This window comes from Variovorax sp. CAN15 (assembly GCF_030462475.1).
Lineage (GTDB): Bacteria > Pseudomonadota > Gammaproteobacteria > Burkholderiales > Burkholderiaceae_C > Variovorax.
Genome location: NZ_JASMRZ010000010.1, coordinates 53,414 through 109,354 on the forward strand (window position 1 = coordinate 53,414; position 55,941 = coordinate 109,354).

Consider the following 55,941-nt stretch of genomic DNA (forward strand, 5'->3'; position numbering starts at 1 on the left):
GCCGAAAGGCCGACCTCCTCCCATGCCTCGCGCAATGCGGCAGCGGCGATGTTGGCATCTTCGGGGTCGACGCGGCCGCCGGGAAACGCTACCTGCCCCGAGTGGGTCGACAGGTTCGACGTGCGCTCGGTCAACAGCACGGTCGCCCCCCGGGAGCGCTGCACGATCGGCACCAGCACCGCTGCCTGCGCGGGAACGCGGTCGGTCATGCGCGCGTCGCGGCGCAGTTCGGGCGTCCAGGCGGGAGGGGAGGCGAAACGCGCCCGCAGCGCCTGCGCCGTCAGATGCTCAGCTCCCACTGCCGGCAATCCTGCGACCTCTCCGGCCACGAAAGGCACCTTGCGCGGGTCGAACTGCATCAGCGCGGGCGGCGCCACGGCGTTGACGATTTCGGCGGAGGCGGCTTGCGGGGAAGTGGATGAGTGGGTCAAGGGATGAAAGTACCGGAGCCGGGTGGGCGAAGTAGAGCCGAAAAAGGGCAACTTGTCGTCGAGCAGGGACAACAACGCAAAAAGCCGCCAGAGCGGCGGCTTTTCTTGCACGACAGGAGGCTGCTGTTACGCGGCCGTCGCAGCCGTCGACTTGCTCGGCAGCTTTTCCTTGATGCGTGCCGAACGGCCGCTGCGTTCACGCAGGTAGTACAGCTTGGCGCGGCGCACATCGCCACGACGCTTGACTTCGATGCCGGCGATCAGCGGGCTGTAGGTCTGGAAGGTACGTTCCACGCCTTCGCCGCTGGAGATCTTGCGCACGGTGAAGCCGCTGTTGAGGCCACGGTTGCGCTTGGCGATCACAACGCCTTCGTAGGCCTGCACGCGCTTGCGGGTTCCTTCGACGACGTTCACGCTGACGATGACCGTGTCACCGGGCATGAATTCAGGGATGGTCTTGCCGAGACGGGCGATTTCTTCCTGCTCGAGGGTCTGGATGAGGTTCATGATTTCCTGATATTCGATCTTGCCGGGCTACACAAAAGGCGCCTTTGGCTTTCACGGGAAGACCGCAAAAAGACCGGGCGCGGCCGGACAGAGGATCGGGGAACCGGGGATTATAGCTTTTTTTTCAGCGCGGCCTCATCGGCCTTGCCAAGACGCCCCGCCGCGCGGGCCGCATCGATCAGCTCGGGGCGCCGTTCGGCCGTGATGGCAAGGCGCTGGTCGCGCCGCCAGCGCTCGATCTGTGCATGGTGGCCCGAGAGCAGCGGTGCCGGAACGCCCTGCCCGTTCCACTGCTCGGGACGCGTGTAGTGCGGGCAGTCGAGCAGGCCGTCGAGCGCCGGATTGAAGCTGTCCTGCACATGGCTGGCCTCGTCGCCAAGCACGCCCGGCTGCAGCCGGGCCACGGCATCGAGCAGCGCCATGGCCGCGATCTCGCCGCCAGAGAGCACGAAGTCGCCAAGGCTGATCTGGTGGGTGACGCGCGCATCGATGAAGCGCTGGTCGATGCCTTCGTAGCGGCCGCAGACCAGCACCGCGCCTTCGCTACCGGACCAGCGCTCGACCACCTCGTGCCGCAGCACCTCGCCGATGGGAGAAAAAAGAATGACGGGCGCCTCGGCTCCACGCGCGGCAAGCACTGCATCGAGGCAGTCGGACAGAGGCTCGGCCATCATGACCATGCCGGGGCCGCCGCCGAACGGCCGGTCGTCCACGCGCTTGTAGTTGCCCTGCGCGAAGTCGCGCGGATTCCACAGCACCACTTCGACCTGCTTCGAGTCGTAGGCGCGGCGCGTCACGCCGCTGGCCACGAAGGGCGCGAACAGTTCGGGAAAGAGCGTGAGAACGTCGAAGCGCATGCCTCGCGGGGCGCCGGTCAGTAGTCCGGCTGCCAGTCGACCGTGATGAGCCGCCCGGGCAGGTCGACCTTGTCGACGAAGGCCGAGACGAAGGGCACCATGCGCTCGATGGCCTTGCCATCTTCTTCGGCAGCAAGCACCAGCGTGGTCTGCGGGCCGGTCGCGAGCAGTTCGCGCACGGCGCCAAGAGAGACGCCTTCGCGGTTGACCACCGACAGGCCGATCAGGTCGACCCAGTAGTACTCGTCGTCGCCGGCCGTGGGAAAGCTCGAGCGCGGCACGAACACGCGCGCGCCGCGCAGCGCCTCGGCGGCGTTGCGGTCAGGCACGTCTTCGGACGTGGCGACGATGCAGTCGGAATGTTCCTTGGCTTCGCGGATCGCGAGCCGGAAGGCTGTGCTCGCCGAGGCTCCGGGAGCCTGCAGGAACCAGCGCTTCGATGAGAAGAGCGCCTCGGGCTGGGCGCTGTGGGGCAGGACCTTGAACCAGCCCTTGATGCCCCAGGCATCGGCGATGCGCCCTACTTCGATCGCATCCGCCGGCAATTCGGCGGCTTCGAGTGCGGGCAGCATCGCCGTGCGGGCGGCTTAGGCCGCCGCCTTGGGAGCTGCCGCGGCAGCTTGCTTGATCAGGCGCAGAACGGTGGGCGAAGCTTGTGCGCCGACGCTCTTCCAGTACGCCAGGCGGTCCTGTGCGATGCGGATGCTTTCTTCGTTTTCCTTGGCGGTCGGGTTGTAGAAACCCAGGCGCTCGATGAAACGGCCATCGCGGCGAACGCGCTTGTCCGACACGACGATGTTGAAGAACGGACGGCCTTTGGAGCCGCCGCGGGAGAGTCGAATGACGACCATGATTTATCCTTGGGTGGTCAGCAGGCCTCGTGGATTGAAAAAGGCCCGCTCACAATGTTCTTCCAGCGTCGAGACACGCGACTGGCCACCCGGCCAGCGACACGCTGAAAAGCCCACGATTATAGCCCGACCCGCGTTTTTGTCCGAATTTCGGCCTCGCGCCACCCGTTTCACCCGCATGCCCCTCGCCATCCGCCCCTGCCGCGAAGAAGACGTCGCAGCCATCACGGCCATCTACGCCCACCACGTGTTGCACGGCACCGGCACCTTCGAGACCGAACCTCCCTCCCCCGCCGAAATGGCCACCCGCCGCGCCGACGTGCTCGCCAGGAACCTGCCTTACCTGGTCGCCGAGGAGGACGGCGAAGTGTTGGGTTTTGCCTACTGCAACTGGTTCAAGCCGCGCCCGGCCTACCGGTTTTCGGCCGAAGACTCGATCTACGTGTCGGAGTCAGCACGCGGCAAGGGTCTGGGCGCCAAGCTGCTGGCGGCGCTGTCGCAGGCGGCCGAGACAGCTGGCGTGCGCAAGCTGATCGCAGTCATCGGCGACTCCGCCAACGCAGGCTCCATCGGCGTGCATCGCAGCCAGGGCTTCACGCACGTCGGCGTGCTGAAGAACTGCGGCTGGAAGTTCGGCGAATGGCGCGACGTCGTATTGATGGAAAAGGTGCTCAGCGAAGGCGGCACCACCAAACCCGAATGAAAAACAAGACCATTGCCGCCTGGCTTTCCTTCCTCGGCGGCCCCTTGGGGCTGCACCGCTTCTACCTGCGCGGCATGGGCGACTGGCTCGGCTGGCTGCTGCCCATTCCCACCGCGCTGGGCGTCTATGGCATCGAGCGCGTGCGCATGTACGGTGTTGACGACGGATTGAGTTGGGCGCTGATCCCGCTGCTGGGCTTCACCATCGCCGGTTGCGCGCTGATGGCCATCGTCTACGGCCTCATGACGCCCGAAAAATGGAACGCCCGCTTCAATGCCAGCGCCCCGACCGACGCCGAACCCGGCCGCACGAACTGGTTCACCATCGGCGCCGTCGTGCTCGCCCTCCTGTTCGGCAGCACGATCCTGATGGCCAGCATCGTGTTCAGCTTCCAGCGCTACTTCGAGCACCAGATCGAAGAGGGGCGGAAGATTTCGCAGTAGCCGTCAGAACAGCTGCATGCTGATCCAGTAGGCAATAGCCGCCACGAACGCCGAGGCCGGGATCGTGAAGATCCACGCCCACACGATGTTCCCCGCCACGCCCCAGCGCACCGCGCTTGCGCGCTGTGCCGAGCCCACGCCGACGATGGCGCCCGTGATGGTGTGGGTGGTCGACACCGGAATGCCCAGCGCGGTGGCCAGGAACAGCGTCAGCGCCCCGCCCGTCTCGGCGCAGAAGCCGCCCACGGGCTTGAGCTTGGTGATCTTCTGGCCCATCGTCTTCACGATGCGCCAGCCGCCGAACATGGTGCCCAGCGCAATCGCGGTGTAGCAGCTCACGATGACCCAGTTCGGAGGCGTCGAATCGCTGGCGGAGGCATAGCCCGTGGCGATCAGCAGCATCCAGATGATGCCGATGGTCTTCTGAGCATCGTTGCCGCCGTGGCCCAGGCTGTAGGCGCCGGCCGAGACCAGTTGCAGCCGACGGAACCAGCGGTCGATGCGCGACGGGGTGGCGCGGCGGAAGCCCCAGGCCACCACGACCATCATCAGCGAGCCGAGCACGAAGCCCAGCAGCGGCGAAACGAAGATGAACGCCACCGTCTTCCAGATGCCCGAGGCGACGAGGCCGCTGGTGCCGGTCTTGGCGATCACGGCGCCCACGATGCCGCCGATCAGCGCGTGCGACGAGCTGCTCGGAATGCCGTAGTACCAGGTCACGAGGTTCCAGCTGATGGCACCGATGAGTGCGCCGAACACCACGTGCACGTCGACCACCCCGGGATGGGCGATGCCCTTGCCCACCGTGGCGGCCACGCTCAGATGAAAAATAAAGATCGCGATCAGGTTGAAGAAGGCCGCGAACACCACGGCCTGACCCGGCTTGAGCACCCCGGTGGAGACCACCGTCGCGATCGAATTGGCGGCGTCGTGGAATCCGTTCATGAAGTCGAACAGGATCGCCAGCACGACCAGCACCACAACCACCCAAAGGGCGACCTGAACTGTTGCCATCGGTCGCTGCCCGCTTACGAGTTCTCGAGGACGATGCCCTCGATCACGTTGGCCACGTCCTCGCACTTGTCGGTGATCGTCTCCAGCAGCTCGTAGATCGCCTTGAGCTTGATCACCTCGCGCACGTCGGGCTCCTCGCGGAACAGCTTGCTCATGGCGCTGCGCATCACGCGGTCGGCGTCCGATTCGAGGCGGTCGATCTCTTCGCAGGTCTTCAGCGTGGCCTCGGCCACGGCCGGGTCGGCGATCTTGCCGAGGAACTTGACGGCGTCCTTCAGGCGGTCGCAGCACTTCACGCTCAGGGCCGTGAGACGCACGATCTCGTCGGTCATGTGACGCACGTCGTACAGCGCCATGGTCTCGGCCGAGTCCTGGATCAGGTCGGCCACGTCGTCCATCGTGTTGATGAGCTTGTGGATCTGCTCGCGGTCGATGGGCGTGATGAAGGTCTTGTGGATCAGCCGGTTGACGTCGTGCGTGACGCGGTCGGCGGCGCGCTCGGCGTTGTCGACGTCGCGGTTGTACTGCTCGCGCAGGTGCACGTCGTTGTAGTTGGCCACCAGTTGCTCGAACGCCCGCGCCGCCTCGACGATGCGCTCGGCGTGCTGGTTGAACATCTCAAAAAAATTCCCCTCGCGGGGCAGCAGCTTGCCGAACATGGGTGGCGCTCTCCTGGATCTCGGAACTTGCCTGCCACAAACGTGTGACAGTGTGATGAAAAACCGCGCAAGTGTACCGGGAGGGAGGCACCGGGCCGGGCGGGCGGGTCACCGCCCCGCCGCCGGTCAGCCGCGGATGCGTTCGATGACCTGGCTCGAAACCCGCGCCAGCGCCGCGCGCGGCACCTTGTCGGGTGCGATCTCGGCCAGCGGCTTGAGCACGAAGGCGCGGTCACGCATGCGGGGATGCGGCAGGCTCAGCCTGGGCGTGTCCTTGACCGAATTGCCGTGCATCAGCAGGTCGAGGTCGAGCGTGCGCGGCGCGTTGGGAAAGGGCCGCTCGCGCCCGGCCTGCTCTTCGAGCAGCTGAAGTTCGGAGAGAAATGCCTCGGCCGTCAGCCCGGTGCGCACCGCCACGACGGCATTGATGTAGTCGGGCCCCGAGGATTCGATGGGCGCGCTGCGGTACAGCGACGAACGCGCCGTGACCACGGTGCGCTCGATGGCGCCGATGGCATCCATGGCCGCCGTCACCGCCGCCTGGGCGTCGCCCAGGTTGGCGCCGATGGCGACGAAGGCCTGCACGGTCGGGTAGTCCTCCTTCGAGCGGCGCACTGCGGGGCCGCCGCCGGAAGGCCGGGCCTGGGCACGTCTCGCTGGCGGTGCCGCGCGCTTGCCTGCGGGAGCACGCGGCGCGGCGCCCCTCTTGCCGTCGCCCTTGGGCCGATCAGGTTTGTTCATCACTCGCCTGCGGCGCTCCCGCCGCCCTCGCCACCACCGCCACCTCCGGTGCGCGGCTTGCGCCGGCGACGACGCTTGCGCGGCGCCAGGGCTTCGCCATCGGGTGGCACGGCCACGGTCTCGACCTCGTCGCCTTCGTCATTCCGGCCCGCATCCGCCGCGCGGCGGCTCGCCGGCTCGCCACGCTGCTTCGGGGGCTGCTGCGGCGTCTCGCGCACCCGCACGCGCTGGCGCACCTTCTGTTCCTCGCGCACCTGCTCCAGCAGGTCTGTGCGGCGCACGTCGTCGGCGGTGCTGAATTCCTGCCACCACTCGGCAATGGCTTCACTCACCTCGCCCACGTCGGCGCGCAGACGCATGAAATCGAAAGCGGCGCGGAAGCGGGCCTGCTCGACCAGGCTGTAGGGGGTGGAGCCGGTGCGCTTGTCGAAGCGCGGCTGCATCATCCAGATCTCGCGCATGTCGGCGGCCAGCTTGCCCCGGCCCGACACGTCGCCGATGCGGGCGTTGAACACGTCGTCGATGGCGTCCTGCAGCGCCGGGAACGGCGGCTGCGCGCGCTGGCCGTTGCGCCCCTCCTGGCGCTGGGCCCAGCCATCGCGAACGTCGGCCCAGAGCACGCAGGCCAGCAGGAAGCTGGGCGCCACGGGCTTGCCCTCGCCCACGCGGCGATCGGTGTCCTGCAGGGCGGCCTTCACGAAGGGCTGGTCGGCGCGCTCCACCACCACGTCGAGCAGCGGATAGATGCCGCGGGCCAGCCCGAGCTTGTTGAGCTGCTCGACCGTGGCGATGGCGTGCCCGGTCTGCAGCAGCTTGAGCATCTCGTCGAACAGGCGGCTCTGCGGCACGTCGGCCAGCAGCTTGCTCGACTCGACCAGCGGGGCGGCCGTCTTGGCTTCCATCTTGAAGCCCAGGGCCGCGAGCTTGGCCGAGAAGCGGATGGCGCGGATGATGCGCACCGGGTCCTCGCGGTAGCGCGTGGCCGGGTCGCCGATCATGCGCAGCGTGAGCTTCTGGGCGTCCTTGATGCCGTTGTGATAGTCCACCACCACCTGGTTGGCCGGGTCGTAGTACATGGCATTCACGGTGAAGTCGCGGCGCGCCGCGTCTTCTTCCTGCGGGCCCCAGACGTTGTCGCGCAGCACCCGGCCGCTGGCATCCACGGCGTGCTTCATGCTGGCGAGCTCGCCCTTGCTGGTGCGCTCGTTGCCCGCCACCTGCTCGGCGGCGGCGTTGTCCATGTAGGCGCGGAAGGTCGAGACCTCGATCACCTCGTGTTCGCGACCCCGGCCGTACACCACGTGCACGATGCGGAAGCGCCGCCCGATGATGAAGGCGCGTCTGAAGAGCGACTTGACCTGCTCGGGCGTGGCGTTGGTGGCCACGTCGAAGTCCTTGGGGCGCAGCCCCAGCAGCAGGTCGCGCACCGCGCCGCCGACCACGTAGGCCTCGTAGCCGGCCTGCTGAAGCGTGGTCACCACGTTTTTCGCACGCTCGTCGACCAGGGCCGGATCGATTCCGTGGACTTCGGCCGGCACCTCCTGGCGCTTGCCGAAGCGGCTCTTGCCCTGCGTGCCGCCGGCACCCTTGCCCAGCAGCTTGTCGATGAATTTCTTGATCATTGTTTGTTGGAAGCCTTGTTCGCTCTTCTATTCGTTTTCGAGCATGGAGCGGATCAGCGGAATGGTGATCGCGCGTTGCGTCTGCAGGGCATAGCCGTCGAGCTGCGTGAGCAGCTCCATCAGGCTGCCGAGGTCGCGGCTGAAGCGGTGCAGCATGTAGTCGAGCACGTCGTCCGACAGCATCACGCCGCGCGCGTCGGCGGCCTGGCGCAGCACGGCGCGGCGTTCGCTTTCGCTGAGCACCTGCATGTGGAACACATGGCCCCAGCCGAGGCGGGTGCGCAGGTCCTCGCGCAGCGGCAGGTCGGCCGGCGGCAATGCGCCGGCGGCGACCACGCCGCGCTGCAGCGTCTGGGCGTTGACGAACCAGTTGAAGGCCGCGTGCTGCTGCACGGCGGTGTAGAGGTGCACGTCGTCGAGCAGGACGGCGCCCCAGCGCTCGTCGAACTCGGGCGGCTCCAGCAGGCCGGCGTGCAGCCAGCCCACGCTGGCGCCCTGCTCGCGCAGTGCGACACGCACCGATTCGAGCAGATGGGTCTTGCCGCTGCCGCCGTCGCCCCACAGGTAGGTAGGCACCGGCGAGTGCAGCGCGGGGCTGCCGGCGCCGCCCACCCACACTTGCAGGTGCCGCAGCGCCGCTTCGTTGGGGCCGGCGAAAAAGGCGTCGAAGCTGGGGCCCGTCGCAATGCCGATATCGAGCGCGAGCTGTTTCATCCCGGGAAGGTTCATGGAGGGGGCCGCGAGGGCCCTTAAAATCATCGGGAATTCTATCGGTCCGGCCAACATGGTTACCGGAGCCGCCTTCCGCTTCCACTCTTCACGTCCTTTCGCGTCTTTTCGCGTCCTTCCCGACCCCGACCACCCATGACCTCCTCCACGCCCACCCCGCTCAGCTACAAGGACGCCGGTGTAGACATCGATGCAGGCGACGCCCTGGTCGACCGCATCAAGCCGCTCGCGAAGAAAACCATGCGCGAAGGCGTGCTGGCCGGCATCGGCGGCTTCGGCGCCCTGTTCGAAGTGCCCAAGCGCTACAAGGAGCCGGTGCTCGTGAGCGGCACCGACGGCGTGGGCACCAAGCTCAAGCTGGCCTTCGAATGGAACATGCATGACACGGTCGGCATCGACCTCGTGGCCATGAGCGTCAACGACGTGCTGGTGCAAGGCGCCGAGCCCCTCTTCTTCCTCGATTACTTCGCCTGCGGCAAGCTCGACGTGGACACGGCCGCTGCCGTGGTCGGCGGCATCGCCCGCGGCTGCGAGCTCTCGGGCTGCGCCCTCATCGGCGGCGAAACCGCCGAAATGCCCGGCATGTACCCGGCCGGCGAATACGACCTGGCGGGCTTCGCGGTCGGCGCGGTCGAGAAATCGAAGATCCTCACGGGCCAGAACGTCAAGCCCGGCGACGTGGTACTGGGCCTGGCTTCGGCCGGCGTGCATTCCAACGGCTTCAGCCTGGTGCGCAAGGTGATCGAACGCGCCGGAGCCGACCTGCCCGCCACCCTCGACGGCAAGCCCTTCCGCGAAGCCGTGATGGAACCCACCCACCTCTACGTGAAGCCGGTGCTCGAAGCGCTGGGCAAGCACCCGATCAAGGCGCTGGCCCACATCACCGGCGGCGGCCTGCTCGAGAACATCCCGCGCGTGCTGCCCGAAGGCACCGCCGCCCATCTCAAGAAGGGCAGTTGGCCTCGGACCGAGCTGTTCGCCTGGCTGCAGAAGGTGGCCGGCATCGACGACATCGAGATGAACCGCACCTTCAACAACGGCATCGGCATGGTGGTGGTGATCGACGCCGCCGAAGCCGCGGCCTGCGCCGCCACGCTGCGTGCCGCCGGTGAAACGGTGTTCGAGATCGGCACGATCGCCGAGCGCGGCGAAGGCGCGGCCGTGGTCGTCGGCTGAACGCCGGCTGCCGCGTCCACTTTTCCCAAGCACAGAGCAAGCGCCCGCCCCCCCCGGATGGCCAACAAGCCGCAGCCAGCACCCGTCGCCGCAAAGACGGCCCCCGCCGCCACTTCCGCCGCTTCGCGCGGCGTGACGATCGCCAGCTACCTGCTGATGCTGGCGGCGCTGCTGCTGGTGATGTGGGAGCACCTGCTGCCGGGGCTGCTGTGCGTGTGCATCGGGTTCCTCGTCACGCGGTGGTTCTCGCGCCTGCTGACATCGGGACTTGCGCGCATTCCGGCGCTGGCGAAGCGACCCGGAAGCGCCAATGGCTGGGCCGGCGTGCTGGCCGTCACCGTGGTGCTGCTGGCGCCCATCGCCCTGATCACTCTGGCGCTGTCGCAGGCCCGCGAGTACATCGTGGATGCGCCGGACCAGTACCGCGAGTTGCTCGACTACACGGCGCGCACCGTGCTGGAGCTGCGCTCCAAGCTGCCGGTGGAGATCGCCGTCTACCTGCCCGAGGGCGCGGCCGAGGTGCAACGCGTGATCGCCAACTACCTGCGCGCGCAGGCCGGTTCGCTGGCCGTGGCCGGGCGCGCCTGGCTGCACGGCATTCTTTTTTCGTATGTCGGCCTGATCATCGGCAGCCTGGCCGCCGTGGCGCATGTGCCCCCGCGGCGCCTGCCGCTGGCGGAGCAGTTGCACCAGCGCGTGCGGACCTTCGGCGAAGCCTTTGGGCAGATCGTTGCAGCCCAGTTCTGGATCGCGGCCTTCAACACGCTGCTGACGGCCATCTTCCTGCTCTTCGTCATGCCGCTGTGGGACGCGCACCTGCCGTACACGCCGGCGCTCATCACCCTCACCTTCCTGGCCGGGCTGGTGCCGATCGTGGGCAACCTGGTCTGCAACTCGGTGATCACGCTGGTGGGGCTGTCGGTGTCGCCGGTCACGGCTGCCGCCTGCCTGATCTTCCTGATCGTGATCCACAAGGCCGAGTACGTCATCAACGCCAAGGTGGTGGGCGCGCGCACGCAGATGAGCGTGTGGGAGCTGCTTGCGGTGATGTTCGTGGCCGAGGCGGTCTTCGGACCGGCCGGGCTGGTGGCGGCGCCGCTGTACTACGCATACCTGAAGAAAGAGCTGCAGGCGGCGGCGCTGGTCTGAAGGGGCTTTCCGCCTTCTTCGATGTCCTGATCTGATCGATTCTGGTCCGCCCCCGAGCGGACCGGTAGCTGGCACCCCGGAAGAATAGGCGGCATCATCCACTCCGCCCCCCGAGCGCCCGCCATGAAAACCTGTCTGATAGTGATCGACGCCCAGGAGTCGTTCCGCCAGCGCGCCTACTGGAACGAAAGCCAGGCCGCCCCCTACTTCGCCGCGCAGAACGCGCTGATCGAAGGCTGCGCCGCCGCCGGCCTGCCTGTCGTGCGGGTCTTCCACACCGACGAGCCCTCCGACGCCAGCAACCCCTTCGCGGTCGAATCGGGCCACGTGCGTCCCATCGGCGGGCTGGCTGCCTTCGATGCCGCCGCCACCTTCACCAAGCATCGCCACAGCGCGCTGGTCAACAGCGGGCTGGATGTGTGGCTCACGCAGAACGGCATCGGCCGGCTGATCGTGAGCGGCATCCGCACCGAGCAGTGCTGCGAGACCACCACCCGCCACGCCTCCGACCTGGGCTGGGAGGTCGACTACGTGACCGACGCCACCCTCACCTTCGACATGAAGCACCCCGACGGCAGCCCGCTCGCCGCCGCCGACATCAAGGCCCGCACGGCCGCAGTGCTGCATGGCCGCTTCGCCACCGTCTGCACCGTGGCGCAGGCGCTGGAACGGGCGGTGGCATGAGCGACAGCGCCAGCCTGCGCGTGCTGATCCTCGCCTTCGACGGCGTGGAGGCCCTGGACTTCGCCGGCCCCTTCGAGGTTTTCACCACCGCGAGCCGGGTCAGCCAGCGGATGCGGCCGGGCTCGGCGGCGCCATTCGAGGTCGCCTCGGCGGCACACGTCGCCGCCGGCCAGCCCGTGCAGGCCCGCGCCGGCCTTCAGTTGCTGGCGAACCACGCACTGGCCGGCAGCCCGCCAGCCGACGTGCTGATCGTCCCCGGCGGCGTGGTCGACGCGCCGATGGCCAGCCCCGAGACGCTGCGCTGGATCGCCCGCACCGCAGCCGAAGCGAAGATCGTCGCGTCCGTCTGCACCGGCGCCTTCCTGCTCGCTGCGAGCGGCGTGGTCACGGACGACGCCGTCACCACTCACTGGGAAGACGTCGCCGAACTGCGCGAGCGCTTCCCCTCGCTCGACGTGCGCGAGGACGTGCGCTGGGTCGACAACGGCCGCGTCGTCAGTTCGGCAGGCATCAGCGCCGGCATCGACATGAGCCTGCACCTCGTCGAACGGCTGGCCGGGCGCGAGCTGGCCGAGCGCACCGCGCGCCAGATGGACTACGCATGGAACAGGAACCCGGCGTCCAGCCCATCCGCGTAGTCTTCGTCCTCCTGCCCGGCAGCCTGGTGCTCGACTGGGCTGGGCCGGCCGAGGCGCTGCGCATCGCCAACCAGCGGCTGCGCGCGACGGGGCGGCCGGAGCGCTTCGTCATCGAGTTCGCCAGCCCCCGGCCGACGGCCATGGGCTCGGTCGGCGTGGCGCTGGCCGGGCTATCGCCCCTGCCGGCGGCGTGGGACGGCCCCGGCTGGGTCGTGCTGGTCGGCCTGCCCGGCGAGCGCATCGCCATCGACAACCCCGAGACGCAGGACCTGCTGCACTGGCTGCGCGGACTGCGCTTCGAGCGCGGCCGGCTGGAGCTGGTGACCGTCTGTGCCGGCGCGGTGCTGGCGGCGCACGCAGGCGCCCTGGCCGGCCGGCGCGCCACCACGCATCACCATCACCTGGGCGAGCTGCGCGAAGTGGAGCCGCGCTGCGAGGTGGTGAGCAACCGTGTGTTCGTGATCGACCCGCCGCTCTACAGCAGCGCGGGCGTGACCACCGGCATCGACCTGATCCTGCACCGCATCGGCGAGCTGTGCGGCGAGGCGCTCGCGGCGCAGGTCGCGCAGTCGATGGTGGTGCCGCTGCGCCGGGGCCCGCACGATCCGGAGCTCTCGCCCTTTCTCGCCTACCGCAACCACCTGCACGCCGCGCTGCACCGCGTGCAGGATGCCGTCAGCGAGCAGCCGCAGGCCGACTGGAACGTGCCGCGCATGGCCGAGGTGGCGCACACCTCGGCGCGGCATCTCACGCGGCTCTTCGTCGAGCACGCGGGCGTTGCGCCGCTGGCCTACCTGCGGCGGCTGCGGCTCGCGACGGCGCAGCTGGCGCTGGCCTCGGGCGCGAGCGTGACGCGGGCGGCGGAGCAGTCGGGCTTCGGCTCCGACACGCAGTTGCGCCGCGCGTGGCACCAGTTCGGGCTGCCGGGGTCGCCATCGGAAGCGGGCTCGTCCTCTCGGACCTGAGCCGGCTGGCCGCTCAGTGCCAGACGCCAGCGGGCGCCGGCCCCGGCACGCGCAGCAGCCTGTCGTCGCCGATCTCCAGCAGCCGGTTGGCCGCGTAGCTGTTCTGCGAATCGGGCTCCAGCGCCGCGCTGACCAGCGGCGACAGCGGCTGCGCCAGCGACACGTAGAAGCTGCCCGGCTGCACGACCGCGCGGCCGTGGCGCAGCCGCACGCGGAAGGCGCGGATCGCCTCGCCGTCCTCGATGGCGCCGCGCGCATCCTGCCGCTGGCCGTCGGTCTGCGAGAGGATTTCGTAGCGCTCCACCGACCACGGCGCCGCGTTGTCGATGCGCTCCACGCGCACGCCCAGCATCTGCAGGCGCTGCACGGCCACGGTTTCGCTCGAAGCGAGCAGGTAGCCGCAGGGGCGCGGGCGCGCATTGACGATCTTCAGCGGCTCGGCGGCGCGCCATTCGACGTCGACGGCCTTGTCCTCGCCGGTCCTGGCATCGAGGAATTCGAGGCGCTGACGCGTCGGCGTCTGCCAGGCCTCGACCACCACGTCGCCCTGGCAGGCTTCGGCCTTCGCGCGCTGGCCGGCCTGGACGGTGAGCTGCATCAGCGCCGGCCCCTGCCGCGCCGCCGTCTCGATGACGGTGGTGGCCGCCAGCACCTGGGTGTGCACGCGGCGCGCGAAATGCGCGCGGCCGAGCCCCACGCCGCGCACCTCGAGCAGCAGGCTCACGGCCTGGTGCAGCGCGCTCACGTTGCGCCCGGTATCGGGCTGTACGCCGCCCATCGACACGGTGCGGTCGTCGGCCTTGCCGCCGGAAGTGGTGTGGTACTTGAAGCCCTGCAGCCCGGCGCGCGCGAAGGCGGCCTGGATGGCATCGACGTAGTCGCGCTGCGCGCTGGTGGCGATGGCGGCGTCGAGGTTGCCCACGGTGGCGGGCTGCAGCAGGCCGTCGTACTTCATGACGGCGCCGAACTTGTCGATCCAGCGGCCGCCGACGGTGAACTCGTGCAGGTCGAGCACCACCTGCGGCGCGTAGCGCAGGGTGGCCGCCGCGAGCGCGCGCGCCTCGGGCGTGCGCAGCAGCAAATGGTCGCGGTTCACGTCGATGCCGTTGGCGGTGACGCGGGTGAAGCGCTCGGCGCCATCGGGGTTGCCGCGCGGCACCAGAACCAGGTTGACCTTCTTCAGCATCGCCGAGCCCGGCTCGGAGGCGAACTGCTGCGCCAGCGCCAGCACCGCCTCGCCGCCGGCCGGCTCGTTGCCGTGCTGCTGGCCGATGACCATCACCGTCGGGCGCGTGGGATCGACGCGGCCCTGATCGGCCAGCACCACCAGCGGCATCTCGCGGCCCTGCTGCGACACGCCGATGCGCTCGACGCGCACGTTCGGCGACTGGCGCGCGAGATCGTTCAGGAAAGCCAGCACCTCGGCATGGGAGGGAAAGTCGGCGCGCCCTTCGCGAAAGCCCGGCGTGGCGTAGCTCACCGGCGGATCGGGAAAGCGCGAGGCAATGGCCGGCGGCTCGGTCCACACCTTGGCGGGATCGAACTGGGCCAGGGCCGAGGCGGTCGGCAGCAGGGCCAGGCCGGAAACGCACAGGAAGCGGAGGGAGGGGGTGCGCAGCATGGCGCGCATTGTCCTCCGGCGTGACTCGCAGCAGATTCAGGTGTGGTTCAGTTCAACCTGCACCGCCATCCGAAGGCCGCAAGCGCGCCCTCTTCTTCCAGAGATACCGCGGGACCGGCTCCGCCGGGCCGCAGGTATCGCCCCCGGAAGGGGGTTGGCGCAGCGACACGAAGTGCGCGAAGCCTGGGGGCGAGTCAAGTACAGGCCCGGGCGCGCGACAGCAGCAGGGCCCGCTCGCGTGTGTTGCGCGTGAGCGAGGCGGCGCGGTCGAACTCCCGGCGCGCCTCGTCGTGGCGGCCCAGCTTGAAGAGCAGATCGCCGCGCACGGTCGGCAGCAGGTGGTAGCCCTTGAGCGCGGGCTCGTCCAGCAGCGCGTCGGCCACCTCCAGCCCGGCCGCCGGGCCGAAGGCCATCGACAGCGCGACCGCGCGGTTGAGCTCGACGATGGGCGACGGCGTGAGTTCGGCCAGCGCGTCGTAGAGCGCGGCGATGCGGCCCCAGTCGGTTTCGTCGGCGGTGCGCGCGCGGCCGTGGCAGGCGGCGATGGCGGCCTGCAGCGCATAGGGTCCGAGCGCGCCGCCCTGCGACTCGGCACGCGCCAGCGCCGCGAGGCCGCGGCGGATCAGCATCTGGTCCCAGCGCGCGCGGTTCTGCTCCAGCAGCAGCACCGGCTCGCCCGAAGGCCCCATGCGCGCGGCGGTGCGCGAGGCCTGGATCTCCATCAGCGCCACCAGCCCGTGCACTTCGGACTCCTTCGGCACCAGCTCGGCCACGATGCGGCCCAGTCGCAGCGCCTCTTCGCACAGCGTGGGGCGCATCCAGTCGTCGCCGGCGGTGGCCGAGTAGCCCTCGTTGAAGACCAGGTAGATCACCTCCAGCACCGAGGCCAGCCGCGCCTCGAGCTCGTGCCGGCGCGGCACCTCGAAGGGCACGCGCGCCTCGGCCAGGGTGCGCTTGGCGCGCACGATGCGCTGCGCGACCGTGGCTTCTGGCACGAGGAAGGCGCGCGCGATCTCGTCGGTGGTCAGGCCGCCCATCACCCGCAGCGTGAGCGCCACCCGCGCTTCGGTAGAGAGCACCGGGTGGCAGGCGGTGAACACCAGCCGCAGCAGGTCGTCGCCGATGTCGTCGTCCAGCGCGGCATCGACCGCCTCGGCGAAGTCGTCCTGCGCCATCTCGTGCTGCGCGTCGAGCTCGCGGCCGATCTCGCCGGACTTGTGCTCGGCCAATTGCAGGTGGCGCAGGCGGTCGAGGGCGCGGCGCTTGGCCACGGCCGTGAGCCAGGCGGCGGGATTGTCGGGCACGCCCGATTCGCTCCACTGCTCCAGGGCCGAGACCAGCGCGTCCTGGGCCAGCTCTTCGGCCAGCCCCACGTCGCGCACCATGCGCGCGACGGTGGCGATGATCTTCGCGGACTCGATGCGCCATACCGCCTCGATGGTGCGGTGGATGGCGGCGCTGTCCGCGTGGCCCGCGCGCCCCCCGGCCTGGCTCATGCGCCGGTCTTCTTCACCGTCTGCATCGACGTGAATTCGCTGGCCACCGCCTGCACGTCGGCCGGGAAGTCTTCCATCTCCTGGATCTGGCGCACCTCGATGACCTCGTTGTCGCCGCCGGGGCAGCGGCTGGCCCATTCGATGGCCGCGGCGCGCGAGGGCACGTCGATGATCCAGAAGCCGCCCAGCACTTCCTTCGCCTCGGCGAAGGGGCCGTCGACGACCTTGGGCTTGCGGTTCCTGAAGCTCACGCGCGCGCCCATCGAGGGCGGATGCAGGCCGTCGCAGCTGACCAGCACGCCCGCCTTCTGCAGCGACTCGTTGTAGGCCATCATGGCCGACACCGCCTCGACGTCGGGGCTGGTGCCGGGCGCGGCGCTCTCGTAGCCGTGGGGAATCATCAGCAGCATGAATCGCATGGTGCGTCTCCTTCGGTTCCGTTGCGTTGCACGGGCGGCCGGATCAGGCGCCCGCCTTGGTGCGGGCCTCGGTCTCGGCGCGCAGGCGGTCTTCCTGGGCGAGCAGCTCGGGCGTCATGGCATCGCCGAAGTCGGTGGCCTCGAACACCTGGCGGATCTCGATCTCGCCCTCCTGGAAGGGGCTGCGCTTGATCCACTCGATGGCCTCTTCCTTCGACTTGCACTGGAACAGCCAGAAGCCGGCCAGCAGCTCCTTGGTTTCGGCGAAGGGGCCGTCGATGACCGTGCGTTTGGTGGGGCCCTCGCAGCGCACGCGCACGCCCTTGGAGCTGGGGTGCAGGCCCTCGCCCGCGAGCAGCACGCCGGCCTTGACCAGCTCCTCGTTGAACTTGCCCATGGCGGTGAGGATTTCGGTGCTGGGCATCACGCCGGCTTCGGAATCGGCGTTGGCCTTGACCAGAATCATGAATCGCATGTCGTTTCTCCTGAAGGTTGATGGTGGTGAAGCGGCTGGGAATCTGCCTGCTCCTGTTCACACGTCGGACGAGCGGAAGCCAGATCGACACGAACACATCGATCCATTTGTAATTTTGTGTTTCCGAAATTGAGGCTTCAGGGCAGATAGCCGCAGAAGCGCAGCACATGGCCATCCGGCTCCCGGATCGCGAATTCGCGCAGCCCCCAGGGTTGGGAGGTGGGCGGCTCGACGACCGTCACGCCGCGCTTCACGTAGGCGGCATGCAGGCCGTCGATGTCCTTGCCGACGTGGATCACGATCTCGCCGCGCCAGGGTTTCGTCTCGCGCGCGTTGCACTGCCACAACCGCAGGTAGACCGGGTCGCCGTAGCTGCGGTCGCCTTTTTTCACCCGGGCGTAGCTGGGCGGCTCGCCGGCGATGAAGTCGAGCTCGAAGCCCAGCACGTCGCGGAACCAGCGCGCGGCGCGCGTGACATCCGACACCGGCAGCACGGGCTGCACGCCGTGGAATTCATGCAGGGTGCCCAGGTCGGGCGCCGGGCTCACGCCGGCCTGGGTGTTCATTTCTTCAGCTCGCCATGCGGCGCAGGGCGGCGACGCGCTCGGCGATGGCGTCGATGTCCAGTGCGTCCTCGGCCTTCGACAGATAGGTTTCGAGGTCGCGCACGGCCGATGCCGTATTGCCCTGCTCGGCATGCGCGATGCCTCGGTCGCGGTACTCGCCCCAGGCTCTGGGCAGCAGCGCGATCAGGCGGTCCTGCACGGAAATGACGCGCTGCCAGTCTTCCTGCGCGTGGTGCACTTCCTTCAGGTTGCGCAGCATGCGGGCGATGATTTCGCGCGAGCTGGCGGGCTGCAGGTAGAGGCCCAGCGGCACGTCGAAGTCGCCGACCAGGCCGTTGCTGCGCTTGTAAGGTTCCAGCCGCTCGCCGAGTTCCTCGCGCGACAGCGACTTGCCGGTGAACGGATCGATCACCACCTGCCCCTTCGGCAGCGTCACCTTGAGCATGAAGTGGCCGGGAAACCCGATGCCCCGCGCCTGCAGGCCCAGGCCCTGCGCCAGCTCCATCCACAGCACCGCCAGCGAGATCGGGATGCCACGGCGGGTGCGCAGCACGGCGTTCAGGTAGCTGTTGTCGGGGTCGTAGTAGTCGTTGACGTTGCCGCCGAAGTTCAGGTCGCTGAAGAAGAACTGGTTCAGCGCCCGCAGGCGGGCCAGCGGCGCGGCGTCGGCCGGCAGGCGGCGGCGCAGGCGGGCGAGGAGCTGATCGACGTCGCCCAGCACCTGCTGCACATCGAGATCGGGGTATTCGTCCTGCGCCAGGCTGGCGGCGGCTTCGAGCAGCGGGAACTGGTCGTCGCTGCGCACCAGCGACTCGAAATACTCCAGGGCGGTCGGAACCTGAATGCTGAACGTCATGTGGCTTTGTAGAGGAGCATTTCCGGAGCGTCAAGGCAGGGACTACTTGGTTCACCCCCAGGCTTGCCCACTTCGTGTGGCCGCYAACCCCTTCAGGGGGCCGCACCAACGGCCCTGCAAAGCAGGTTCCGCGGCGCGCGCGAAGAAAAGAGGGTTCGTCAGCGGCGGATGAAGCTTCGCAGCCGCACGCCGACCGCCGCCAGTACGCCGAAATACAGCAGCGCCGAGCCGGCGATCAGAGCGGCCAGCAGGCCGATGCGCAGCAGGCGCTGCTCACGCAGGGCGACCCAGTCGAAATGCGCCGAGCCCCAGACCAGCAGGCCGGCGAGCACCGCGGTCCCCGCCATGACCTGCAGCGCGAACTTGCCCCAGCCCGGCTCTGGCTTGTAGCTGCCGCGCCGGATCAGCCCGACCAGCAGCCAGGCCGAATTGACCAGCGCACCGATGGCGATGGTCAGCGTGAGCGCCGCATGCTGCAGCACCGGCACCAGGAAGACATTGAGGATCTGCGTCAGCACCAGCACGCCCACCGCGATGAGCATGGGCGTGCGCGTGTCGTGCTTGGCGTAGTAGCCCGGCGCGAGCACCTTCACGGCCACGATGCCGACGAGGCCGACGCCGTAGCCCATCAGCGCCAGGGTGGTGCGGCCCACGTCCTCGCCCGAGTAGGCGCCGTTGTGGAAGAGCACCGCCACCAGTGGCTTCGCGAAGAGCAGCAAGGCGATGGCGCACGGCGCCGACAGCAGCACCACGAGGCGCAGGCCCCAGTCGAGCAGCGAGGAATAGCGCGCGTCGTCCTGGGCGGCGCGGGCGCCGGCCAGCTGCGGCATCAGCACCACGCCGAGCGCCACGCCGAGCATGGCGGTGGGGAATTCCATCAGCCGGTCGGCATTGGTGATCCAGGTGACGCTGCCCACCGCGAGGTGGGAGGCGATCTGCGTGTTGATGAGCAGCGAGATCTGCGCCACGCTCACGCCCAGCAGCGCCGGCAGCATCAGCTTGAGCACCTTGCGCGTGTTCGGATCGGTCCAGGCGGTACGCAGCGCCCGCAGGCTCAGGCCCAGGCGCGGCAGCAGCCCCAGCTTGCGCAGCGCCGGAATCTGCAAGGCCAGCTGCAGTACGCCACCGACCATGACGCCCACGCACTGGGCATAGATCGGCTCGATGCCCCAGTGCCGGAAAAGCGGCGCGCCGACCAAAATCGACAGGATCAGCGCCACGTTGAGCAGCACCGGCGATGCCGCCGGCACCGCGAACCTGCGCCATGTGTTGAGAATGCCGCCCGCCAGAGCCACCAGCGACATGAAGCCGATGTAGGGGAACATCCAGCGCGTCATGACCACGGCGGCATCGAAGCCGGGCAGTCCGCTGGCCATGGCCCAGACCAGCAGCGGCGCGCCGGCCACGCCGGCCACGCAGACGATCACCAGCGTCCAGGTCAGCAGGGTGGCGACGTGGTCGATGAGCTGGCGGGCGCCCTCGTCCCCGGCTTCGGTCTTGCGGGCGGCCAGCACGGGCACGAAGGCCTGGCTGAAGGCGCCCTCGCCGAAGACCCGCCGGAACAGGTTCGGGATGCGGAATGCGACGTTGAAGGCGTCGGTGAGCGCGCTGACGCCGAAAACCGAGGCGAAGAGCACGTCGCGCACGAGGCCCGTGATCCGCGAGGCGAGGGTCAGCAGGGAGACGGTGGAGGCGGATTTGAGCAGGGACACGGAGGCCGAGTTTAGGCCCCGCCGGGGTGCCGAAACGCCCGGATTCGCCGGAAAAGCCAACCCGGCCTATAATGGAAGGCTTTGCTGCATCATCCTCAGACACCTAAGGACATAAATCATGGCATCCGCCAAGCCCAAGAAAAAGAACCCGCGCCTCGCCTCCGGCCGCAAGCGCGTCCGCCAGGACACCAAGCTCAACGCTGCGAACACCTCGCTGCGCTCCAAATACCGTACCGCTGTCAAGAACGTCGAAAAGGCTGTTCTGGCTGGCGACAAGACCAAGGCAAGCGAACTGTTCGCGAAGGCCCAGAGCATCGTCGACACCGTCGCCGACAAGGGCATCTTCCACAAGAACAAGGCAGCCCGCGACAAGAGCCGCCTGTCGGCCAAGGTCAAGGCCCTCGCCCTCGCGCCTGCAAAGGCCGCCGCCTGACACCTGTCAGGCAAGCCCGGACCGGAATCCTCCGGTCCGCCGTTTGATCGGGGTGCGCTGCAGCAAAGTGAAAAAACCGCCTTCGGGCGGTTTTTTCATGCCCGTTCGATTTGCGCTCCCAGGGCGACGGGCAAGAAAAAAGGCCGCTCAGGCCTTCTTGGAGGGGATGGGCGTGTCGGGCACCAGACAGGCTTCGGCTACCTGCAGGTCGTTGTCTCTCGCGAAGTTCACGCAGAAATCCCAGGCCATCGGCTCGGCATCGCGCAGTTCGCGGTTCACGACTACGCATTTCACGCCGTTGATGGTCGTCGGGATGCACCAGGGCGAATAGCTCAGGTAGCTGCCCGGGAAGGCGCCCCCGGGACGGAAGGAACTCATCACGCCGGCCAGACGCTCGGCCCAATCGCTCGGGCGAAAGGTCCGGCCATCCTTGGTGATGCCCTGGATGAAGATTTCTTTGGCTGTGGGGGAAATCATCGTTGAATGAAGCGACCAGAGCAGGTGCTGCGGTGCAGCAAGCGATTCTATCCGCGCCCCTTTTTGCATCCTGAACATGGGGCATTGCTGTGATGCGCAATCCTCAACGAAGCCGTCAAACCGCGCGCCTAGAATCCGCCTTCCCTATCTGGAGAACCGAATGAGCGCTACCGCCCAGCCCACCTCGCCCCACGTCATGAACACCTACGGTCGCCTGCCGATCGCACTGTCGCACGGCCAGGGCTGCCGAGTCTGGGACACCACGGGCAAGGCCTACCTCGACGGCCTCGGCGGCATCGCGGTGAACACGCTGGGCCACAATCACCCCGAGCTGGTGCCCGCCCTGCAGGACCAGCTGACCAAGCTGATCCACAGCTCCAACTACTACCACGTGCCCGGCCAGGAACAGCTCGCCGCCAAGCTGACTGAAATCTCCGGCCTCACCAACGCCTTCTTCTGCTGCACCGGCCTCGAGGCCAACGAAGCCGCCCTGAAGCTGGCGCGCAAGTTCGGCCACGACAAGGGCATCGAGCGCCCCGAGATCGTCGTCTACGAAGCCGCCTTCCACGGCCGCAGCATCGCCACCCTCTCGGCCACAGGCAATCCCAAGGTGCAGGCCGGCTTCGGCCCGCTGGTCGAGGGCTTCATCCGCGTGCCGCTGAACGACATCGAGGCGCTGAAGAAGGCCACCGAAGGCAACCCGAACGTGGTCGCCGTGTTCTTCGAAACCATCCAGGGCGAAGGCGGCATCAACCCGATGCGCTGGGAATACCTGAAGCAGGTGCGCCAGCTGTGCGACGAGCGCGACTGGCTCATGATGATCGACGAGGTGCAGTGCGGCATGGGCCGTACCGGCAAGTGGTTCGCCCACCAGTGGGCGGGCATCAAGCCTGATGTGATGCCGCTGGCCAAGGGCCTGGGCTCGGGCGTGCCGATCGGCGCCGTGGTGGCCGGCCCCAAGGCCGCCCATATCTTCGGCCCGGGCAACCACGGCACCACCTTCGGCGGCAACCCGCTCGCCATGCGCGCCGGCGTCGAGACCATCCGCATCATGGAAGAGCAGAACCTGCTCGAAAACGCCGCCACCGTGGGCGCCCACCTGAAGGCTGCGCTGGAGCGCGAACTCGGCGACCTGCCCGGCGTGAAGGAAGTGCGCGGCCAGGGCCTGATGATCGGCATCGAGCTCGACCGCCCCTGCGGCGTGATCCTCAACCGCGCCTGCGACGCCGGCCTGTTGCTGAGCGTCACGGCCGACAAGGTGATCCGCCTCGTGCCGCCGCTCATCCTGAGCATCGCCGAGGCCGACGAGATCGTCGCCATCCTCGCGCCCATCGTCAAAAACTTCCTCTCGGAGCCTGCAGCCCAATGACGACGACCGCGCCCGCAGCCATCCGGCACTACCTGCAGTTCTCGGACTTCACCGCCGACGAATACGCCTACCTCTTCGATCGCATGGCGATCATCAAGAAGAAGTTCAAGACCTACGAAAAGCACCAGCCGCTGGTCGACCGCACGCTGGCCATGATCTTCGAGAAGGCCAGCACGCGCACACGCGTGAGCTTCGAGGCCGGCATGTACCAGCTCGGCGGCAGCGTCGTGCACCTGACCACCGGCGACAGCCAGCTCGGCCGTGCCGAGCCTATCGAGGACAGCGCCAAGGTCATCAGCCGCATGGTCGACATCGTGATGATCCGCACCTACGAGCAGACCAAGATCGACGCCTTCGCCGCGCACTCGCGCGTGCCCGTCATCAACGGCCTGACCAACGAGTTCCATCCCTGCCAGATCCTGGCGGACATCTTCACCTACATCGAGCACCGCGGATCCATCCAGGGCAAGACGGTGGCGTGGGTCGGCGACGGCAACAACATGGCCAACACCTGGCTGCAGGCAGCCGAAATTTTGGGCTTCACGGTGCACGTGAGCACGCCCAGCGGCTACGAGGTGGACCAGTCGATCGCCGGCATCCGCTCGGGCGACAGCTACAAGGTCTTCAAGGACCCGATGGAAGCCTGCCGCGGCGCCGACCTCGTCACCACCGACGTCTGGACCAGCATGGGCTATGAGGCCGAGAACGAGGCCCGCCGCAAGGCTTTTGCCGACTGGTGTGTCGACGAGGAAATGATGCGCGCGGCCCAGCCCGACGCCCTCTTCATGCACTGCCTGCCCGCCCACCGCGGCGAGGAAGTGCAGGCCGAGGTCATCGACGGGCCGCAGTCGGTGGTGTGGGACGAAGCCGAGAATCGCCTTCACGCCCAGAAGGCGCTGATGGAGTTCCTGCTGCTCGGCAAGTTATAGACATCCCCCAGGCTGCGCGCACTTCGTGTCGCTTCGCCACCCCCTCGCCGAGGGCAACACCAGCGGCCCCGGCAAAGCCGTTTCCGCGGTGTTCCTGGAACAGGCCGTCAACTTGACCTCGCCATGAATGATTGCCAGCAATGCGGCGCCTGCTGCGCCAGCTACCGCGTCGACTTCAGCGTGTACGAGCTCGACGACAACGGCGGCAGGGTGCCGTCGGGCCTCGCCGTCGAGGTGAATGACACCATCTGCCGCATGCGCGGCACCGACCATGCCTCACCGCGATGCGCCGCGCTCACCGGAAAGATCGGCCAGTCGGTGGGCTGCGGCATCTACGAGTGGCGACCTAATCCGTGCCACGAGTTGGAGGCAGGCAGCGACGCCTGCGAGCGCGCGCGGGCGCGGCACGGCCTTGCGCCGCTGCACTGATCGCGGCCCCGGCTTCAACTCGTCACACCCGGTGTTGGAAATAACCGACACCACGACCCCTCGCCCGGCGCTAACTTCGCGCCATGCGCTTACAGCAACCCCGCCCCCGCATCTGGGACATCTCGCCGCCCGTGCATGAAGGCGCGCCGGTCTTTCCCGGCGACACGCCCTACCAGCAGCGCTGGGCCGCGATCATCTCGCCGGGCTGCCCGGTCAACGTCAGCGAGATCAAGCTTTCGCCCCACGTCGGCGCGCACGCCGACGCGCCGCTGCACTACGACCCCGAAGGCCAGACCATCGGCAATGTCGACCTGACGCCCTTCCTCGGCCCCTGCCGGGTGATCCACGCCATCGACAAGGGCCCGCTGATCGAGTGGGAGCACATCTCCCATGCCGTCGACAGCACCCTGCCGCAGCGCGTGCTGGTGCGCACCTACGCCGCCATGCCCGTCGGCCGCTGGGACCCCGAACTCGCCGCCTACGCCCCCGCCACCGTCGAGCGCCTCGCGGCCATGGGCGTGAAGCTCATCGGCATCGACACCGCCAGCATCGACCCGGCCGACAGCAAGACGCTGGAAAGCCACCAACGCATCCGCCGCCTCGACCTGCGCGTGCTCGAGAACCTCGTGCTCGACGACGTTCCCGAAGGCGACTACGAACTCATCGCGCTGCCGCTCAAGCTGGTGAGCGCCGATGCCTCCCCCGTTCGCGCCGTGCTGCGCGAACTCCCTCGCTGAAACCTCCACCATGACGACTCTTGCAGACTGCCGCGCGCTAGACGCGCAAGACCCGCTGCGCGCCCTGCGCGACCAATTCACCATTCCCGAGGGCGTGCTCTACCTCGACGGCAACTCGCTCGGCGTGATGCCCAAGGCCGCTCCCGCACGCATCGCCGAAGTCGTGACCAGGGAATGGGGCGAAGGCCTCATCCGATCGTGGAACACCGCGAGCTGGTTCGACCTGCCCCAGCGCCTGGGCGACAAGGTGGCTCGCCTGATCGGCGCCGCGCCCGGCGAGGTGGTGTGCACCGACAGCACCTCGGTCAATCTCTACAAGGTGCTGTTCGCGGCGCTCTCGCAGCAAAAGGACAGCGGCCGCAAGCTGGTCGTCAGCGAGCGCAGCAACTTTCCGACCGACCTCTACATCGCCGGATCGCTGTGCCGCGAGCGAGGCTTCACGCTCAAGCTGATCGACGCGAGCGAATTGCCCGGCGTGCTGACAGAGGATGTGGCCGTGCTGATGCTCACGCACGTCAACTACCGCACCGGCGCCATGCACGACATGAAGGCCGTCACCGCCGCCGCGCACGCCGTGGGCGCGCTCACGGTGTGGGACCTCGCGCACAGCGCGGGCGCCGTGCCCGTGGCGCTGAACGACAGCAATGCCGACTACGCCATCGGCTGCGGCTACAAGTACCTCAACGGCGGCCCCGGCGCGCCGGCATTCGCCTGGGTGCATGCGAAGCACGCGGGCCAGTTCGAGCAGCCGCTGTCCGGCTGGTGGGGGCACGCGGCGCCCTTCGAGTTCACGCCGCACTACCGCCCTGCCCCGGGCGTGGGCCGCTATCTCTGCGGCACGCAGCCGATCATCGCGCTGGCGGGGCTCGAATGCGGGCTCGACACCGTGCTCGCGGCCGAGTCCTTCAACGGCGACTTCGGTGCGATGTCCGCTCTGCGCGCCAAGTCACTGGCGCTGACCGACATGTTCATCAGGCTGGTCGAGGAGCGCTGCGACGGCCAGGGCCTCTCGCTGGTCACGCCGCGAGAGCATGCGCAGCGCGGCTCGCAGGTGTGCCTGAGCAGGGAGGAAGGGGCATACGCCATCGTGCAGGCGCTGATCGCGCGCGGCGTGATCGGCGACTACCGCGCCGGCGACTCGCAGATGCCCGACATCCTGCGCTTCGGCTTCACGCCGCTGTACATCGGCTTCGAGGACGTGTGGAACTCGGTCGAGCATCTCGTGCAGGTGTTCGAGACCGGCGAGTGGCGACGCCCTGAATTCAACCGCAAGAACGCAGTGACATGAGCGCCGACCAGAGCCCCGACAAGAACCCCGCGACGAGCCCCGAGAGCATCGTCCACGAAGAGAAGGCCCAGTTGGACTTCAGCAAGTCCATGAGCTACGGCGACTACCTGCACCTCGACGAGATCCTCAGCGCGCAGCATCCGCTCTCGCCCGCGCACGACGAGCTGCTGTTCATCGTGCAGCACCAGACCAGCGAACTCTGGATGAAGCTGATGCTGCACGAGCTGCACGCCGCCATCGCCTGCATTGCCGAAGAGAAGCTGCCCGACGCCTTCAAGATGCTCGCGCGCGTGAGCCGCATCATGGAACAGCTGGTGAGCGCCTGGACCGTGCTGTCGACCATGACGCCGCCCGAATACACGGCGATGCGCCCCTACCTCGCCAACTCCAGCGGCTTCCAGAGCGCGCAATACCGCTGCATCGAGTTCGCGCTCGGCAACAAGAACGCCGCGATGCTCAAGCCGCACGCGCACCGCACCGACCTGCTGGCACAGGTCGATGCCGCGTACCGCGCCCCGTCGCTGTACGACGAGTCGCTGCGCCTGCTGGCGCGCCACGGCCTGCCCGTGCCCGCCGACCGGCTAGACCGCGACTGGACCCAGCCTTACGAATCCAGCGACGGCGTGGAAGCGGCCTGGCTCACGGTCTACCGCAACCCGCACGACCACTGGGACCTCTACCAGCTCGGCGAGAAGCTCACCGACCTGGAAGACGCCTTCCGCCTCTGGCGCTTCCGCCATGTGACCACGGTTGAGCGCGTGATCGGCTTCAAGCGCGGCACCGGCGGCACCGGCGGCGTGAGCTACCTGCGCAAGATGCTCGACGTGGTGCTGTTTCCCGAGATCTGGAAGCTGCGCACCGATCTGTAGCCGTAGCCGTGCCGCAAGGCCGGCTCCTACAATCCGCCCGGCACCGGCACTTCAAGACTCGACAAGGCCCCGCGATCCGTCGCCCGGTCTTGTGCTGCGGGGTAACCCCGTGGCGGATGGATGGCTTCGCATTCCGGCGCGCAAGCGGCGCTGCGCATCCGCGCAGACCAGCTGGCGCATCACCGGCTGGTTGAAGGGCCTGGTGCCACCACCTTCATCGGCTTCGCCGCCTTGGGATTCATGACGCGTGAACAGAGCTACAGGGAGTGGATCGCGCGCAGCCTCGCACGCGCATTGCTCGCCGACGCGAGGCAGCCCGGCGGCACCGACTCGGGCGCGCTGCGGGCGCGGGCCGCAGCGACGCTGGGCGCCGACGCGCCATGGCTCAAACCGCTGGCGCAGGCCCTGGGCAACAGATCGCAGGCCACCTGGCGGCGCACCGACCTGCCGGCGCTGGCCAGGGCGATCCACGACATGCCCGAGTTCGATGCGGCCTTCGAGCAGAACGAGCCGCCGCGCGTGCGCCGCATCATCCTGCGGCCCGCGCAGATGCTCCCGCGCCCGATGGGGCTGGACCATTTCGCGCTGCCGCACATCCCCACGCTGGCCGAGCTCGCGCAATGGCTGGAGCTCGATGCAGACCGGCTGGCGTGGCTCACCTCCGCTGCGCAGGCCTTCCGCGCTCCGACCGATCCGGACACCCGGCAGCCCGCGTCGCACTACCGCTACCAGCTCCAGCCCAAGCGCCTCGGCGGCCTGCGCCTGCTCGAGATTCCAAAGGCCGACCTGAAGCGCGCGCAACGCCGCATCCTCGACGACCTGCTGCGGCACGTACCCGCACACGAGGCGGTGCACGGCTTCGTGCCAGGTCGCTCGGTCGCAAGCCATGCGGCGGCGCACGCGGGCAAGGAAGTGGTGATCGGCTTCGACCTGCGCGACTTCTTCCCCGGCACCCGCGCCTCGCGCGTGCACGCGACGTGGCGCACGCTGGGCTATCCCGAGGGCGTGGCGCGCGCCCTCACCGCCCTGTGCACGCACCGCACCGACGACGCGGTGATCGAGCGGCTGCGCGACGGCGGCGGGCTCGACTGGATCGGCGCCAAGCGCCTTGCCGCCCCGCACCTGCCGCAGGGCTCGCCCTGCTCGCCCGCGCTGGCCAACTTGTGCGCCTTCAGGCTCGACCTTCGGCTCGAAGGCCTGGCGTGGGTCTTCGGCGCCAGCTACACGCGCTATGCCGACGATCTCGTGTTCTCTGGGCCGGCCTCGCTGCGCGCGCAGTTCAACGCCCTGCGCGCCTGGGTGGGCGGCATCGCGACCGACGAGGGATTCGAGCTTCATCCGCGCAAGATTCGCTGCATGCCGCAGCACCGCCAGCAGCGCGTGACCGGCGTGGTGGTCAACGACAAGGCCAACACGCCGCGCGAGGACTTCGACCGGCTCAAGGCGGTGCTCCATCGCTGCGCAACGCAAGGCCCGGCGAGCCAGAACCGCGCGAAGGTCGACGACTTTCGCGGCCACCTGCTGGGCCGCATCGCATGGATCGGCCAGTTCAGCGCGACGCGCAAGACAAGGCTGATGCGACTGTTCGATCGCATCGACTGGACGGACGCCACGCAAACGCCCTCATGAAGCTGGGGTGGACCGGATTGCTCCGCGAGCGCAAAGCGCTACATTTTTGAAAACAACGGAGGCCCCTGCAATGAACGACATCCGGTTCACACCCGACGAGCTCTCCACCCTGCGCGAACACGGCATCGTGCTGTTCGCCGAGCGCGTGATCTTCGACGCGCAGCCGCCGATGCCGCAGCAGCAGATCGATGCCGTGCAGGCCCTGTGCGCAGGCCCGATCCCCGAAGCGCTGGTCGCGCTGTGGCAGCAGACGGCGGGCGGGCGGCTCGACTACGACCTGTCGCTGCAGATGAACGGCAACCTGGAGAGCATCAGCTGGAGCGAGCTGTTCTGGGACGGCAGCGACGGCTACCACGACCTCCAGGGCTGGATCGAGCACGAGCAGGAACTGGCCGGTGAGGCCGCCGAGGAAAGCGGCACGCCCTGGAGCGGCAAGCTCATGCACCTGCCGTTCGGCGGATTCGAGTACACCGACCGCGTCTACGCCGTGGTCGAGCCCGGCGCCGGGCACGGGCAGATCGTCGCCTGGAAGAAAGGCCTGCCGCCGGCCTGGACGCACGCGCTGCACGAAGACACCGTGAACACCATCGCGCCCGACCTGCTCGGCGCCTTCGCGGCGCTGCACCTGGACGAAGACCCGCTCGCGCCCACCAGCGACTACTTTTCGGGCCAGACGCTGCTCGGCTACCTCGACGACCGGCACGAGGACCACGGGCTCGACCTCGACCTGATGGACAAGCTGGTGACCTTCTATTGCCGCGCCGTCGTCGACTGGCGCACGCCGCTGGCCGAGGGCACGCTGCGCCACAAGCCGCAGCTGGCGCGGGTGGCCCTGCGCCATGCGATCGGAACGGACGATCCCCGGCTGGTCGCCGAACTCGCCGCAGCGGGCGTGGACTTCGGCGGGCCGCACCAGGGCAGCGCGCTGGCCACCGACGTCGCGGTGGGCCACGGCGCCTTCGCCGCCGCAGCCGCGCTGGTGCGCGCGGGCGCGCCGGTGGCGGCCGATGCGCTGCGCAACATCGACGGGCAGATCGCGCCCGAACTCACGGCCGCGCTGCTGGAAAACGGCGCGGAGCCCAACGTGGCGGCCATCGTCAAGTGCGCGGCCTGCGGCGCGCCCGCGAGCGCGCACCTGATCGCGGATGCATGCGCGAAGGCGGGCATCGACGTGCCGCCCGCGTTCGTCGCGGAGCGCGACGCGATGCTGCTCGAACTGGAAACCGCGCTCGCGAAGATGCAGGACGGCAAGTACGGGCACTACCTCGGGCAGGAAGGGCTGGCCGAGCGCATCGAGCATCTGCAGACCTTCAGGCTATAGACCGGATCTCCCCCGGGGCTTCGCGCACTTCGTGTCGATGCGCCCCCCTCACCGGGGGCAGCACCTGCGGCCCGGCAAAGCCGGCTCCGCGGTGTTCCTGGCATTGGTGCCCGCTCCACGGGCACCGACAGGCATCTCAGCCGCCGTACAGCCAGGGTTGGTCCAGCAGCTTCGCGCCGAGCAGGCGCATCGCCATGTCGCGGCCCAGCCGCACCGGTCCGGTGGCATGGAAGATTTCGCCGTTGCGGCGCGCGCGTGCCTGCACCTGTGCGTTGCGCGCCCAGCGTGCCCCGGCGTAGCGGGCGAAGGCGGCGGGCACGTCGGCCGCATCCGCATCGGCCATCGCATCGGCCAGCGCCACCGCGTCCTCGATGGCCATGCCCGCGCCCTGCGCGAGGTACGGCACCATGGGATGCGCCGCGTCGCCGACCAGCGCGACGCGTTCGTGCGCCATGTCTGCCGGGCCGGTCATCGGGGCGCGGTCGCCCAGCGACCATGCGCGCCAGGCGGGCATGGCATCGAGCAGCGACTGCAGGCTGGCGCAGCTGCGGCCCATGGCCTGCTTCAGGGCGGTAATGCTGGTGGATTGGTCCCAGTCGCGCGCGTCGCCGGCGGGGGCAGATTCGGCGATCACGACCACGTTGAGCCACTCGCCGCCGCGCACCGGATATGCCACCGCATGCAGGCGCGGGCCGAGCCACACGTCGACCCAGCCACGTCGCAATGCCGCAGGCAGGATCGGCTGCTCGATCAGTGCGCGCCAGGCCGTGTGGCCGGTGACGCGCGGCGGCTGCGTCGCAGAGGCGCTGTCGAGCTGCCGCCGCACCATGCTCCAGAGGCCGTCTGCCCCGACGACGGCTTCGCCTTCCCAGGCGCGCGCGTCGGTGCTCGACAGGCAGACGAGGTCGTCGCTGGTCTCGACCTGCCGGATCTGCGCGCCGGTCACCAGCGCACCGGCGCCGCGCGTGCGCACGGCTTCGAGCAGCAGGCCGTGCAGATCGGCGCGATGAACGCAGAAGTAGGGAGCACCATAGCGCTGCTGCATGGCGTCGCCGAGCGGCATGCGGGCCAGCTCGGAGCCGCTTTCGGCGCTGTGGACCACCAGTGCCTCGGGCCGCGCCGCGATGGCCGCGAGCCCGGTGCCCAGGTCGAGTTTCTGAAGACGCCGCGTGGCGTTGGGCCCCAGCTGTACGCCGGCGCCGATTTCACCGAAGGCCGGAGCCTGTTCGAAAACGTCGGCCCGATGCCGGCCTTGTGCGAGTGCCAGCGCGGTGGCCAGCCCCCCGATGCCGCCCCCGGCGACGAGGATGTGCGCGGGCATCGGTCTCAGCGGCCGTGCATGGACGGGCTGCTGGCGACCTGTTCGGCTTCCGGTTGTTTGAGGGGTGCCTTGGGAGCGCAGCTGCCGCAGCTGTCGCACGAGCCGCAGCCCGAGGTCTTGGCCAGCGAGGCCGCCAGCTCCTTGGCGCGTTCTTCGTCGACCAGGCCCGCGCGGTGCGTGCCGGCCGCGAGCTTCTGCGCGGCGCCACGGCGCCACCCTGCGGGCATCCAGCGCCAGACCGCGTAGAACGCGGCGGCCGCGACGATCAATCCGACGATCAGTTGCTGTGCCATTTCTTCTTCAAACCTTTCAGCGTCAGCGGCGGTTTTAACCCGCCCCGAGTGCCACTGCAACGTGGTAGGTGATGAAACAGGCCATGTAGGCCAGCGCGAAGAGGTAGCCCGCCATGATCCAGACGTACTTCCACGAGCCCGTCTCGCGCTTGACCGCGGCGAGCGTCGAGATGCACTGCGGCGCGAACACGTACCACACCAGCAGCGACAGCGCGGTGGCCAGCGTCCAGCTGCCGGCGATGAGCGGCTCCAGCGCGCCCGCAACGTCGYCGCCCGTGGCCGACAGCGCATACACCGTGCCCAGCGCGCCCACGGCCACCTCGCGCGCCGCCATGCCCGGCACCAGCGCGATCGAGATCTGCCAGTTGAAGCCGATGGGCGCGAAGATGTGCTCCAGCCCGCGGCCGATCATGCCGGCCAGGCTGTACTGGATGGCCGGGCCGGTCGCGCCTTCGGGCGGCGACGGGAAGGTCGAGAGGAACCACAGCAGGATCGTCAGCGTCAGGATGATCGTGCCCACGCGCTGGAGGAAGATCCATGCTCGTTCATAGAGTCCAACAACCAGGTTTCGAGGGTTCGGCCAGCGGTAGGCCGGCAGCTCCATCAGCAGCGGCGAGTGCAGCGTGCTGTCGCGGAAGCGCTTCATGACCCAGGCCACGGCCATGGCCGAGACGATGCCGAACACGTACAGCGCGAACAGCACCACGCCCTGCAGGTTGAAGATGCCGCCCACGGTGCGCGCCGGAATGAAGGCCGCGATGAGCAGCGCATACACCGGCAGCCGCGCCGAGCAGGTCATGAGCGGCGCGATCATGATGGTCGTGATGCGGTCGCGCCAGTTGCTGATGGTGCGCGTGGCCATCACGCCCGGAATGGCGCAGGCGAAGCTCGACAGCAGCGGAATGAACGAGCGGCCCGACAGCCCCACGGTGCCCATCACGCGGTCGAGCAGGAAGGCCGCGCGCGGCAGGTAGCCCGAGTCTTCGAGCGCGAGGATGAAGAGGAAAAGAATCAGGATCTGCGGCAGGAACACGATCACGCCGCCCACGCCCGCGATCACGCCGTCGACCAGCAGGCTCTGCAGCATGCCCTCGGGCATGTAGGTCTTGAGCAGGTTGCCCAGCCCCTCGGTGCCGGCCTTGATGGCGTCCATCGGCACGTTGGCCCAGCTGAACACCGCCTGGAACATCAGGAACATGGTGACGGCCAGCACCAGCATGCCCCACACAGGGTGCAGCACCACGCGGTCGATGCGGTCGCTGGTGGCGAGGCTGCCGACCGGCTCCTTCACCGCGAGGCCGAGGATGCGGCGCACCTCGCGCTGGGTGGCCAGCACGTCGTCGAGATCCGGCGCCTGCCAGAGCTGCGGCGCGGCTGCGGACACGGGCATGTCGAGCGCCTCGAGCAGGCTCTGCGCGCCGCCGGTGTGCACGCCGACCGTCTCGATGACGGGCACGCCCAGTTCGCGCGACAGCACAGCCGCGTCGACCGCGATGCCTTGCTTCTTCGCCATGTCGGCCATGTTCAGGGCCACCACCATGGGCAGGCCGAGGCGCTTGGCCTCGAGCACCAGCCGCAGGTTCAGGCGCAGGTTGGTGGCGTCGGTGACGCACACCAGCAGGTCGGGAAGGGCTTCCTTGCTCTGGCCGGTGACGATGTCGCGGGTGACGGCCTCGTCGGCGCTCAGCGCATTCAGGCTGTAGGCGCCCGGCAGGTCGAGCACGAAGACCCGGCGGCCCGAGGGCGTGCGCAGCGTGCCTTCCTTGCGCTCGACGGTCACGCCCGCGTAGTTGGCCACCTTCTGGCGGCTGCCGGTGAGCAGGTTGAACAGCGCGGTCTTGCCGCAGTTGGGGTTGCCCAACAGCGCGATGCGCCCCGGCTGGGCAGTGGGTGCGAGGCGGCCCGGGCCCTGGATGACGGCTTCAACCATGGTTGGCGGCTCCCGGCGTGACGTGGATCAGCGCGGCCTCGTGGCGGCGCAGCGCGAAGGTGGTGTGGCCCAGGCGCACCGCCAGCGGCTCGCGGCCCGGAATGCCGCTGGCGACGATGCGCACCGCCTCGCCCGGCACGAAGCCGATTTCGGTCAGGCGCAGGACGAGTTCCCGGTCGTCGGCGTTGTCGGGGCGCGCCACGTCGAGCACGGTGGCCCACTGGTTGTTCGGAAGCTGGTCGAGGCGCAGGGCGACGGCGGTGGTCGGCGCTGCGCCGAAATCGTTGGTTCGCACGGTGAGAGGACGCCCGGAATATCGGGCGCGCCGGTAAGCAAAACCTAGATGCTATCAATTCTCACTCACAAATACCTGACCAACCCCTCGAAATCGGGCTCTATCGGCCCAGAAACACCAAGAAACCGGCTCAAGGCCGGGTCTCAGGCGCCTCCCCCGGTGGAGGGAAGAGCACCCTGCGGGTCGATCGAGACGACGCGCGCAGTTACCGACGCACCGTCGATAACGAGTTCGGCGACGGAAATCGGCAGCTTGAACCGTCGCGGGCCCGCGCTACCCGGATTGATATAGAGGACTCCACCGCGCTCTTCGACTTTCGGCTTGTGCGAATGGCCCGAGACGACCACGCGCACGCCGGCCGCGGGTGGGTCGATGTCGAGCTGCGCAAGATCGTGAATGGCATAGAGGTGCACGCCGCCGAACTTCACAAGCTCGGTTTCCGCTATGGCATCTGCCCACGGCTCGCGGTCGTTGTTGCCGCGCACGGCCGTCAACGGCGCGATGGCAGCGAGCGCTTCGAGGATGCCCGCATTGCCGATGTCGCCGCCATGCACGATGAAGTCGCTGCCCTGCAGGAAGGCGATGGCCTCGGGCCGCATGAGCCCGTGCGTGTCGGAGATCAGGCCGATGCGGAACATGGGCAGAAGAAGAAAGTTATTCAGGCAAACCCGGGGCGACAGCCGGCAGGAAGCACGCCCCCCCAAGGGCATGATCGACGGCATGCCCGAAGACATCATCGCACCGCAGCAGCCTCCCGAGAACACCGAAGAAACATCCGCTTCGCCTCTGCCCACGCAGGACACCCCGCCGCGCGCGAGCCTGTTGCAGTGGCTGGTCGGCGGCCTGCGCGCCTCGTTCCTGCTGGAGCCGCGCGTCGATGCACAACCCACGCCCTGGCAGTTGCTGCTGCTCGCGCTGCTGCCCGAACTCGTTTGGACTGGCTTGGCGCGCCTCGAAATCGCCGGCCCCGCCCAGCTCTACGAAACCGTCGGCCTCAATACGCTCTGGGTGCTCGGCGTGCTCGCGTGGCTGGGCTGGTTCGCGCTGTCCGGGCGGGCCCGCGGCGGCGGACTGGCGCGCTGGTTCGTGCTGGCCACCTGGGCGATGTTCCCGGCCAACCTGGCGCTCGGCATGCTGGCGCTGGGCTACACGCGCGGCTGGCTGCCGTCGGCGATCGCCACCTCGCCCGGCTACTGGGTCGTCTTCGGCCTGGGATGCGCGTGGATGGTGCTGGCGCTGGTTCGGCTCACCGCGCGCGAAGCCGGCGCGCGCTGGCGGCTTGCGATCTGCGCGCCCGCGTTCGTCGCCCTGCTGACGCTGACCTTCTGGCAATCGCTCAACACGCAGGACCGCATGTGGCAGCCCGATGCCACCAGCGCATCCACCGAGCCCGAGCGTCCGCGCATGCAGTTGACGCAGGAACTATTCGAGGCGCAGCAGGCGCTGTGGGAGCAAACGGTCGAGGCACTGCCCGCCGGCAAGCCGGGGCAGACCAACGTCTTCGGGCTGGTGTTCGCGCCCTATGCCGCCGAAGACGTGTTCCTGCGCGAAAGCAACATGGTCACCCAGGTGCTGGAGGAGCGCTTCGACGCCAAGGGCCGCGTGATCCACCTGCTGAACAACCCGGCCACCGCCGAGACGCTGCCCTGGGCCACACCGCTCAACCTGCGCCGCGCCATCGCCGCGCTGGCCGCGCGCATGGACCGCGAGAACGACGTGCTGGTGGTCTACCTCACCTCGCACGGCGCGCGCGACCACCGGCTGGCCGCCGCGCACTGGCCGCTCACCGTGCCCTGGCTCACGCCGGAAGAGCTGCGCGAGGAGCTCGACGGCGCCGGCATCCGCCATCGCGTGGTGGCGGTTTCGGCCTGCTACTCGGGCGGCTGGATCGAACCGCTGGCCAGCGAGGACACGCTGGTGATGACGGCCGCCGACGCCACGCACACCTCGTACGGATGCGGCCGCCTGTCGGAGCTGACCTTCTTCGGCCGCGCGATGTTCGACGAGGCACTGCGCAAGACGCGCTCCTTCGAAACCGCCTTCGCCGCGGCAGTGCCGGTGATCAGGCAGCGCGAGATCGACGGCGGCAAGGACGACGGCTTCTCGAACCCGCAGATCAGCATGGGCGAGAAGATCCGCCCCGTGCTCGAGCGCCTTGCACAGCGGCTCGACGCCGCCGGCAAGTAGGCCCGGAGGCCCGCTGCAGCTATCGGCCGCTGACGCTCAACCTCAACCGGCCAGCAGCTGCCGCAGCACGAAGGGCAGGATGCCGCCGTGCTTGTAGTAGTCGACCTCGATCGGCGTGTCGATGCGCAGGCGCACCGTCACCTCCTGGTGCGAGCCGTCGGCGCGGTGCACCACCAGCTTCACGTCCATCTGCGGCTTCAGTTCGCTGCCGATCACCACGTCGATCCGCTCGTCGCCGGTGAGGCCCAGCGTCTGCCATGAATCGGCGCCGCGGAACTGCAGCGGCAGCACGCCCATGCCGACCAGGTTGGCGCGGTGGATGCGCTCGAAGCTGCGCGCCACCACGGCCTTGATGCCCAGCAGCTGCGTGCCCTTGGCGGCCCAGTCGCGCGACGAGCCGGTGCCGTATTCCTCGCCGCCGAACACCACCGTCGGCACGCCTTGCTCCATGTACTTCATGGCGGCGTCGTAGATGAACATCTTCTGGTTGCCGGGCTGGAACAGCGTGACGCCGCCCTCTTCCTGCGTGCCGTTGGCGTCCGGCGGAATCATGAGGTTCTTGATGCGCACGTTGGCGAAGGTGCCGCGCATCATCACGTCGTGGTTGCCGCGGCGCGAGCCATAACTGTTGAAGTCGGCCTTGGACACGCCGTTGGCTTTCAGCCAGATGCCCGCGGGCGAGCTTTCCTTGATGGAGCCGGCCGGCGAGATGTGGTCGGTGGTGATCGAGTCGCCGAACAGCGCCATGATGCGCGCGCCCTTGAAGCCCGCGTCCGACGCATGCGGCTTCATCTTGAAGCCCTCGAAGAACGGCGGCTCGGCAATGTAGGTGGACTTGGGCCAGTCATAGACCTGGCCGTTGGTGCCCTTGATGCTCGTCCAGAACTTGCCCGGATCGGTCTTGACCTTGTCGTAGTTCGCGCGGAACGACTTGGCGTTCATGGCGTAGCGCAGGTTGTCGTCGATTTCCTTCGGCGTGGGCCAGATGTCGCCCAGGTACACGTCCTTGCCGCCCTTGCCCTTGCCCACGGGCTGGGTCATCAGGTCGGTCATCACGTTGCCGGCGATGGCGAAGGCCACAACCAGCGGCGGCGAGGCCAGGAAGTTGGCCTTCAGGTTCGGATGGATGCGCGCCTCGAAGTTGCGGTTGCCCGAGAGCACGGCCGCGCCGATCAGGTCGTTCCTGGTGATGGCCTCGTTGATCTCCGGCGTGAGATCGCCGGCGTTGCCGATGCAAGTGGTGCAGCCGTAGCCCGCCAGGTAGAAACCCAGCTTCTCCAGGTACGGCAGCAGGCCGGCCTTCTCCAGGTATTCGGTGACGATGCGCGAGCCCGGGGCCAGCGAGGTCTTGATATGCGGCTTGACCGAGAGGCCGGCTTCCACCGCCTTCTTGGCCAGCAGGCCTGCCGCCAGCATCACGCTCGGGTTGGACGTGTTGGTGCACGAGGTGATGGCGGCGATCAGCACGTCGCCGTTGCCGATGGTGACTTCGCCCCTGGGCGCCGAAGGCGCGGTGGCGCTCACGTGCGCGGCCGCCTTGGTCGAGCGGTTGGCCACCATCTCGACCACGTCGAGCGGCGCACCCGCGGGCGGCGGGGCGGCTTCATCGTCGCCGGTCTTGCCGGCCGCGACCAGCGGATAGCGCAGCTTGAGCTTGTCGGCCGGCTGGTTGAAGCCGTTGGCATCGTTGGGCTTGCTGTACAGCTCCGAGAACTTGGTGGACAGGTGGCCCAGGTCGATGCGGTCCTGAGGACGCTTCGGGCCGGCCAGGCTGGGCGACACGGTGCCCAGGTCCAGGCGCACCACCTTGGTGTAGTCGATGTCGCCGGGGGCGGGCATGCCGAACAAGCCCTGCGCCTTGTAGTAGGCCTCGAAGCGCTCGACCTCTTCCTTGGTGCGGCCGGTGCCCTCGAAGTACGCCACCGTCATCTCGTCGACCGGGAAGAAGCCCATGGTCGCGCCGTACTCGGGCGCCATGTTGCCGATGGTCGCGCGGTCGGGCACCGCGATGGAAGCGGCGCCAGGGCCGAAGAACTCGACGAACTTGCCCACCACCTTCTCGGCGCGCAGGATGGACGTGACGTACAGCACCAGGTCGGTCGCGGTGACGCCTTCGCGCAGCTGGCCGGTGAGTTCGAAGCCCACCACGTCGGGCGTGAGCATGTAGACCGGCTGGCCCAGCATGGCCGCCTCGGCCTCGATGCCGCCGACACCCCAGCCGACCACGCCGATGCCGTTGATCATGGTGGTGTGGCTGTCGGTGCCCACCAGCGAGTCGGGATAGTAGGTGGGCTTGTCGCCCTTGTCGTTCGGGCTCTTGTAGACGCCGCGCGCGAAGTATTCGAGGTTGACCTGGTGCACGATGCCGAAGCCCGGCGGCACCACGCGGAAGGTGTCGAAGGCCTGCATGCCCCACTTCATGAACTGGTAGCGCTCGTTGTTGCGCTGGAACTCCAGCTTCATGTTCAGGTCGAGCGCCTTGGGCGTGCCGTAGTAGTCGACCATCACCGAGTGGTCGACCACCAGGTCGACTGGCACCAGCGGCTCGATGGTCTTGGGCGACTTGCCCAGCTTGGCGGCCACGCTGCGCATGGCGGCCAGGTCGGCCAGCAGCGGCACGCCGGTGAAGTCCTGCAGCACCACGCGGGTGACGACGAAAGGAATCTCGTCGACGCGCTCGGCATTGGGCGCCCAGTGGGCCAGCTCTTCGACGTGCTTGGCCGTGACCTTCTGCCCGTCGCAGTTGCGCAGCACCGATTCGAGCACGATGCGGATGGAAACGGGGAGACGATCGACGGAGGGATACTGCTTGGCCAGCTCCTTCAGGGACCAGTACTTGCCGGACTTGCCCGACGGGGTCTTGAAGGTCTTGAGGGTGGACGCAAAGGCATGCGCCGGGGCTTTGGCCATAGAGAGACTCCTGTTTGTTCGTGGAAGCCTCTCAAGGATAGCGGGGATCAATGTCAACAAGCGTAGTCGGGAAACTTGACTCGCCCCCAGGCTTCGCGCACTTTGTGTCGCTTCGCCCACCCCCTGTCCGGGGGCAACACCTGAGGACCGGCAGAGCCGGATCCTCGGTGTTTCTCGAACAAGGCTCCGGGGGTTCAGGCCAGGGCCATGTTCGCGCCGCCACGGCTGCGGCGCAGTCCGGTCCACTGCAGCTCGGCCAGCACGGTCACGCACACGGCCTGCGCCAGCACCCAGGCCACCCCCACGGCGGTGACCGGGAAGACGCCGCTCACCAGCAGCGCGACGCAGGCCACGGCCCAGCCGAAGTTGCCGACCACCACCAGCCCGATCAGCGTGCGGGGCGGCGTGCTGCGGCTGGCCATGAAGGCCGCCATGGCCGCGTAAGCCAAAAGGAACACACCGGTACCCATGAGCAGCGGCGCCGGCAGCCCGGTCAGCCCGGCCAGCGCGCCGGTGAAGGCCACTTGCAGCGCGCCGGTGGCGGCGCAGGAGGCTGCGTCGGCCCACATCACGTTGGGCAGGAAGCGGGGGGATGCGAAGACGGACATGGAATCTCTCCTTGGTGGTTGACTACGCCGCAAGCCGGTCCTGCCGCGTTGGGGTCGATGATTCCGGCCCGGCTGCACCGGGTCGATGACCTGGGAGGTCATGGCGCCGCGCCACCGCCGCGCCAGAATGCAGGCCCATGAACACCTCCCGCTCCCACTCGACCAAGGCCAGCCAGCCCGGCGCGCGCGATCCGTTCGGCGCGCACCTGCGGCACTGGCGCACCCACCGCCGCCTGAGCCAGCTCGACCTAGCGCAGGAGGCCGAGGTCTCGACCCGCCACCTGAGCTACGTCGAAACCGGCCGCGCCGCGCCCAGCCGCGAAATGGTGCTGCGCCTGGCCGAGCGGCTGGAAGTGCCGCTGCGCGAGCGCAATGCGCTGCTGGTGGCCGCCGGCTTCGCGCCGATGTACAGGCAGCGCTCGCTCGACGACCCCGCGATGGCCGCCGCGCGCCGCGCCGTCGACCTGGTACTGAAAGGCCACGAGCCCTTTCCGGCGCTGGCAGTGGACCGCCACTGGAACCTGGTCGCGCACAACGCGCTGGTTCCGCTGCTGATGGAAGGCGCCTCGCCCGAGTTGCTGAAGCCGCCGATCAACGTGCTGCGCCTGAGCCTGCACCCCGAGGGCGTGGCGCCGCGCATCGCCAACCTCTCGCAATGGCGCGTGCATCTGCTGGAACGCCTGCAGCAGCAGATCGCCGCGACGGGCGACGCGGTGCTGCAGTCGTTGCACGACGAACTCGAAGCCTATCCCGCGCCCGCGGTGAGCCACGACGCGCCCGTCATCGACACCGCGCTGTCTGCGGTGGCCGTGCCCTTCCAGGTGGTGATGCCCAGCGGCGTGCTGAGCTTCCTCAGCACCATCACGATCTTCGGCACGCCGGTGGACGTCACGCTGCAGGAACTCGCGGTGGAGTCGTTCTTTCCGGCGGACGAGCAGACGGCGGCTGCGCTGACGGCGCTGGCGGCGCAGCAACAGCAGCAGGCGGGCTGAAGTCCGCCCTGCCCTGCGCATCGCGCGGCGGGCCTTCGAAATCGTCCACCTGGATGACCTTGTCCGCCGCCTTCAGATAGGCCAGCGCCAACTCGGGGTCGAGCGCCGAGCGGGCAGCCACTTCGAGCGAATTCGTGCGGCGCAGCACCTTGTTGAGCGCGGCCGTGCCGTCTCCGAGCGTCGCGCCCAATTCCATCGCATGCATCAGGTCGAGCAGGCCGCCCGCGGCGGGCTCGCTCAGGTCGGGGGCCAGCCGCTCGACGATGCGCCGGTCCTTGCGCAACAGCTCGGCCAGTTCGAGCAGTTGCACGTCGCGCAAGGGCGCCAGGTGCGCGGTGCGGCGCAGCACCATTGCGCCGATCACGCGCCGCCCCGGCGCCGGCAGGTTCGCGTAGAGGTCGCGCAGGATACTGCCCGCCTCGTCGATCTGCAGCCGGATCGCCGCCTTCGCGAAGGGCTGCATCTCTGGTGCCCGCTCCACGCCGTAGCGCCACACGCAGGCGCTGGCCAGATAGAGATGCGCGAGCASGTCGYCCAGGSGCGCCGAGAGCAGCTCCATGCGCTTGAGCTTGCCGCCGAGCATGCCCATCGCGAGGTCGGCCGTGAGCGCGTACTTGGCGCTCATGCGCGCGATGAGCCGGGCCTCGTGCATCAGGTCGTCCGGCGGCGAGCCGAGCACCGGCGCGCCGAACAGGCTGCGCCACAGGTTCACCGCCACGTGCCTGCCGTGCGCCATCAGCGCCTTGCCGAGCGCGGTCTCGTCCTTCGCCTGCACGGCCGCCATCTCGTCGAGCACATGCGGATGGCATCGCACCGCGCCCTGCCCGAACACGATCAGCGCGCGGGTGAGGATGTTCGCGCCCTCCACCGTGATCGCGATGGGTGCCTGCCGGTAAGCCACGCCCAGCAGGTTCGAGGGGCCCGAGATGATGCCCTTGCCGCCGAGGATGTCCATGCCGTGGTTCACCGCGCGCCGGCCCGCTTCCGTCAGCTGCACCTTGAGGATCGCGCTCGCCACGCTGGGTCGCTCGCCCTTGTCGAGCGCGGCGGCCGTGAAGCGGCGTGCCGCGTCGCTCGCATACAGCTCGGCAGACATCTGCGCGACCAGCCCCGCGACCGCGTGAAACTTGCCCACCGGCATGCCGAACTGCTCGCGGATCTGGCCGTAGCCGTTGGCCACGTACAGCGCGGTCTGCTGCATCGCCGAGCCCAGCGCCGGCAGCGATATCGCACGGCCCGCAGCCAGGCATTCCATCAGCATGCGCCAGCCCTGTCCGACCTGCTGCTCGCCGCCGATGATCCAGTCCATCGGCACGAACACCTGCCGGCCGTGGATCGGGCCGTTCATGAAGGCGCTGTCCATCGGCCGGTGGCGGCGGCCGATGTCCATGCCCGCCTGCGGCACGGGAATGAGCGCGCAGGTAATGCCCATCTCGCGCTCGCCTTCGGGCCGGCTTTCGTCGACGGCATGGAAGGCCAGCCCGACCACGGTGGCGACCGGCGCGAGCGTGATGTAGCGCTTGTCGAAATCGACGAGGAAGCCACGCCGCATGCGCCCGCCGATCTCGCGTTCGACCAGCACGCCGCGGTCGGGGATCGACGCGGCATCGGAGCCCGCATACGGCGAGGTCAGCCCGAAGCACGGCAGCTCGCGGCCATCGGCCAGGCGCGGCAGGTAATGGGCCTTCTGCACGTTGGTGCCGTAGCGCAGCAGCAGCTCGGCCGGGCCCAGCGAGTTGGGCACCATCACCGTGACAGCCGTGGCCACGTTGACTGTGGCGATGCGCGCCACCACCGTGGCGTGCGCGTGGTGACCAAAGCCGAGGCCGCCGAACTCCTCGGGAATGATCATTCCGAAGAAGCGCTTCTCGCGCAGGTAGCTCCAGACGTCGGGCGGAAGGTCGCGAGCCTGGTCGATGGCGTGGTCGTCGAGCATTCGGCACAGCTCGCGCACCTCGTTGTCGAGAAAGGCCTGCTCGTGCTCGGCGAGCCGGTTCGGGCCCATGGCTGCGAGCGCGTCGAAGTCCGGCCGGCCCGCGAAGAGTTGCCCCTCGAAGCCGACGGTGCCGGCCTCCAGCGCTGCGCGCTCGGTGTCGCCCAGCGGCGGCAGCGCCTTCGAGAAGGGCTGCATGGCCCATCGGCCGATCATTGAAGCCAGTGGCATGGTGCGTGTCCTTCCTTCGGATCTGCACCATTCTTCGGGCTCGCAGCCGGCCTCGGGGGCCGGCCGAGGGCGTCCCTTCTTGTCGGAGACGGACGCCTGTTGGCTCGCGCCTGCGTACTGCCGGCTTACTCGTACTGCCGGCTTACTTCTTCTTCGCGGGCTGGGCCGTACCGGCGGGCGCCGCGGCGGGAGCGGCCGCCGGGTCGCGCCAGCCGTATTCCACGTAGCGCCGGATGATCAGGCAGCCCGGCGGCGAATCGATCAGCGAGACGGACGAGGTCGGCTCCTTCTCGTCGGTGTAGACCGCGTAGTTGGGCAGCAGCCGGGTCATCTTGTAGGTGCCCAGTTCCTGCTGGCCGACGCTCGCGCAGGTGAAGGGCGCCACCGAGATCCGCTCGGCCGACACGGTGCAGGCGCCGCTGTCGTCGGGAATGGCGGTGATCGACGCCGCCACGCCCGCGTTCGGAAACTCCATGCCGATCAGCGAGAACATCGGGCCGGCGTCGGGGCGCTTGCGGTCCCAGTCGAGCAGCACGTCGTGGCTGCGGCTGCCCTGCACGGTGAGCGTGGAAAGCCGCGTGATCGCCGGCAGGCAGCGCTTGACGCCCACGCTGGCGGCGGCGCGCGTGAGCGTGTCCTGCGGTGCGGCGGGCGGCGCCTGGGGCACCAGCACGCCCTGGGCGAGCGCGCTGCCGGCGAAGGCCCAGGCAAGGGCGGCCAGCGGCAGACGGGGGAATCGGTGGGTCGGCTTCATCCCGGTCCTCATGCGTAAAGGTTTTCGATGGCGGCGGTGTAGATGCGCACGTTCTCCTCGCCCTCGGGGTCGAGGGTGGCGATGAAGCGGCGCGCGCGCTCGCGGTAGGCCGGCAGGTCGGCGTCGTGCTCGGCGAAGGCGCGCCGCAGGGCGAGACCGCCCTCCTCGCAGTCGAAGCCGTGATAGCGGTAGCCGCAGTCGCCGATGAGGTGCGAGTTGTGGATCAGCGGATAACCGCCGTACAGCGCCTCGTAATAGAGATAGTTCTGCGCGTTCTCCCAGTGGTGCGCGAACACCGCGTCGATCTTGCCGGGCATCACCTGGAACATCGGAAAACGCCCCTCGAAGGTGGCCAGGCCGTGCTGCACGATGTCCAGGCTCTGCGCGAAGCCGATGAACAGCGGCTTGTCCTTCAGGTGGAAGCTGTTGTAGACCCACATCTTCTCGACGAGCCTGGGCTGCGCGCGGTGCGCGGCCTCGCAGCCGAGCATGGGGATGAAGCTGGTCTTCACCATGCAGATGTTGGGCTCGAAGATGGCCACGCGCCAGCGGCTGCGCCCGGGCTCGTAGGCAAAAGGAGCACTCTGCGGCGCACGGGCCATGGCGCGCTCCAGCACCATCGGGCTCCACAGGTGCGGCATGAGCCGCACCGGCGCGCGGAAGGTGCTCTCGAAATACGGCTTGCACGACACCTCGTACTCGGGAATCGTCCAGACCTCGTCGTAGGGCGCGCCCGAGATCAGCAGGCCGTGCGGCTTGTCGAAGATCATGCGCTCGATGTCGATCACGTAGTCGTTGCCCACGCGCATCGAGACGATCTTGCCGCCGCGCTCGCGGAACGCCACCGACCACGGCACGGCGAGCTGGGCGCTCATCTCGAACATGACGTCGAGCTGCTGCCCCGCCGCGGCCATGTCGATGATGGGCACCGGCGAATCGGCGAGGAAGTTGGTGGCGTCCGCCGGACCGCCGTCGCCGCCGCCGGCCACGAGCACCGCGCTTTCCACGCGCGGCGAGCGCAGCAGCAGCATGATGAGGAACAGGCAGTTCTGGTAGACGCCGTTCTCCCACAGGCTCTGCTCGCCCTTGCGGATGAAGATGGAGACGCCGACCTTCAGCTTCGCCGGCATCATGCGGCGGCCCTCGCGGCCCTCGCGGCCCTCGCGGCACTCACGGTGTCTGCGCGGAAGCCGGCATTGCCGCCCACGAGGTGCAGCAGGCGCTGCGCGTAGCCCTCGACGTTCGCGGGGTCGAGCGGGTCGACCGACTGGAACACGCGCTGCGCGCGGTCGCGGTAGTCGTCCAGCCGCAGGTCGTGGGAGCGCACTGCCTCGCGCAGTTGGGCCGCGCCGGCGGCGATGTCGAAGTCGGGGTAGTAGTAGCCCGCGTCGCGCAGCCAGGGCGAGTTGTGCACCAGCGGATAGTTGCCATAGAGCGCGTCGAGATAGCCGTAGTTCTGGTCGTTCTGCCACTGGTGCGAGACCACCGCGTCGGCGAACTGCACCATGAAGCCCGCGAAGTCGTTGCGGCCGTGGAAGGTCGCCTTGTGCTGGCGCACGATGTCCAGCGAATTCGCCAGGTACAGCATGGTCGGGTGGTCCTTCAGGTGCAGGGTGTTGAGCACCTGCATCGAGGTCACCGTCGAAGGGTCGGCGCGGTAGGCGCCGTCGCAGATCAGCATCGGCACGCTGCAGGTCTTCACCACCGAGATGTTGGGCTCGAAGATCGCCACGCGGAAGCCCGGCTGTTCGGCGGTGCGCCGCTTGTATCCGAAGGGATAGCCCGCCGCTTCGACCTCGGCGACGCGCTGGGCCAGGAACTGCGGCGACCAGAGGTACGGCACCTCATGCACCGGGCAGCGGTGGATGGTGCGCATCATGGGCGCGAACGCCTCGTCCTTGGGCAGCAGCCACACCTCGTCGCAGCGGTCGGGCCTGCTGAAGTGGCCCTTGTCGGTGAAGACGATGGGCTCGGCCAGCGCCGCGAAGGGCTGGCCCACGCAATGGAAGACCACGCGGCCGCCGCATGCGCGGAAGTAGGAGAGCCATTGCACGTCGAGCGCGCCGGCCATCTCGATGACCACGTCCAGCGCGTCGGTGAGTTCGCGGGCCCGGCCGAAGCCCAGGCCCATGGCGGCCATGTCGACCTGGGGCGGCATGGCCTGCTGGTCGCCCGCATCGATGAGGGTCACGGATTCGACGAAGTCGATGCGTTGCAGCAGCCGGGCCAGGAACAGGACGTTCTGCCCCATTCCGTTCTCCCAGATGTTCTGCCCCGCATGGGTAAGGACTGAAATACCTATGCGCATGAGGCGGAGTGTGTACCAGAAAGAACGGCTCCCACGCCGTGAAGCGAGGGAGCCGCCCGTTCGAGGGCCGGTCCGGCGGCCTTTCAGTGCCTTATTTCCACTTCCAGCCGATGCCGGCGTTGATGCCCCACTCCTTGCCCGTGGTCGTCAGGCCCGCGCCCCAGGACATCTTGCCGTCGTCCGACAGCGCCTTGAAGGTCAGCGCCACCGCGCTGTAGCCCTTGTAGCTGCCCAGGCCCACGCCCACCGTCTTCTCGCCCGGATACAGCGTCGGCAGGTAGGTGCCCGACATCGCGAACGCCATGGCCGTGCCCGAGTAGGCGATGCGCGCCACGTCGCCGAGCTGGCCCTGCACCTGGTTGAGCTGCTGCACGTTGACCGCGTCGCCCGGCAGGATGCCCGGCGCCACGTTGCTGATGCGCGTGCCGCCCGGCGCCTGGCCGTTGCCCAGCGTGATCTGGTTGTAGTTGACCGAGCCGTCCGGGTTGGTCGCGTACTGCACGCTGCTGGCCTTCGATGCCGCCGAGGCCGCCTTCAGCTGCGCCACGTTGGTCGCGTCGCTGTCGGCCGTGCCCGCCGCCACGCCGGTGATCTGGCGGAACTGGCCGTTGGCCGCATCGCCCACCGACACCGCTGCCTGCGTGCTGGTGGTCGCCTTGATCGCGGCCTCCTGTTGCGCCGTCGCGCCGCCCGGCACATAGCCGGCCGCGCCCGCCGCGGTGGAAGCCACCGAGCCGGAGCCCAGTGCCACGCCGCCGCTTTGCTGAACGATCGCGCCGAAGCCGATGGCCGTGCCCTTCGAGATGTTCTGCGCCTGGCTCAGCGGCGTGCCGCCGGCATCCGCGTTGTCGCCCAGGGCCACGCCGCCGCCGCCCGCGCGGGCATTGGCGCCGATGGCCTGCGAGCCCGTGGCCAGGGCGCCCGTGCCGATGGCGATCGCGTTGGCACCCGTGGCCTGCGCGCCGAAGCCCACCGCCACCGCGCCGTCGGCCGTCGCCTTCGCACCGTTGCCGGCGGCGAAGGAGTTGGCGCCGCTGGCCACCGACTGCGGCCCGATCGCCACGGCTTCCTGGCCGCTGGCCACCGAGTCGCCTGCCGTCGAGTTGGCGTGGAAGTACTTGGTGCCGGTGTTGTAGATGTTGTTGACCGAGGTGCTCAGGCTGTTGAGGTTGACGTTCGTCGTGCTCAGGCCCGTCGACAGGCTGCCGATGCCGCTGAACGCCGTGCTCAGGCCCGTCGAAGTCGAGGTCGAGAGGCTGTTGATGCTGCTCGTCGCCGTGCTCAGGCCGCTCGACGTGGAGGTCGACAGGCTGCTGATGCTGCTGGTGGCGGTGCTCAGGCCCGTGGAGGTCGAGGTCGACAGGCTCGATGCTGCTCGTGGCAGTGCTCAGGCCGGTCGAGGTCGACGTGGACAGGCTCGCAAGACCGCTGCCGGCCGAGGACAGGCTGGTGGACAGGCTGTCGACGGTGCTGTTGGTCGTGCTCAGGCCGGTCGACAGGCTGTTGATGCCGCTCGTGGCGGTGCTCAGGCCCGTCGAAGTCGAGGTGGACAGGCTGTCGATGCTGCTGGTCGCAGTGCTCAAGCCGGTCGAGGTCGAGGTCGACAGACTGTTGATGCTGCTCGTAGCGGTGCTCAGACCGGTCGACGTCGAGGTCGACAGGCTGTCGATGCTGCTCGTGGCGGTGCTCAGACCGGTCGACGTCGACGTGGACAGGCTGTTGATGCTGCTCGTCGCAGTACTCAGACCCGTCGAAGTCGAGCTCGACAGACTGCTGACGGTGCTGTTCGTCGTGCTCAGGCCCGTCGACAGGCTGTTGATGCCGCTCGTGGCGGTGCTCAGGCCCGTTGAGGTCGACGTGGACAGGCTGTCGATGCTGCTCGTGGCGGTGCTCAGGCCGGTCGAAGTCGAAGTCGAGAGGCTGTTGATGCTGCTGGTAGCAGTGCTCAGACCGGTCGACGTGGAAGTCGACAGGCTGCTGACTGTGCTGTTGGTCGTGCTCAGGCCGGTCGACAGGCTGTTGATGCCGCTCGTCGCAGTGCTCAAACCCGTCGAGGTCGAAGTCGACAGGCTGTCGATGCTGCTCGTGGCGGTGCTCAGGCCGGTCGAAGTCGAAGTCGACAGGCTGTTGATGCTGCTGGTAGCGGTGCTCAGACCGGTCGAAGTCGAAGTCGACAGGCTGTTGATGCTGCTGGTAGCGGTGCTCAGACCGGTCGAAGTCGAAGTCGACAGGCTGTTGATGCTGCTGGTAGCGGTGCTCAGACCGGTCGAAGTCGAAGTCGACAGGCTGCCGACAGTGCTGTTGGTCGTGCTCAGGCCGGTCGACAGGCTGTTGATGCCGCTCGTGGCGGTGCTCAGGCCCGTTGAGGTCGACGTGGACAGGCTGTCGATGCTGCTGGTCGCAGTGCTCAAGCCGGTCGAGGTGGAGGTCGACAGGCTGTTGATGCTGCTCGTGGCGGTGCTCAGGCCCGTCGACGTGGAAGTCGAGAGGCTGTTGATGCTGCTCGTGGCAGTGCTCAGGCCAGTCGAAGTCGAGGTCGAGAGGCTGTTGATGCTGCTCGTGGCGGTGCTCAGGCCCGTCGACGTGGAAGTCGAGAGGCTGTTGATGCTGCTCGTGGCAGTGCTCAGGCCCGTCGAAGTCGAGGTCGAGAGGCTGTTGATGCTGCTCGTGGCAGTGCTCAGGCCCGTCGACGTGGAAGTCGAGAGGCTGTCGATGCTGCTTGTGGCGGTGCTCAAGCCCGTCGAAGTCGACGTGGACAGACTGTTGATGCTGCTCGTAGCCGTACTCAAACCGGTCGACGTGGAAGTCGACAGGCTGCTGATGCCAGTCGAGGCCGACGTGGACAGGCTATTGATGCTGCTCGTGGCCGTGCTCAAGCCCGTGGAGGTCGAGGTCGACAGACTGCTGATGCTGCTCGTGGCCGTGCTCAGGCCAGTCGACGTGGAGGTCGACAGGCTGTTGATACTGCTCGTCGCGGTGCTCAGGCCCGTGGAAGTCGACGTCGACAGGCTGCTGATGCCCGTCGAAGTCGACGTGGACAGGCTGCTGATGCTGCTGGTAGCCGTGCTCAAGCCAGTCGAAGTCGAGGTCGACAGGCTGTTGATGCTGCTGGTCGCGGTGCTCAGGCCCGTCGAAGTCGAGGTCGACAGGCTGCCGATGCTGCTGGTGGCCGTGCTCAAACCCGTCGAGGTGGACGTGGACAGGCTGTCGATGCGGCTGTTTGCCGTGCTCAGGCCGGTCGACGTGGAGGTCGACAAGCTGCTGATGCCGGTCGAAGTCGAAGTGGACAGGCTGCCGATGCTGCTGGTTGCGGTGCTCAGACCGGTCGAGGTCGACGTCGACAGACTGTTGATACTGCTCGTCGCAGTGCTCAGGCCGGTCGAGGTCGAGGTCGACAAGCTGTCGATGCTGCTCGTTGCGGTGCTCAGGCCCGTCGAGGTGGAGGTCGACAGGCTGCCGATGCTGCTCGTCGCAGTGCTCAAGCCGCTCGAGAGCGAAGCCGTGACGGTCTTCACCTGGGAGACGTTGACGGCGTCCGTGTCCGCGCTGCCCGGAGCCACGCCGGTGATCACGCGATTGCCGACGTTCAGTTCACCCGACGCGTTCTGCTTGCTGGTCAGGCCGAAGGCGTCGTAGTTCGTCATCTCCGCGGCGGTGCGGCTGGCCGTGGAGTTAGCACCCAACGCCACGCTGTTGTCGCCGTTGGCGACGGCGTTCTGGCCGATGGCCACGCTGTTGGCGCCGATGGCCTGGCTGTCCGCGCCGGTGCTGTTGGCGTGGAAGTACTTCGTGCCGGTGTTGTAGATCGAACTGACCGACGAGCTCAGGGTGCTCAGGTTGCTGTTGGTCGTGCTCAGGCCGGTCGACAGGCTGCCGATGCCGCTGGTCGCCGTACTCAGGCCCGTGGAGGTCGAGGTCGAGAGGCTGCTGATGCCGGTCGAGGCCGACGTGGACAGGCTGCCGATGCTGCTCGTTGCAGTGCTCAGACCCGTGGAGGTCGAAGTCGACAGGCTGCTGATACCGGTCGAAGCCGAGGTCGACAGGCTCGCAACAGAGCTGTTCGTGGTGCTCAGGCCGGTCGAGGTCGAGGTCGAGAGGCTGCTGATACCGGTCGAGGCCGAGGTCGACAGGCTCGCAACGGAGCTGCTCGTGGTGCTCAGGCCCGTCGACGTCGAAGTCGACAGGCTGCTGATGCCGGTCGAAGCCGATGTGGACAGGCTGCCGATGCTGCTGGTTGCCGTGCTCAGACCGGTGGAGGTCGAGGTCGACAGGCTTGCAACCGAGCTGTTCGTCGTGCTCAGGCCCGTCGACGTCGAAGTCGACAGGCTGCTGATGCCGGTCGAGGCCGACGTGGACAGGCTGCCGATGCTGCTGGTTGCCGTGCTCAGACCGGTGGAGGTCGAGGTCGACAGGCTTGCAACCGAGCTGTTCGTGGTGCTCAGCGCAGTCGAGAGGCTGCCGATGCTGCTCGCCGAGGTGCTCAGGCCGGTCGACAGGCTGCTGACGGTGCTGTTGGTCGTGCTCAGGCCAGTCGACAGGCTGTTGATGCTGCTGGTGGCGGTGCTCAGGCCAGTCGAGGCGGAAGTCGACAGGCTGCTGATGCCTGTGGAAGTCGACGTGGACAGGCTGCCGATGCTGCTTGATGCGGTGCTCAGACCGGTGGAGGTCGAGGTCGACAGGCTGCTGATGCTGCTGGTGGCGGTGCTCAGCCCCGTCGAGGTCGAGGTCGACAGGCTGTTGATCCGGCTCGTTGCGGTGCTGAGCCCGGTGGAAGTCGAGGTCGACAGGCTTGCAACGGAGCTGTTCGTGGTGCTCAGGCCGGTCGACGTCGAGGTCGAGAGGCTGGACAGGCTGCTGTTGGTCGTGCTCAGCCCGGTGGAAAGGCTCCCGATGCTGCTCGCGGTGGTGCTCATGCCGGTGCTCAGCTGGGCCACGGTCACGGCGTCCTGGGGGGCGGAGCCGTCGGCCACGTTCGTGACTCGACGCAGGGCGGAAGACGAGCCCACCGAGACTTCGGAAGCAGGCGCGGCGGTGCCGGTGAGGAAGCCCTTGCCGGCCGGCGCCGCCGTGCCGGTCACGCTGCCCGCGCCGATCGCGACGCTGTTGGCGTACGTCGCATTGGCCAGCGTGCCGATGGCCACCGTGTTCGACGCGGCGCCGGTCGCGTTGGCGCCCAGTGCGATCGCGGCATCGACCACCGTCGCGCCTGGCGGCTTGACCGTCGCGCCATTGCCGATCGCGATGCTGCGGGTCGTCCGGTCATCGGTCGTGGCGTTGCCGCCGATGGCGATGCCGGCGTTCTGGGCCGCGACGCCGATCTGGTCGGCGGATGCGCCGGTACCCAGCGCGATGCTCCCGCCCCAGCTGTTCGCGTTCGTGCCGATGGCGATCGTGTTGACATCCGTGGTGGAGCCGATCGCCGAGTTCTTGCCGATGGCGATGGAACCGTCGGCGGCCGCACGCGCGTTGGTGCCCAGCGCGAGCGAATCGGCACCGGTGGCGATGGAAGTGACGCCGACGGCCACGGCATTGGCGGCCACTGCGTTGGCGAGATTGCCGACGGCGACGCCGCCGGTGCCGTTGGCCACGGCGGTGCGGCCGACCGCCACGCTCCTGTCGCCCACCGCGTTGGCAGCCGCGCCCAGGGCCGTCGACGAAGCGCCGGTCGCCTGCGCGAAAGTACCCACGGCGGTGCCCGAGTTCTGATTGGCTTGCGCCGCGGCGCCGGCGGCCACGCTGTTCGTGCCGATGGCGTTCGCGCTGTTGCCCATGGCCAGCGAGAAATCGCCGGAGGCGCTGGAGCTTTCGCCGAAGGCCGTGCTCGAGGCGCCGGACGCCGTGCTCTTGAAGCCCACGGCGGTCGAGTTCAGGCCCTGCGCGCTCGCCGCCTGGCCATAGGCGGAGGAACTGAGGCCGTAGGCGTTGGAGCTGATGCCGACGGCGGTGCCGAAGGTGTTGGCGCGCGCACCCGTGCCGATGGCGACGGCATCGGAAGCGTAGGCATTCGCCGCGCTGCCGATCGCCACCGCACCGCCGGCGGTCGCGTTGGAAGCGTTGCCGAGCGCGACGGCCGCGTTGCCGGTCGCGTTGTTGAGGTTGCCGAGCGCGATGGCGCCGGTTCCGTTGGCCGTGTTGTCGGCGCCTACGGCGACCGCGCCGTTGCCGGTGGAGGTGTTCGGATCACCGATGGCCACCGCGCCGTTGCCAGTGGCCTTCTGGCCACGGCCGATCGCCACCGCGCCGCCGGCGGCGGTGCTGCTGTTCGCGGTGGTGCCGCCGGAACCGATCGCCACGTTCTGGCCCGTGGCGCCGCTGGTCACGCCATCGCCCTGGGCGATGCCGAAGGCGCCGTTGACCACCGCGCCGCGTCCGAGGGCGATGCCCGAGGTGGCTGCCGCCACCACCGACGACTGGCCGCCGATGGCGATGCCGTCGGTCGCCGCGGAATTGGCGACGCCGGTCGCGTTGCTGCCGATGGCGATGGAGCCGTTGTTCGACGCCGTGGTGCCGTTGCCGGCCGCGAGCGAGTTCTGGCCGGAGGCCTTGGCGCCCACGCCGAATGCGGTGGCGCCCTGCGCGGTTGCGCTGGTGCCGTTGTTGCCGATGGCCAGCGTGTTCGTGGCGGTGGCCGAGGTCTGGCCGCCGACCGCGGTCGAATCCTGTCCGGTGGCCTTCGCGCCCGTGCCGATCGCGGTCGCGTCGCCAAGGCCGGCGGCGGTGCCGCTCGCGTTGGCGCCCCAGCCGATCGCCAGGTTGCTGGCACCGACGCTGGCGGCATTGGCGTTCAGGCCGATGGCGATGCCGTTGACGCCCCGCGCGCTGGCCGCATTGCCCACCGCCACGCTGCTGGTACCGATCGCGTTGGCGGCGGAACCGAGGGCGGTGCTGTTGTCGCCGGCGCTGCGTGCATTGAAACCGGCGGCCAGGCTCGTGATGCCGGTGGCCTGAGCCTGGTGGCCCAGTGCGGTGGCGAGCTTGTTGGCCACTGCCGCCATGCCGATGGCCGTGGCGCCCGCGCCCTGGGCGGTGGTGAAGGAGCCGATGGTCGTCACGCCGAGGTAGTTGCCACCGTTCGAGGAGCAGCCGGCCACCGTCGACCACACGCCCGAGCCGTCGGCCGGGGCAACGGTGGCCCCGTACGCCGTCGTGCCGTCAGGACCGGTGCCGCCGCCGGTCACGCAGGTGCCCGACGGCCCGAGCACCGAGGCTCCCGCATGCGGACCGAACGCCATGGAGGCGATCGCCAGACCGATCGCCGCGACCGTGGTGGTCACGCTGGAACCGCTTCGCTTGCCGCGCGCCGAGGTGATCTCCGATGCCGCCACCCAGGCGCCCAGGCTTTCGTTCCATATGCTTCTGTAAGACTTGTTCATGTGAATATCGGCTCGCGGTGTGGACGGATTCGGATTGGCAGAAATGCGATGCTTCCTGCCTCAGGCTCCATCGCGGAGGCGCTCAATAAGGCACCTCGATTACAAGAATGGTGGAATGTACGGAGTTGTTTACATTTCCGGTGCACCGCAACAATCTTCAAAATCTCCTCTGATGATTTAGTTCACAAAAATTTCAAAAAGCGTCCTGACTTGCATGCCAGAAGTTAACGATGAGTGTTGAAACAGGGTTCCAATTGAGGCGCGGCAGCCCTCCAACTCCATCCATTTGCATCGAACACCTCCTATTTGATGGACTTTTCGAGCCGTTCTCCGTGATGTCACGCAGGCGTTCGCTTGTTGATTTCTTTGAACGCAAAGGTCTGCCGAGAATTTAAAATCGTGAAATTGATCACAACCAAATACCAAGTTTTGTGATCTTTTTCACGCAAATAAGTCTGCCTCCGGCAATTAACATTTAAGAAACAATTCAAATGTCCCTCGCCTCCAGGCTGCGCATCGGAATCACCATCGGCCTTCATCACGAGGCCGAAACGCTCTGGAACAACGGCATCAAGCAGAACGCCGTTTTCCTGGCGGAGGCGCTGAAGCACTGTCCGACCGTGGCGTCGGTGGTGCTTGTTAACACCACGGCCATCCCGATCACGCCGGCCCTGCCCTGGGACCAGGCGCGCTGGCCCACAGTGACCTTCGAGGCGGCCAAGGACAACGTCGACGTGCTGATCGAACTCGGGGGCCAGATCGACGCGGCGCAGACCGACTACCTGAAGCAGCGCGGCGCACGGCTGGTGTCGTACTGCTGCGGCTTCGAATACGTGCACGCCATGGAGGCGATGCTGTTCAACAAGCCGCTCTGGGGACAGAACCTGTTCGTCAACCAGCGCTACGACGACATCTGGATGGTTCCGCAGGTGGCCAACATCAGCCAGCCGTACTTCGAGGTGCTGCGCCGGGCCGATGCACGCCCGGTGCCTTTCGTCTGGAGCCCGGTGTTCCTGGACGAACGCACGCGCACGCTGCCCGATGCCGGCGTCTACCAGCCGAAGGCCGGCCCGCGCCGGCTCAGCGTGATGGAGCCGAACATCAACGTGGTGAAGTTCTGCCTCTACCCGGTGCTGATCGCCGAGCTGGCCTACCGGTCGCGGCCGGAGGCCATCGCCCTGCTGCAGGTCACCAACGCCGAGCGGCTGGCGAAGGAGAACATGGAGTTCATCACGCTGATGAACCAGCTCGACCTGGTGCGCCAGCACAAGGCCGTCTTCCTGGGCCGGCACGAGACGCCCGTGTTCCTCGCGCAGAGCACCGACATCGTGGTCTCGCACCAGTGGGAGAACCCGCTCAACTACTTCTACCTGGAGACCTGCTGGCAGGGCTACCCGCTGGTGCACAACGCACACCTGTGCGCGGACCTGGGCTACTACTACCAGGGCAACGACGTGGCCGGCGCCAGCGCCCGTGTGATCGAGGCCATCGACACGCACGACGCGCAGGCCGACGCGTACCGCGAACGCCAGCGCAGCCTGATCGGCCGCTACCTCCCCGGCAACGCCGCGGCCACGGAGGTCTACGACACCCTGCTGCTCGGCCTGATGCGGCGCGCAGCCCGATAAGCTCGGCAGTCACAGCCAACGACAAGCGAACGGAACCGACATGCTCGACCCATCCGAACTCCGGCAGTTCTTCCCCGTGATCATGACGCCGAGCCACGACGGCAAGGTCTTCCTGAACTACGTCAACTCGATGCTGAACTTCACCGTGCAGGCCGAACGCGCCGGCATGCGGCTGCAGGTGCTCACGCACCAGGGCGAGAGCCTGGTGACGCGCGCGCGGAACAACTGCGTGGCCCAGTTCCTGGCCAATCCGCAATGGACGCACCTGTTCTGGATCGACGCCGACATCGGCTTCTCGGCGCAGGCGGCCTTCCGCCTCCTGCTGTCGGGCTACGACGTCGCGGCGGGCGTCTATCCGCTGAAGCGGGAGAACTGGCCCGACGGCGGCGTGGCCGCGGGCACGACGCAGCAGCAGTTCGAATCCACCTTCACCCGCTACACGGTCAACGCCAAGGCCTCCGAGATCACCTCGCGGGTCGAGCTCGAAGTGCAGCCCGACGGCTTCATGAAGATGACCGAGGCGCCCACCGGTTTCATGGTGATCAAGCGCTCGGTGTTCGAGCGGCTCATGGCGGGCTACCCCGATCTCAGCTACGTGCCCGACAGCATCGGCGAGGCCGACCTGGGCCTGCACTACCGCTTCTTCGACGTGATGGTCGATCCGCAGACGCGGCGCTACCTGTCGGAGGACTACGGCTTCTGCCGCCTCTGGACGGGGCTGGGCGAATCGATCTACATCGATGCCAATTCCAACCTGTCGCACCAGGGCGCGAAGCTGTATCGCGGCGACTTCGCCAACTCGCTGCTCAACGCACTGCCCCATGCGGTCGGCGGCCCGGCCGGCGCAGCGATGGTGCTCAAGGGGCAGGAGCACCTGCAGCCCAATCAGCCGCCGCTCTGAGCAAAGCGCCCCGCCCAAACGCCAAAGCCCCGCCGAAGCGGGGCCTTATCCTGGAATCACCCGGATGAGGTGATCAGGAGGCAGTTGCGATCAGGCCGCGACCGTATCCGCCACGCCCTTGTAGTCCTCGATCTTGTCGAAGTTCAGGTACTGGTAGATCTTGTCGCCGTTGCTGTTGATCACGCCGATGTCGGCCATGTATTCCTCGCGCGTCGGGATGCGGCCGAGCTTCGAGCAGATGGAGGCCAGTTCCGCCGAGCCCAGGTACACGTTGGTGTTCTTGCCCAGGCGGTTCGGGAAGTTGCGGGTGCTGGTCGACATGACGGTGGCGCCTTCGCGCACCTGGGCCTGGTTGCCCATGCACAGCGAGCAGCCCGGCATTTCGGTGCGGGCGCCGGCATTGCCGAACACGCCGTAGTGGCCTTCTTCGGTGAGCTGCTGCGCGTCCATCTTGGTCGGCGGCGCGATCCACAGCTTGACCG

General features: G+C 68.3%; 52 protein-coding genes and 2 pseudogenes (2 of these 54 only partly in view). 21 read left to right on the top strand and 33 right to left on the bottom strand.

What is annotated here, in order from left to right; translation table 11 throughout:
- From QMO14_RS10180 to rpsP, 5 genes are all read right to left on the bottom strand, one after another.
- On the bottom strand, positions 1-431 hold the 5' portion of the coding sequence (locus QMO14_RS10180) for a CoA pyrophosphatase (RefSeq protein WP_301506806.1). The gene continues 313 nt to the left of window position 1, outside the view; 431 of the gene's 744 nt are visible here — the first part of the coding sequence; it begins with the start codon at positions 429-431; its stop codon lies off the left edge, out of view.
- A gap of 126 nt (positions 432-557) precedes the next feature.
- Positions 558-938, bottom strand: coding sequence for a 50S ribosomal protein L19 (rplS, locus tag QMO14_RS10185; RefSeq protein ID WP_301506667.1), 381 nt, complete (start codon positions 936-938; stop codon positions 558-560).
- 110 nt (positions 939-1,048) lie between these two features.
- Positions 1,049-1,795, bottom strand: a complete 747-nt coding sequence (trmD, locus tag QMO14_RS10190; protein ID WP_301506669.1) for a tRNA (guanosine(37)-N1)-methyltransferase TrmD — start codon at positions 1,793-1,795, stop codon at positions 1,049-1,051.
- A gap of 17 nt (positions 1,796-1,812) precedes the next feature.
- The gene (rimM, locus tag QMO14_RS10195; RefSeq protein WP_301506671.1) at positions 1,813-2,367 is read right to left on the bottom strand and encodes a ribosome maturation factor RimM; all 555 of its coding nucleotides are present in this window, start codon (positions 2,365-2,367) and stop codon (positions 1,813-1,815) included.
- A gap of 15 nt (positions 2,368-2,382) precedes the next feature.
- Positions 2,383-2,646 carry a 30S ribosomal protein S16 gene (gene rpsP / locus QMO14_RS10200; RefSeq protein ID WP_007831311.1) on the bottom strand — a complete coding sequence of 88 codons (264 nt, stop codon included), beginning with the start codon at positions 2,644-2,646 and terminating at the stop codon, positions 2,383-2,385.
- A 178-nt stretch (positions 2,647-2,824) separates the two neighbouring features.
- On the opposite strand from rpsP, the gene QMO14_RS10205 reads away from it, so the two are divergent.
- Positions 2,825-3,349 carry a GNAT family N-acetyltransferase gene (locus tag QMO14_RS10205; protein WP_301506684.1) on the top strand — a complete coding sequence of 175 codons (525 nt, stop codon included), beginning with the start codon at positions 2,825-2,827 and terminating at the stop codon, positions 3,347-3,349.
- Positions 3,346-3,792, top strand: a complete 447-nt coding sequence (locus QMO14_RS10210) for an NINE protein (RefSeq protein WP_301506686.1) — start codon at positions 3,346-3,348, stop codon at positions 3,790-3,792. Before QMO14_RS10205 ends, QMO14_RS10210 begins: the two co-directional genes overlap by 4 nt.
- A gap of 3 nt (positions 3,793-3,795) precedes the next feature.
- On the opposite strand, the gene QMO14_RS10215 is transcribed toward QMO14_RS10210, so the two are convergent.
- From QMO14_RS10215 to hda, 5 genes are all read right to left on the bottom strand, one after another.
- Positions 3,796-4,806, bottom strand: coding sequence for an inorganic phosphate transporter (locus tag QMO14_RS10215; RefSeq protein WP_301506689.1), 1,011 nt, complete (start codon positions 4,804-4,806; stop codon positions 3,796-3,798).
- 14 nt (positions 4,807-4,820) lie between these two features.
- Entirely contained in the window at positions 4,821-5,465 is a 645-nt protein-coding gene (locus tag QMO14_RS10220) for a DUF47 domain-containing protein (RefSeq protein ID WP_021006205.1), read from the bottom strand.
- A gap of 126 nt (positions 5,466-5,591) precedes the next feature.
- Entirely contained in the window at positions 5,592-6,206 is a 615-nt protein-coding gene (gene folK / locus QMO14_RS10225) for a 2-amino-4-hydroxy-6-hydroxymethyldihydropteridine diphosphokinase (protein WP_367618153.1), read from the bottom strand.
- The gene (gene pcnB / locus QMO14_RS10230) at positions 6,206-7,828 is read right to left on the bottom strand and encodes a polynucleotide adenylyltransferase PcnB (protein WP_301506696.1); all 1,623 of its coding nucleotides are present in this window, start codon (positions 7,826-7,828) and stop codon (positions 6,206-6,208) included. The genes folK and pcnB overlap by 1 nt, the downstream gene beginning before the upstream one ends.
- A gap of 27 nt (positions 7,829-7,855) precedes the next feature.
- Positions 7,856-8,542 (bottom strand): DnaA regulatory inactivator Hda, encoded by a 687-nt coding sequence (gene hda, locus QMO14_RS10235; RefSeq protein ID WP_301506698.1) that lies wholly within the window; start codon positions 8,540-8,542, stop codon positions 7,856-7,858.
- A 150-nt stretch (positions 8,543-8,692) separates the two neighbouring features.
- On the opposite strand from hda, the gene purM reads away from it, so the two are divergent.
- The 5 genes from purM to QMO14_RS10260 all read left to right on the top strand — a co-directional run bounded on the left by purM (position 8,693) and on the right by QMO14_RS10260 (position 13,169).
- Positions 8,693-9,733, top strand: a complete 1,041-nt coding sequence (gene purM, locus QMO14_RS10240; RefSeq protein ID WP_301506700.1) for a phosphoribosylformylglycinamidine cyclo-ligase — start codon at positions 8,693-8,695, stop codon at positions 9,731-9,733.
- Positions 9,734-9,790: 57 nt separating this feature from the next.
- Complete coding sequence (locus tag QMO14_RS10245; RefSeq protein WP_301506702.1) at positions 9,791-10,882, top strand: AI-2E family transporter; 1,092 nt, start codon at positions 9,791-9,793, stop codon at positions 10,880-10,882.
- A gap of 123 nt (positions 10,883-11,005) precedes the next feature.
- Complete coding sequence (locus QMO14_RS10250) at positions 11,006-11,566, top strand: cysteine hydrolase family protein (RefSeq protein WP_301506704.1); 561 nt, start codon at positions 11,006-11,008, stop codon at positions 11,564-11,566.
- Positions 11,563-12,204 (top strand): DJ-1/PfpI family protein, encoded by a 642-nt coding sequence (locus QMO14_RS10255; RefSeq protein WP_301506706.1) that lies wholly within the window; start codon positions 11,563-11,565, stop codon positions 12,202-12,204. Before QMO14_RS10250 ends, QMO14_RS10255 begins: the two co-directional genes overlap by 4 nt.
- Positions 12,168-13,169 (top strand): GlxA family transcriptional regulator, encoded by a 1,002-nt coding sequence (locus tag QMO14_RS10260; protein ID WP_301506708.1) that lies wholly within the window; start codon positions 12,168-12,170, stop codon positions 13,167-13,169. Before QMO14_RS10255 ends, QMO14_RS10260 begins: the two co-directional genes overlap by 37 nt.
- Before the next feature lie 13 nt (positions 13,170-13,182).
- Here the strand turns inward: QMO14_RS10260 and QMO14_RS10265 are convergent, their stop codons facing one another.
- The 7 genes from QMO14_RS10265 to murJ form a co-directional block, all read right to left on the bottom strand.
- Positions 13,183-14,790, bottom strand: a complete 1,608-nt coding sequence (locus QMO14_RS10265; RefSeq protein ID WP_301506710.1) for a M14 family metallocarboxypeptidase — start codon at positions 14,788-14,790, stop codon at positions 13,183-13,185.
- Positions 14,791-14,984: 194 nt separating this feature from the next.
- Positions 14,985-16,286 carry an RNA polymerase sigma factor gene (locus QMO14_RS10270; protein ID WP_301506712.1) on the bottom strand — a complete coding sequence of 434 codons (1,302 nt, stop codon included), beginning with the start codon at positions 16,284-16,286 and terminating at the stop codon, positions 14,985-14,987.
- The gene (locus QMO14_RS10275) at positions 16,283-16,705 is read right to left on the bottom strand and encodes a YciI family protein (protein WP_301506714.1); all 423 of its coding nucleotides are present in this window, start codon (positions 16,703-16,705) and stop codon (positions 16,283-16,285) included. Before QMO14_RS10275 ends, QMO14_RS10270 begins: the two co-directional genes overlap by 4 nt.
- A 43-nt stretch (positions 16,706-16,748) precedes the next feature.
- Positions 16,749-17,180, bottom strand: coding sequence for a YciI family protein (locus tag QMO14_RS10280; RefSeq protein ID WP_301506715.1), 432 nt, complete (start codon positions 17,178-17,180; stop codon positions 16,749-16,751).
- A 137-nt stretch (positions 17,181-17,317) separates the two neighbouring features.
- Complete coding sequence (locus QMO14_RS10285) at positions 17,318-17,746, bottom strand: VOC family protein (protein WP_301506716.1); 429 nt, start codon at positions 17,744-17,746, stop codon at positions 17,318-17,320.
- Between the two features lie 4 nt (positions 17,747-17,750).
- Entirely contained in the window at positions 17,751-18,602 is an 852-nt protein-coding gene (locus QMO14_RS10290) for a SirB1 family protein (RefSeq protein WP_301506718.1), read from the bottom strand.
- A gap of 158 nt (positions 18,603-18,760) precedes the next feature.
- Positions 18,761-20,314: a murein biosynthesis integral membrane protein MurJ gene (gene murJ / locus QMO14_RS10295; RefSeq protein ID WP_301506721.1), complete on the bottom strand. Its 1,554-nt coding sequence runs from the start codon at positions 20,312-20,314 to the stop codon at positions 18,761-18,763.
- Positions 20,315-20,432: 118 nt separating this feature from the next.
- On the opposite strand from murJ, the gene rpsT reads away from it, so the two are divergent.
- Positions 20,433-20,747, top strand: a complete 315-nt coding sequence (rpsT, locus tag QMO14_RS10300) for a 30S ribosomal protein S20 (protein ID WP_125947882.1) — start codon at positions 20,433-20,435, stop codon at positions 20,745-20,747.
- Between the two features lie 147 nt (positions 20,748-20,894).
- On the opposite strand, the gene QMO14_RS10305 is transcribed toward rpsT, so the two are convergent.
- Positions 20,895-21,224, bottom strand: a complete 330-nt coding sequence (locus QMO14_RS10305) for a DUF3579 domain-containing protein (protein WP_301506810.1) — start codon at positions 21,222-21,224, stop codon at positions 20,895-20,897.
- Positions 21,225-21,384: 160 nt separating this feature from the next.
- On the opposite strand from QMO14_RS10305, the gene QMO14_RS10310 reads away from it, so the two are divergent.
- The 8 genes from QMO14_RS10310 to QMO14_RS10345 all read left to right on the top strand — a co-directional run bounded on the left by QMO14_RS10310 (position 21,385) and on the right by QMO14_RS10345 (position 29,795).
- Positions 21,385-22,593 carry an aspartate aminotransferase family protein gene (locus QMO14_RS10310; RefSeq protein WP_301506726.1) on the top strand — a complete coding sequence of 403 codons (1,209 nt, stop codon included), beginning with the start codon at positions 21,385-21,387 and terminating at the stop codon, positions 22,591-22,593.
- A complete protein-coding gene (gene argF, locus QMO14_RS10315) occupies positions 22,590-23,522 on the top strand; it encodes an ornithine carbamoyltransferase (RefSeq protein WP_301506728.1) in 933 nt (310 codons plus the stop codon). Before QMO14_RS10310 ends, argF begins: the two co-directional genes overlap by 4 nt.
- Positions 23,523-23,645: 123 nt before the next feature.
- Positions 23,646-23,951 (top strand): YkgJ family cysteine cluster protein, encoded by a 306-nt coding sequence (locus QMO14_RS10320; RefSeq protein ID WP_301506730.1) that lies wholly within the window; start codon positions 23,646-23,648, stop codon positions 23,949-23,951.
- A gap of 83 nt (positions 23,952-24,034) precedes the next feature.
- Entirely contained in the window at positions 24,035-24,688 is a 654-nt protein-coding gene (kynB, locus tag QMO14_RS10325) for an arylformamidase (protein WP_301506732.1), read from the top strand.
- Between the two features lie 10 nt (positions 24,689-24,698).
- Positions 24,699-25,976 (top strand): kynureninase, encoded by a 1,278-nt coding sequence (gene kynU / locus QMO14_RS10330; protein ID WP_301506734.1) that lies wholly within the window; start codon positions 24,699-24,701, stop codon positions 25,974-25,976.
- Positions 25,973-26,845 carry a tryptophan 2,3-dioxygenase gene (gene kynA, locus QMO14_RS10335; RefSeq protein ID WP_301506736.1) on the top strand — a complete coding sequence of 291 codons (873 nt, stop codon included), beginning with the start codon at positions 25,973-25,975 and terminating at the stop codon, positions 26,843-26,845. The genes kynU and kynA overlap by 4 nt, the downstream gene beginning before the upstream one ends.
- A gap of 120 nt (positions 26,846-26,965) precedes the next feature.
- Positions 26,966-28,474, top strand: a complete 1,509-nt coding sequence (locus tag QMO14_RS10340; RefSeq protein ID WP_301506737.1) for a reverse transcriptase family protein — start codon at positions 26,966-26,968, stop codon at positions 28,472-28,474.
- Between the two features lie 70 nt (positions 28,475-28,544).
- Positions 28,545-29,795: an SMI1/KNR4 family protein gene (locus tag QMO14_RS10345; RefSeq protein WP_301506739.1), complete on the top strand. Its 1,251-nt coding sequence runs from the start codon at positions 28,545-28,547 to the stop codon at positions 29,793-29,795.
- Positions 29,796-29,931: 136 nt separating this feature from the next.
- On the opposite strand, the gene QMO14_RS10350 is transcribed toward QMO14_RS10345, so the two are convergent.
- The 5 genes from QMO14_RS10350 to QMO14_RS10370 all read right to left on the bottom strand — a co-directional run bounded on the left by QMO14_RS10350 (position 29,932) and on the right by QMO14_RS10370 (position 34,272).
- Entirely contained in the window at positions 29,932-31,116 is a 1,185-nt protein-coding gene (locus QMO14_RS10350) for an FAD-dependent monooxygenase (RefSeq protein WP_301506742.1), read from the bottom strand.
- Positions 31,117-31,121: 5 nt separating this feature from the next.
- Positions 31,122-31,409, bottom strand: coding sequence for a DUF6587 family protein (locus tag QMO14_RS10355; RefSeq protein ID WP_301506744.1), 288 nt, complete (start codon positions 31,407-31,409; stop codon positions 31,122-31,124).
- Between the two features lie 34 nt (positions 31,410-31,443).
- Positions 31,444-33,339: a ferrous iron transporter B gene (locus QMO14_RS10360; RefSeq protein ID WP_301506746.1), complete on the bottom strand. Its 1,896-nt coding sequence runs from the start codon at positions 33,337-33,339 to the stop codon at positions 31,444-31,446.
- Entirely contained in the window at positions 33,332-33,634 is a 303-nt protein-coding gene (locus tag QMO14_RS10365) for a FeoA family protein (RefSeq protein ID WP_093049585.1), read from the bottom strand. The genes QMO14_RS10360 and QMO14_RS10365 overlap by 8 nt, the downstream gene beginning before the upstream one ends.
- Positions 33,635-33,777: 143 nt before the next feature.
- On the bottom strand, positions 33,778-34,272 hold the full coding sequence (locus QMO14_RS10370; RefSeq protein WP_301506751.1) for a metallophosphoesterase family protein: 495 nt from the start codon (positions 34,270-34,272) through the stop codon (positions 33,778-33,780).
- An 82-nt stretch (positions 34,273-34,354) separates the two neighbouring features.
- Here QMO14_RS10370 and QMO14_RS10375 point away from each other — a divergent pair, with 82 nt between their 5' ends.
- Positions 34,355-35,821: a C13 family peptidase gene (locus tag QMO14_RS10375; RefSeq protein ID WP_301506753.1), complete on the top strand. Its 1,467-nt coding sequence runs from the start codon at positions 34,355-34,357 to the stop codon at positions 35,819-35,821.
- Between the two features lie 42 nt (positions 35,822-35,863).
- On the opposite strand, the gene QMO14_RS10380 is transcribed toward QMO14_RS10375, so the two are convergent.
- Positions 35,864-38,731: an aconitate hydratase gene (locus tag QMO14_RS10380; protein ID WP_301506754.1), complete on the bottom strand. Its 2,868-nt coding sequence runs from the start codon at positions 38,729-38,731 to the stop codon at positions 35,864-35,866.
- A gap of 194 nt (positions 38,732-38,925) precedes the next feature.
- On the bottom strand, positions 38,926-39,339 hold the full coding sequence (locus QMO14_RS10385) for a hypothetical protein (protein ID WP_301506756.1): 414 nt from the start codon (positions 39,337-39,339) through the stop codon (positions 38,926-38,928).
- Positions 39,340-39,476: 137 nt separating this feature from the next.
- Here QMO14_RS10385 and QMO14_RS10390 point away from each other — a divergent pair, with 137 nt between their 5' ends.
- A complete protein-coding gene (locus QMO14_RS10390) occupies positions 39,477-40,331 on the top strand; it encodes a helix-turn-helix domain-containing protein (RefSeq protein WP_301506758.1) in 855 nt (284 codons plus the stop codon).
- On the opposite strand, the gene QMO14_RS10395 is transcribed toward QMO14_RS10390, so the two are convergent.
- From QMO14_RS10395 to QMO14_RS33360, 5 genes are all read right to left on the bottom strand, one after another.
- A complete protein-coding gene (locus QMO14_RS10395; RefSeq protein WP_301506760.1) occupies positions 40,228-42,495 on the bottom strand; it encodes an acyl-CoA dehydrogenase in 2,268 nt (755 codons plus the stop codon). The two genes, QMO14_RS10390 and QMO14_RS10395, sit on opposite strands and share 104 nt — an antisense overlap.
- Before the next feature lie 142 nt (positions 42,496-42,637).
- Entirely contained in the window at positions 42,638-43,249 is a 612-nt protein-coding gene (locus QMO14_RS10400; protein ID WP_301506762.1) for a hypothetical protein, read from the bottom strand.
- 8 nt (positions 43,250-43,257) lie between these two features.
- The gene (locus QMO14_RS10405) at positions 43,258-44,382 is read right to left on the bottom strand and encodes a DUF2827 domain-containing protein (RefSeq protein WP_301506764.1); all 1,125 of its coding nucleotides are present in this window, start codon (positions 44,380-44,382) and stop codon (positions 43,258-43,260) included.
- Positions 44,379-45,557 (bottom strand): DUF2827 domain-containing protein, encoded by a 1,179-nt coding sequence (locus tag QMO14_RS10410; RefSeq protein ID WP_301506766.1) that lies wholly within the window; start codon positions 45,555-45,557, stop codon positions 44,379-44,381. Before QMO14_RS10410 ends, QMO14_RS10405 begins: the two co-directional genes overlap by 4 nt.
- A gap of 91 nt (positions 45,558-45,648) precedes the next feature.
- Positions 45,649-46,641, bottom strand: coding sequence for a YadA-like family protein (locus tag QMO14_RS33360; protein WP_367618154.1), 993 nt, complete (start codon positions 46,639-46,641; stop codon positions 45,649-45,651).
- A gap of 284 nt (positions 46,642-46,925) precedes the next feature.
- Between QMO14_RS33360 and QMO14_RS33365 the strand changes: the two genes are divergently transcribed.
- Positions 46,926-49,193 carry a hypothetical protein gene (locus QMO14_RS33365; RefSeq protein WP_367618155.1) on the top strand — a complete coding sequence of 756 codons (2,268 nt, stop codon included), beginning with the start codon at positions 46,926-46,928 and terminating at the stop codon, positions 49,191-49,193.
- A gap of 68 nt (positions 49,194-49,261) precedes the next feature.
- Here the strand turns inward: QMO14_RS33365 and QMO14_RS33370 are convergent.
- Both QMO14_RS33370 and QMO14_RS33375 read right to left on the bottom strand, forming a co-directional pair.
- Positions 49,262-52,552 (bottom strand): annotated as a pseudogene (locus QMO14_RS33370) (hemagglutinin); the annotation flags it as partial.
- 291 nt (positions 52,553-52,843) lie between these two features.
- Positions 52,844-52,930, bottom strand: a pseudogene (locus QMO14_RS33375) (ESPR domain-containing protein); the annotation flags it as partial.
- 491 nt (positions 52,931-53,421) lie between these two features.
- Between QMO14_RS33375 and QMO14_RS10420 the strand changes: the two are divergent.
- Both QMO14_RS10420 and QMO14_RS10425 read left to right on the top strand, forming a co-directional pair.
- Positions 53,422-54,558, top strand: coding sequence for a DUF2827 domain-containing protein (locus QMO14_RS10420; protein WP_301506767.1), 1,137 nt, complete (start codon positions 53,422-53,424; stop codon positions 54,556-54,558).
- A gap of 40 nt (positions 54,559-54,598) precedes the next feature.
- The gene (locus QMO14_RS10425) at positions 54,599-55,459 is read left to right on the top strand and encodes a hypothetical protein (protein ID WP_301506769.1); all 861 of its coding nucleotides are present in this window, start codon (positions 54,599-54,601) and stop codon (positions 55,457-55,459) included.
- 90 nt (positions 55,460-55,549) lie between these two features.
- On the opposite strand, the gene QMO14_RS10430 is transcribed toward QMO14_RS10425, so the two are convergent.
- Positions 55,550-55,941: the 3' end of a bifunctional aconitate hydratase 2/2-methylisocitrate dehydratase gene (locus tag QMO14_RS10430; RefSeq protein ID WP_301506771.1), read on the bottom strand. It continues 2,200 nt past the right edge of the window; only the last 392 of its 2,592 coding nucleotides appear in the window; its start codon lies off the right edge, out of view; it ends in the stop codon at positions 55,550-55,552.

Excerpts from the sequence above, each read along its gene's own strand:
- rplS (WP_301506667.1), bottom strand. The coding sequence starts at position 938 with ATGAACCTCATCCAGACCCTCGAGCAGGAAGAAATCGCCCGTCTCGGC.
- trmD (WP_301506669.1), bottom strand. The coding sequence starts at position 1,795 with ATGCGCTTCGACGTTCTCACGCTCTTTCCCGAACTGTTCGCGCCCTTC.
- rimM (WP_301506671.1), bottom strand. The coding sequence starts at position 2,367 with ATGCTGCCCGCACTCGAAGCCGCCGAATTGCCGGCGGATGCGATCGAA.
- rpsP (WP_007831311.1), bottom strand. The coding sequence starts at position 2,646 with ATGGTCGTCATTCGACTCTCCCGCGGCGGCTCCAAAGGCCGTCCGTTC.
- QMO14_RS10205 (WP_301506684.1), top strand. The coding sequence starts at position 2,825 with ATGCCCCTCGCCATCCGCCCCTGCCGCGAAGAAGACGTCGCAGCCATC.
- QMO14_RS10210 (WP_301506686.1), top strand. The coding sequence starts at position 3,346 with ATGAAAAACAAGACCATTGCCGCCTGGCTTTCCTTCCTCGGCGGCCCC.
- QMO14_RS10215 (WP_301506689.1), bottom strand. The coding sequence starts at position 4,806 with ATGGCAACAGTTCAGGTCGCCCTTTGGGTGGTTGTGGTGCTGGTCGTG.
- QMO14_RS10220 (WP_021006205.1), bottom strand. The coding sequence starts at position 5,465 with ATGTTCGGCAAGCTGCTGCCCCGCGAGGGGAATTTTTTTGAGATGTTC.
- folK (WP_367618153.1), bottom strand. The coding sequence starts at position 6,206 with ATGAACAAACCTGATCGGCCCAAGGGCGACGGCAAGAGGGGCGCCGCG.
- pcnB (WP_301506696.1), bottom strand. The coding sequence starts at position 7,828 with ATGATCAAGAAATTCATCGACAAGCTGCTGGGCAAGGGTGCCGGCGGC.
- hda (WP_301506698.1), bottom strand. The coding sequence starts at position 8,542 with ATGAAACAGCTCGCGCTCGATATCGGCATTGCGACGGGCCCCAGCTTC.
- purM (WP_301506700.1), top strand. The coding sequence starts at position 8,693 with ATGACCTCCTCCACGCCCACCCCGCTCAGCTACAAGGACGCCGGTGTA.
- QMO14_RS10245 (WP_301506702.1), top strand. The coding sequence starts at position 9,791 with ATGGCCAACAAGCCGCAGCCAGCACCCGTCGCCGCAAAGACGGCCCCC.
- QMO14_RS10250 (WP_301506704.1), top strand. The coding sequence starts at position 11,006 with ATGAAAACCTGTCTGATAGTGATCGACGCCCAGGAGTCGTTCCGCCAG.
- QMO14_RS10255 (WP_301506706.1), top strand. The coding sequence starts at position 11,563 with ATGAGCGACAGCGCCAGCCTGCGCGTGCTGATCCTCGCCTTCGACGGC.
- QMO14_RS10260 (WP_301506708.1), top strand. The coding sequence starts at position 12,168 with ATGGAACAGGAACCCGGCGTCCAGCCCATCCGCGTAGTCTTCGTCCTC.
- QMO14_RS10265 (WP_301506710.1), bottom strand. The coding sequence starts at position 14,790 with ATGCTGCGCACCCCCTCCCTCCGCTTCCTGTGCGTTTCCGGCCTGGCC.
- QMO14_RS10270 (WP_301506712.1), bottom strand. The coding sequence starts at position 16,286 with ATGAGCCAGGCCGGGGGGCGCGCGGGCCACGCGGACAGCGCCGCCATC.
- QMO14_RS10275 (WP_301506714.1), bottom strand. The coding sequence starts at position 16,705 with ATGCGATTCATGCTGCTGATGATTCCCCACGGCTACGAGAGCGCCGCG.
- QMO14_RS10280 (WP_301506715.1), bottom strand. The coding sequence starts at position 17,180 with ATGCGATTCATGATTCTGGTCAAGGCCAACGCCGATTCCGAAGCCGGC.
- QMO14_RS10285 (WP_301506716.1), bottom strand. The coding sequence starts at position 17,746 with ATGAACACCCAGGCCGGCGTGAGCCCGGCGCCCGACCTGGGCACCCTG.
- QMO14_RS10290 (WP_301506718.1), bottom strand. The coding sequence starts at position 18,602 with ATGACGTTCAGCATTCAGGTTCCGACCGCCCTGGAGTATTTCGAGTCG.
- rpsT (WP_125947882.1), top strand. The coding sequence starts at position 20,433 with ATGGCATCCGCCAAGCCCAAGAAAAAGAACCCGCGCCTCGCCTCCGGC.
- QMO14_RS10305 (WP_301506810.1), bottom strand. The coding sequence starts at position 21,224 with ATGATTTCCCCCACAGCCAAAGAAATCTTCATCCAGGGCATCACCAAG.
- QMO14_RS10310 (WP_301506726.1), top strand. The coding sequence starts at position 21,385 with ATGAGCGCTACCGCCCAGCCCACCTCGCCCCACGTCATGAACACCTAC.
- argF (WP_301506728.1), top strand. The coding sequence starts at position 22,590 with ATGACGACGACCGCGCCCGCAGCCATCCGGCACTACCTGCAGTTCTCG.
- QMO14_RS10320 (WP_301506730.1), top strand. The coding sequence starts at position 23,646 with ATGAATGATTGCCAGCAATGCGGCGCCTGCTGCGCCAGCTACCGCGTC.
- kynB (WP_301506732.1), top strand. The coding sequence starts at position 24,035 with ATGCGCTTACAGCAACCCCGCCCCCGCATCTGGGACATCTCGCCGCCC.
- kynU (WP_301506734.1), top strand. The coding sequence starts at position 24,699 with ATGACGACTCTTGCAGACTGCCGCGCGCTAGACGCGCAAGACCCGCTG.
- kynA (WP_301506736.1), top strand. The coding sequence starts at position 25,973 with ATGAGCGCCGACCAGAGCCCCGACAAGAACCCCGCGACGAGCCCCGAG.
- QMO14_RS10340 (WP_301506737.1), top strand. The coding sequence starts at position 26,966 with ATGGCTTCGCATTCCGGCGCGCAAGCGGCGCTGCGCATCCGCGCAGAC.
- QMO14_RS10345 (WP_301506739.1), top strand. The coding sequence starts at position 28,545 with ATGAACGACATCCGGTTCACACCCGACGAGCTCTCCACCCTGCGCGAA.
- QMO14_RS10350 (WP_301506742.1), bottom strand. The coding sequence starts at position 31,116 with ATGCCCGCGCACATCCTCGTCGCCGGGGGCGGCATCGGGGGGCTGGCC.
- QMO14_RS10355 (WP_301506744.1), bottom strand. The coding sequence starts at position 31,409 with ATGGCACAGCAACTGATCGTCGGATTGATCGTCGCGGCCGCCGCGTTC.
- QMO14_RS10370 (WP_301506751.1), bottom strand. The coding sequence starts at position 34,272 with ATGTTCCGCATCGGCCTGATCTCCGACACGCACGGGCTCATGCGGCCC.
- QMO14_RS10375 (WP_301506753.1), top strand. The coding sequence starts at position 34,355 with ATGCCCGAAGACATCATCGCACCGCAGCAGCCTCCCGAGAACACCGAA.
- QMO14_RS10380 (WP_301506754.1), bottom strand. The coding sequence starts at position 38,731 with ATGGCCAAAGCCCCGGCGCATGCCTTTGCGTCCACCCTCAAGACCTTC.
- QMO14_RS10385 (WP_301506756.1), bottom strand. The coding sequence starts at position 39,339 with ATGTCCGTCTTCGCATCCCCCCGCTTCCTGCCCAACGTGATGTGGGCC.
- QMO14_RS10390 (WP_301506758.1), top strand. The coding sequence starts at position 39,477 with ATGAACACCTCCCGCTCCCACTCGACCAAGGCCAGCCAGCCCGGCGCG.
- QMO14_RS10400 (WP_301506762.1), bottom strand. The coding sequence starts at position 43,249 with ATGAAGCCGACCCACCGATTCCCCCGTCTGCCGCTGGCCGCCCTTGCC.
- QMO14_RS10405 (WP_301506764.1), bottom strand. The coding sequence starts at position 44,382 with ATGATGCCGGCGAAGCTGAAGGTCGGCGTCTCCATCTTCATCCGCAAG.
- QMO14_RS10410 (WP_301506766.1), bottom strand. The coding sequence starts at position 45,557 with ATGCGCATAGGTATTTCAGTCCTTACCCATGCGGGGCAGAACATCTGG.
- QMO14_RS33365 (WP_367618155.1), top strand. The coding sequence starts at position 46,926 with ATGCTGCTCGTGGCAGTGCTCAGGCCGGTCGAGGTCGACGTGGACAGG.
- QMO14_RS10420 (WP_301506767.1), top strand. The coding sequence starts at position 53,422 with ATGTCCCTCGCCTCCAGGCTGCGCATCGGAATCACCATCGGCCTTCAT.
- QMO14_RS10425 (WP_301506769.1), top strand. The coding sequence starts at position 54,599 with ATGCTCGACCCATCCGAACTCCGGCAGTTCTTCCCCGTGATCATGACG.